This window comes from Polynucleobacter arcticus, from assembly GCF_013307205.1.
GTDB classification, from domain to species: domain Bacteria; phylum Pseudomonadota; class Gammaproteobacteria; order Burkholderiales; family Burkholderiaceae; genus Polynucleobacter; species Polynucleobacter arcticus.
Map to the genome: position 1 here is coordinate 409,458 of NZ_CP028940.1, position 57,671 is coordinate 467,128.

The 57,671-nt window shown below is 46.6% G+C and carries 54 protein-coding genes, 1 tRNA gene and 1 pseudogene (2 of these 56 cut by a window edge); 21 read left to right on the forward strand and 35 right to left on the reverse strand.

Annotation, left to right across the window (positions count from 1 at the left end):
• Positions 1–929: the 5' portion of an ATP-binding cassette domain-containing protein gene (locus tag DN92_RS02225; protein ID WP_173959717.1), read on the reverse strand. Its footprint begins 1,003 nt before the window's first position; only the first 929 of its 1,932 coding nucleotides appear in the window; the start codon lies at positions 927–929; its stop codon lies off the left edge, out of view.
• A 101-nt stretch (positions 930–1,030) separates the two neighbouring features.
• Here DN92_RS02225 and DN92_RS02230 point away from each other — a divergent pair, with 101 nt between their 5' ends.
• Positions 1,031–1,627, forward strand: a complete 597-nt coding sequence (locus tag DN92_RS02230; protein ID WP_173959718.1) for a P-loop nucleotide/nucleoside kinase family protein — start codon at positions 1,031–1,033, stop codon at positions 1,625–1,627.
• A gap of 34 nt (positions 1,628–1,661) precedes the next feature.
• Here DN92_RS02230 and DN92_RS02235 read toward each other — a convergent pair whose 3' ends face one another.
• Positions 1,662–3,272, reverse strand: a complete 1,611-nt coding sequence (locus DN92_RS02235) for an NAD(P)/FAD-dependent oxidoreductase (RefSeq protein ID WP_173959719.1) — start codon at positions 3,270–3,272, stop codon at positions 1,662–1,664.
• Positions 3,273–3,361: 89 nt separating this feature from the next.
• Here DN92_RS02235 and DN92_RS02240 point away from each other — a divergent pair, with 89 nt between their 5' ends.
• From DN92_RS02240 to DN92_RS02260, 5 genes are all read left to right on the forward strand, one after another.
• Positions 3,362–3,910, forward strand: a complete 549-nt coding sequence (locus DN92_RS02240) for a YaeQ family protein (protein WP_173959720.1) — start codon at positions 3,362–3,364, stop codon at positions 3,908–3,910.
• The gene (locus tag DN92_RS02245; protein WP_173959721.1) at positions 3,907–4,323 is read left to right on the forward strand and encodes a putative toxin-antitoxin system toxin component, PIN family; all 417 of its coding nucleotides are present in this window, start codon (positions 3,907–3,909) and stop codon (positions 4,321–4,323) included. Before DN92_RS02240 ends, DN92_RS02245 begins: the two co-directional genes overlap by 4 nt.
• A 157-nt stretch (positions 4,324–4,480) precedes the next feature.
• Positions 4,481–4,702 carry a hypothetical protein gene (locus tag DN92_RS02250; RefSeq protein ID WP_173959722.1) on the forward strand — a complete coding sequence of 74 codons (222 nt, stop codon included), beginning with the start codon at positions 4,481–4,483 and terminating at the stop codon, positions 4,700–4,702.
• A gap of 21 nt (positions 4,703–4,723) precedes the next feature.
• Positions 4,724–4,927, forward strand: a complete 204-nt coding sequence (locus tag DN92_RS02255; RefSeq protein WP_173959723.1) for a SlyX family protein — start codon at positions 4,724–4,726, stop codon at positions 4,925–4,927.
• A 54-nt stretch (positions 4,928–4,981) separates the two neighbouring features.
• Complete coding sequence (locus DN92_RS02260) at positions 4,982–5,332, forward strand: phage holin family protein (RefSeq protein ID WP_217426068.1); 351 nt, start codon at positions 4,982–4,984, stop codon at positions 5,330–5,332.
• Positions 5,333–5,335: 3 nt separating this feature from the next.
• Here the strand turns inward: DN92_RS02260 and DN92_RS02265 are convergent, their stop codons facing one another.
• Positions 5,336–7,153, reverse strand: a complete 1,818-nt coding sequence (locus tag DN92_RS02265) for an AsmA family protein (RefSeq protein WP_173959725.1) — start codon at positions 7,151–7,153, stop codon at positions 5,336–5,338.
• A 156-nt stretch (positions 7,154–7,309) separates the two neighbouring features.
• Positions 7,310–7,525, reverse strand: a pseudogene (locus tag DN92_RS02270) (HP1242/YdcH family protein).
• 231 nt (positions 7,526–7,756) lie between these two features.
• Here DN92_RS02270 and DN92_RS02275 point away from each other — a divergent pair.
• Positions 7,757–8,635 (forward strand): hypothetical protein, encoded by an 879-nt coding sequence (locus tag DN92_RS02275; RefSeq protein WP_173959726.1) that lies wholly within the window; start codon positions 7,757–7,759, stop codon positions 8,633–8,635.
• Positions 8,636–8,646: 11 nt separating this feature from the next.
• Here DN92_RS02275 and DN92_RS02280 read toward each other — a convergent pair whose 3' ends face one another.
• The 3 genes from DN92_RS02280 to DN92_RS02290 form a co-directional block, all read right to left on the reverse strand.
• Positions 8,647–8,916, reverse strand: a complete 270-nt coding sequence (locus DN92_RS02280) for a hypothetical protein (protein WP_173959727.1) — start codon at positions 8,914–8,916, stop codon at positions 8,647–8,649.
• 46 nt (positions 8,917–8,962) lie between these two features.
• Positions 8,963–9,958: an extracellular solute-binding protein gene (locus tag DN92_RS02285; RefSeq protein WP_173961231.1), complete on the reverse strand. Its 996-nt coding sequence runs from the start codon at positions 9,956–9,958 to the stop codon at positions 8,963–8,965.
• A gap of 121 nt (positions 9,959–10,079) precedes the next feature.
• On the reverse strand, positions 10,080–11,636 hold the full coding sequence (locus DN92_RS02290) for an ABC transporter permease (protein ID WP_173959728.1): 1,557 nt from the start codon (positions 11,634–11,636) through the stop codon (positions 10,080–10,082).
• A gap of 77 nt (positions 11,637–11,713) precedes the next feature.
• On the opposite strand from DN92_RS02290, the gene DN92_RS02295 reads away from it, so the two are divergent.
• A complete protein-coding gene (locus DN92_RS02295; protein ID WP_173959729.1) occupies positions 11,714–12,802 on the forward strand; it encodes an ABC transporter ATP-binding protein in 1,089 nt (362 codons plus the stop codon).
• Here DN92_RS02295 and DN92_RS02300 read toward each other — a convergent pair.
• Together DN92_RS02300 and DN92_RS02305 are read right to left on the reverse strand one after the other, a co-directional pair.
• On the reverse strand, positions 12,799–13,815 hold the full coding sequence (locus DN92_RS02300) for a cytochrome d ubiquinol oxidase subunit II (protein ID WP_173959730.1): 1,017 nt from the start codon (positions 13,813–13,815) through the stop codon (positions 12,799–12,801). The two genes, DN92_RS02295 and DN92_RS02300, sit on opposite strands and share 4 nt — an antisense overlap.
• A 3-nt stretch (positions 13,816–13,818) precedes the next feature.
• Positions 13,819–15,213: a cytochrome ubiquinol oxidase subunit I gene (locus DN92_RS02305; protein WP_173959731.1), complete on the reverse strand. Its 1,395-nt coding sequence runs from the start codon at positions 15,211–15,213 to the stop codon at positions 13,819–13,821.
• 273 nt (positions 15,214–15,486) lie between these two features.
• Between DN92_RS02305 and folE the strand changes: the two genes are divergently transcribed.
• Positions 15,487–16,170, forward strand: a complete 684-nt coding sequence (gene folE / locus DN92_RS02310; RefSeq protein WP_173959732.1) for a GTP cyclohydrolase I — start codon at positions 15,487–15,489, stop codon at positions 16,168–16,170.
• Between the two features lie 22 nt (positions 16,171–16,192).
• On the forward strand, positions 16,193–16,588 hold the full coding sequence (locus tag DN92_RS02315) for a dihydroneopterin aldolase (protein ID WP_173959733.1): 396 nt from the start codon (positions 16,193–16,195) through the stop codon (positions 16,586–16,588).
• Positions 16,589–16,593: 5 nt separating this feature from the next.
• Here DN92_RS02315 and DN92_RS02320 read toward each other — a convergent pair whose 3' ends face one another.
• A complete protein-coding gene (locus DN92_RS02320; RefSeq protein WP_173959734.1) occupies positions 16,594–17,241 on the reverse strand; it encodes a glycosyltransferase family 2 protein in 648 nt (215 codons plus the stop codon).
• Between the two features lie 72 nt (positions 17,242–17,313).
• On the opposite strand from DN92_RS02320, the gene DN92_RS02325 reads away from it, so the two are divergent.
• Positions 17,314–17,859, forward strand: a complete 546-nt coding sequence (locus DN92_RS02325; RefSeq protein ID WP_173959735.1) for a YggT family protein — start codon at positions 17,314–17,316, stop codon at positions 17,857–17,859.
• Positions 17,860–17,864: 5 nt separating this feature from the next.
• On the opposite strand, the gene recQ is transcribed toward DN92_RS02325, so the two are convergent.
• The 5 genes from recQ to DN92_RS02350 form a co-directional block, all read right to left on the reverse strand.
• Positions 17,865–19,703 carry a DNA helicase RecQ gene (recQ, locus tag DN92_RS02330; RefSeq protein ID WP_173959736.1) on the reverse strand — a complete coding sequence of 613 codons (1,839 nt, stop codon included), beginning with the start codon at positions 19,701–19,703 and terminating at the stop codon, positions 17,865–17,867.
• 86 nt (positions 19,704–19,789) lie between these two features.
• Positions 19,790–19,879 (reverse strand) — tRNA-Ser (locus tag DN92_RS02335).
• Positions 19,880–19,935: 56 nt separating this feature from the next.
• Complete coding sequence (gene serS / locus DN92_RS02340; protein ID WP_173959737.1) at positions 19,936–21,246, reverse strand: serine--tRNA ligase; 1,311 nt, start codon at positions 21,244–21,246, stop codon at positions 19,936–19,938.
• Between the two features lie 31 nt (positions 21,247–21,277).
• On the reverse strand, positions 21,278–21,958 hold the full coding sequence (gene lolA / locus DN92_RS02345; protein WP_173959738.1) for an outer membrane lipoprotein periplasmic chaperone LolA: 681 nt from the start codon (positions 21,956–21,958) through the stop codon (positions 21,278–21,280).
• Between the two features lie 10 nt (positions 21,959–21,968).
• Complete coding sequence (locus DN92_RS02350) at positions 21,969–24,281, reverse strand: DNA translocase FtsK (RefSeq protein WP_173959739.1); 2,313 nt, start codon at positions 24,279–24,281, stop codon at positions 21,969–21,971.
• Positions 24,282–24,320: 39 nt separating this feature from the next.
• Between DN92_RS02350 and trxB the strand changes: the two genes are divergently transcribed.
• Positions 24,321–25,277: a thioredoxin-disulfide reductase gene (gene trxB, locus DN92_RS02355; protein WP_173959740.1), complete on the forward strand. Its 957-nt coding sequence runs from the start codon at positions 24,321–24,323 to the stop codon at positions 25,275–25,277.
• 72 nt (positions 25,278–25,349) lie between these two features.
• Here the strand turns inward: trxB and DN92_RS02360 are convergent, their stop codons facing one another.
• Positions 25,350–25,691, reverse strand: coding sequence for a helix-turn-helix domain-containing protein (locus DN92_RS02360; RefSeq protein WP_173959741.1), 342 nt, complete (start codon positions 25,689–25,691; stop codon positions 25,350–25,352).
• The gene (locus DN92_RS02365) at positions 25,669–25,947 is read right to left on the reverse strand and encodes a BrnT family toxin (protein WP_173959742.1); all 279 of its coding nucleotides are present in this window, start codon (positions 25,945–25,947) and stop codon (positions 25,669–25,671) included. The genes DN92_RS02360 and DN92_RS02365 overlap by 23 nt, the downstream gene beginning before the upstream one ends.
• Before the next feature lie 200 nt (positions 25,948–26,147).
• Here DN92_RS02365 and ppa point away from each other — a divergent pair, with 200 nt between their 5' ends.
• The 3 genes from ppa (at position 26,148) to glnK (ending at position 28,730) form a co-directional block, all read left to right on the forward strand.
• The gene (gene ppa / locus DN92_RS02370) at positions 26,148–26,684 is read left to right on the forward strand and encodes an inorganic diphosphatase (protein WP_173959743.1); all 537 of its coding nucleotides are present in this window, start codon (positions 26,148–26,150) and stop codon (positions 26,682–26,684) included.
• A gap of 17 nt (positions 26,685–26,701) precedes the next feature.
• Positions 26,702–28,321 carry an NAD+ synthase gene (locus DN92_RS02375; protein WP_173959744.1) on the forward strand — a complete coding sequence of 540 codons (1,620 nt, stop codon included), beginning with the start codon at positions 26,702–26,704 and terminating at the stop codon, positions 28,319–28,321.
• A 70-nt stretch (positions 28,322–28,391) separates the two neighbouring features.
• On the forward strand, positions 28,392–28,730 hold the full coding sequence (gene glnK, locus DN92_RS02380; RefSeq protein WP_173959745.1) for a P-II family nitrogen regulator: 339 nt from the start codon (positions 28,392–28,394) through the stop codon (positions 28,728–28,730).
• Positions 28,731–28,763: 33 nt separating this feature from the next.
• On the opposite strand, the gene DN92_RS02385 is transcribed toward glnK, so the two are convergent.
• Positions 28,764–29,822 carry a helix-turn-helix domain-containing protein gene (locus DN92_RS02385; protein WP_173959746.1) on the reverse strand — a complete coding sequence of 353 codons (1,059 nt, stop codon included), beginning with the start codon at positions 29,820–29,822 and terminating at the stop codon, positions 28,764–28,766.
• 81 nt (positions 29,823–29,903) lie between these two features.
• Positions 29,904–30,530, reverse strand: a complete 627-nt coding sequence (locus DN92_RS02390; protein WP_173959747.1) for a response regulator transcription factor — start codon at positions 30,528–30,530, stop codon at positions 29,904–29,906.
• Positions 30,531–30,759: 229 nt separating this feature from the next.
• On the opposite strand from DN92_RS02390, the gene ilvD reads away from it, so the two are divergent.
• A complete protein-coding gene (gene ilvD / locus DN92_RS02395) occupies positions 30,760–32,448 on the forward strand; it encodes a dihydroxy-acid dehydratase (RefSeq protein ID WP_173959748.1) in 1,689 nt (562 codons plus the stop codon).
• A gap of 82 nt (positions 32,449–32,530) precedes the next feature.
• Here ilvD and DN92_RS02400 read toward each other — a convergent pair whose 3' ends face one another.
• The 8 genes from DN92_RS02400 to DN92_RS02435 form a co-directional block, all read right to left on the reverse strand.
• Positions 32,531–32,998, reverse strand: a complete 468-nt coding sequence (locus tag DN92_RS02400; protein WP_173959749.1) for a copper chaperone PCu(A)C — start codon at positions 32,996–32,998, stop codon at positions 32,531–32,533.
• Positions 32,999–33,093: 95 nt separating this feature from the next.
• A complete protein-coding gene (locus DN92_RS02405; protein WP_173959750.1) occupies positions 33,094–33,510 on the reverse strand; it encodes a DsrE family protein in 417 nt (138 codons plus the stop codon).
• 68 nt (positions 33,511–33,578) lie between these two features.
• On the reverse strand, positions 33,579–33,956 hold the full coding sequence (locus DN92_RS02410; protein ID WP_254598322.1) for a DUF2946 family protein: 378 nt from the start codon (positions 33,954–33,956) through the stop codon (positions 33,579–33,581).
• A gap of 87 nt (positions 33,957–34,043) precedes the next feature.
• Positions 34,044–35,543 carry a tripartite tricarboxylate transporter permease gene (locus DN92_RS02415; RefSeq protein ID WP_173959751.1) on the reverse strand — a complete coding sequence of 500 codons (1,500 nt, stop codon included), beginning with the start codon at positions 35,541–35,543 and terminating at the stop codon, positions 34,044–34,046.
• A 44-nt stretch (positions 35,544–35,587) separates the two neighbouring features.
• Complete coding sequence (locus tag DN92_RS02420; protein ID WP_173959752.1) at positions 35,588–36,115, reverse strand: tripartite tricarboxylate transporter TctB family protein; 528 nt, start codon at positions 36,113–36,115, stop codon at positions 35,588–35,590.
• A 121-nt stretch (positions 36,116–36,236) separates the two neighbouring features.
• Positions 36,237–37,241, reverse strand: coding sequence for a Bug family tripartite tricarboxylate transporter substrate binding protein (locus DN92_RS02425; RefSeq protein WP_173959753.1), 1,005 nt, complete (start codon positions 37,239–37,241; stop codon positions 36,237–36,239).
• A gap of 213 nt (positions 37,242–37,454) precedes the next feature.
• Positions 37,455–37,931, reverse strand: coding sequence for a cyanophycin metabolism-associated DUF1854 family protein (locus tag DN92_RS02430; RefSeq protein WP_173959754.1), 477 nt, complete (start codon positions 37,929–37,931; stop codon positions 37,455–37,457).
• Entirely contained in the window at positions 37,928–40,279 is a 2,352-nt protein-coding gene (locus tag DN92_RS02435) for a cyanophycin metabolism-associated ABC transporter (RefSeq protein WP_173959755.1), read from the reverse strand. The genes DN92_RS02430 and DN92_RS02435 overlap by 4 nt, the downstream gene beginning before the upstream one ends.
• Positions 40,280–40,496: 217 nt before the next feature.
• Between DN92_RS02435 and DN92_RS02440 the strand changes: the two genes are divergently transcribed.
• On the forward strand, positions 40,497–42,689 hold the full coding sequence (locus DN92_RS02440) for a cyanophycin synthetase (protein WP_173959756.1): 2,193 nt from the start codon (positions 40,497–40,499) through the stop codon (positions 42,687–42,689).
• On the forward strand, positions 42,690–45,260 hold the full coding sequence (gene cphA, locus DN92_RS02445) for a cyanophycin synthetase (RefSeq protein WP_173959757.1): 2,571 nt from the start codon (positions 42,690–42,692) through the stop codon (positions 45,258–45,260). It abuts the gene before it with no gap.
• A 58-nt stretch (positions 45,261–45,318) separates the two neighbouring features.
• Here cphA and DN92_RS02450 read toward each other — a convergent pair whose 3' ends face one another.
• From DN92_RS02450 to DN92_RS02475, 6 genes are all read right to left on the reverse strand, one after another.
• The gene (locus DN92_RS02450; RefSeq protein WP_173959758.1) at positions 45,319–46,341 is read right to left on the reverse strand and encodes a class 1 fructose-bisphosphatase; all 1,023 of its coding nucleotides are present in this window, start codon (positions 46,339–46,341) and stop codon (positions 45,319–45,321) included.
• A 63-nt stretch (positions 46,342–46,404) separates the two neighbouring features.
• Positions 46,405–49,014, reverse strand: coding sequence for an aminopeptidase N (pepN, locus tag DN92_RS02455; protein WP_173959759.1), 2,610 nt, complete (start codon positions 49,012–49,014; stop codon positions 46,405–46,407).
• A gap of 35 nt (positions 49,015–49,049) precedes the next feature.
• A complete protein-coding gene (locus DN92_RS02460) occupies positions 49,050–49,625 on the reverse strand; it encodes a TMEM165/GDT1 family protein (RefSeq protein WP_173959760.1) in 576 nt (191 codons plus the stop codon).
• 91 nt (positions 49,626–49,716) lie between these two features.
• A complete protein-coding gene (gene ald / locus DN92_RS02465; protein ID WP_173959761.1) occupies positions 49,717–50,835 on the reverse strand; it encodes an alanine dehydrogenase in 1,119 nt (372 codons plus the stop codon).
• Between the two features lie 10 nt (positions 50,836–50,845).
• On the reverse strand, positions 50,846–52,228 hold the full coding sequence (locus DN92_RS02470; RefSeq protein ID WP_173959762.1) for an amino acid permease: 1,383 nt from the start codon (positions 52,226–52,228) through the stop codon (positions 50,846–50,848).
• Positions 52,229–52,475: 247 nt separating this feature from the next.
• A complete protein-coding gene (locus tag DN92_RS02475; RefSeq protein ID WP_173959763.1) occupies positions 52,476–53,225 on the reverse strand; it encodes a tRNA threonylcarbamoyladenosine dehydratase in 750 nt (249 codons plus the stop codon).
• A 22-nt stretch (positions 53,226–53,247) separates the two neighbouring features.
• On the opposite strand from DN92_RS02475, the gene pdxH reads away from it, so the two are divergent.
• Positions 53,248–53,883, forward strand: coding sequence for a pyridoxamine 5'-phosphate oxidase (gene pdxH / locus DN92_RS02480; protein ID WP_173959764.1), 636 nt, complete (start codon positions 53,248–53,250; stop codon positions 53,881–53,883).
• Positions 53,884–53,912: 29 nt separating this feature from the next.
• Here pdxH and msrA read toward each other — a convergent pair whose 3' ends face one another.
• Positions 53,913–54,485, reverse strand: a complete 573-nt coding sequence (msrA, locus tag DN92_RS02485) for a peptide-methionine (S)-S-oxide reductase MsrA (RefSeq protein ID WP_173959765.1) — start codon at positions 54,483–54,485, stop codon at positions 53,913–53,915.
• Positions 54,486–54,536: 51 nt separating this feature from the next.
• On the opposite strand from msrA, the gene DN92_RS02490 reads away from it, so the two are divergent.
• The gene (locus DN92_RS02490; protein ID WP_173959766.1) at positions 54,537–55,940 is read left to right on the forward strand and encodes an aldehyde dehydrogenase family protein; all 1,404 of its coding nucleotides are present in this window, start codon (positions 54,537–54,539) and stop codon (positions 55,938–55,940) included.
• Between the two features lie 119 nt (positions 55,941–56,059).
• On the opposite strand, the gene DN92_RS10680 is transcribed toward DN92_RS02490, so the two are convergent.
• Positions 56,060–56,194, reverse strand: a complete 135-nt coding sequence (locus tag DN92_RS10680) for a hypothetical protein (protein ID WP_302479689.1) — start codon at positions 56,192–56,194, stop codon at positions 56,060–56,062.
• Here DN92_RS10680 and DN92_RS02495 point away from each other — a divergent pair.
• Positions 56,193–57,671, forward strand: partial view of a DEAD/DEAH box helicase gene (locus tag DN92_RS02495; RefSeq protein WP_173959767.1) — the 5' portion only. Its footprint extends 60 nt past the window's final position; only the first 1,479 of its 1,539 coding nucleotides appear in the window; it begins with the start codon at positions 56,193–56,195; its stop codon lies off the right edge, out of view. The genes DN92_RS10680 and DN92_RS02495 overlap by 2 nt on opposite strands.

Genomic DNA, 57,671 nt, shown 5'->3' on the forward strand with positions numbered 1-57,671 from the left:
TCGCCAGCCGATACTGCAAGCTTCACTTGCCCAACTGCATCACGTCTTTGTGAGCGGCTAGCGCGGAGATTTTCCAGACGGGCTATGCGCGCAACGCTTCGGGTACGTCTTGCCTCAACCCCCTTGCGAATCCAGACCTCTTCTTGGGCAAGCAATTTGTCTGCTCGCGCATTAGCCAAGGATTCAGAATTCATTTCCTGATCTTTCAATACTTCATAGGCCGAGAAATTACCTGGATACGTTCTTAAAATACCGCGATCTAACTCAACAATCTGTGTGCAAACGTTATCCAAGAAGGCGCGATCATGGGTAATCAAAATCACGGAACCCTTGTACTCTTTTAATAAATCTTCCAACCAAGAAATCGAATCCAAATCCAAATGGTTGGTAGGCTCATCAAGTAACAGTACATCTGGCATCTCCACCAGAGCGCGCGCCAGTGCAACGCGTTTCTTAGTTCCACCAGAGAGCGTGCTAATTTTAAGATCAGCTTCTAAATGCAGGCGATCTAGCGTTTCATGAACGCGTTGCTCCCAATTCCAGCCACTGAGAGCCTCTAATTGAGATTGCACTTCATCCAATCGGTTGTGAGAAGCATCATCCCACTCCCCTATGCTCAGAGCCTCATATTCTTCACGCAGGGCTTTAGCCTGAGCAACACCCTTGGATACCGCATCAAAGACCGTCTCCTCAGCATCGAAGATAGGCTCCTGGGGAACATAGGCAATACGAAGGCCTTGCTGATATTGCAGCAAACCATCATCCATTTTTTCTATGCCGGCCAAGATCTTCAATAAAGAAGACTTTCCAGTGCCATTACGGCCAATTAAACCAACCCGCTCCCCAGATTCCAGTGAGAAAGCGGTGTTTGCGAGGAGGTCAACGTGGCCAAAAGCCAGTTTTGCATCAGTGAGTACGATTAAGGCCATGGTGACATTATCGTCACTTCACTCAAAGTCGCGATATTTCTAATAAACATGGGATTGAGAAGTAGAATTTACTTCAGTAATTAGCCCAAATTGAGAGATAAATGACCTGCAAGCTCAGCCCTACAGCACCGCGACTTATTCTCTTTGCAGGTCATGCAGGGACAGGTAAAACCACCTTAGCCAAAAAAGCATTACCCCTCATTATTGAAAAGACAGGGGAAGACTTTTTCTTTTTAGACAAAGATACGGTTTATGGTGCCTATAGCGCCCATATCATGGAGCTCACCACCAACAATCCTAATGATCGCGACAGCCCTTTTTATTTGCAGAACCTCAGGGATTGGGAATATGCCGGACTTATCGCTATCGCTAAAGAAAACCTGCAGCTTGGAGTTAACGTCATCTTGGTGGGGCCATTTTCTAGTGAAATCCAAAGCGGTCGAATGTTTAACCCCGAAGAGCTGGGAGTGCCCAGTGTGTCGAGTATCCGAATCGCCTGGATTGATTTAGATGAGAGTGAAGCCAAAAGTCGTATGGAACAGCGCGCAGATCCGAGGGATGAGTACAAACTGCAGCACTGGGATGAATACGCTAAGCGAAGACAAGAGCCACCAAAGCATGCCGCGATACAGCGTTTTGATAATCGATATTTTGATGAGGCTCGATTTGAGAAATTAATCGACCATTTAATTAATTAAATGCCAATGGGGACTGGAGATTAGACTCGTGGAATTATTTAGAAAGATAATCGAGCGCGACTGCTTCGGCTACTTTAATTCCATCCACCCCAGCCGACAAGATACCCCCCGCATAACCAGCACCCTCGCCTGCAGGGTAAAGGCCTTTGATATTTAGACTCTGGAGATTTGCACCTCGCGTAATTCGCAAAGGTGATGATGTACGCGTCTCAATGCCAGTCAATACCGCATCCTTCATCGAAAAGCCTTTAATCTGCTTCTCAAAAGCGGGGATTGCTTCTCGAATCGCCTCAATTGCATAGGAGGGTAAGGCATCAGCAAGGTCTGTCAAATGAACGCCCGGTTTATAAGATGGGATTACAGAACCAAAATCCGTAGAAGCCTTGCCAGCGAGGAAGTCTCCTACCAATTGTCCGGGGGCTTCATAGGTAAACCCGCCTAGCTCGTATGCCTTGGACTCTAGAGCCCTTTGAAACTCAATGCCTGCTAAAGGGCCGCCAGGATAGTCTTCGGGAGTAATGCCAACCACGATACCCGCATTAGCATTGCGCTCGTTACGGGAGTACTGACTCATTCCGTTAGTCACAACACGATTTGGTTCGGAGGTTGCAGCAACTACAGTTCCACCTGGGCACATGCAAAAGCTATAGACCGCGCGGCCATTCTTAGCATGGTGAACCAATTTGTAATCAGCTGCACCGATGAGTTCATTGCCAGCGTGAGGCCCTAGACGAGCTTTATCAATCAAGGATTGGGGATGCTCAATGCGAAAGCCTACTGAAAAGGGTTTTGCTTCCATATAAACCCCTGCTGCATGCAAGACCTCAAAGGTATCACGAGCACTGTGCCCTAAAGCAAGCACCACATGATTGGCAGGCAAGTCTGGATGCCCCTCAATTTTGACTCCAGCAATTTGATCATTCTGAATATCAAAGCCAACCACCTTTTGTGAGAAACGTATCTCTCCACCAAGTTCAATAATTTCTTGGCGCATTCTTTCGACAACACCAACTAAGCGGAAGGTTCCAATATGCGGCTTAGCTACGTAACGAATTTCTTCTGGAGCACCCGCTTTAATAAATTCACCAATGACCTTACGTCCGTAAAACTTTGGATCTTTAATTTGACTCCAGAGCTTGCCATCAGAAAACGTCCCTGCTCCTCCCTCACCAAATTGCACATTAGATTCTGGATTGAGGACATTCTTGCGCCATAGACCCCAAGTGTCTTGTGTACGTTCGCGTACGGGTTTGCCACGCTCTAATACGATCGGCTTAAAACCCATCTGAGCTAATACCAAGGCAGCAAAAATTCCACAAGGGCCAAAACCAATAACAACGGGACGTACAAAACTAGTATCCTTGGCTTGTGAGGAGTTGGCTACAAAGTGATAACTCGTATCGGGAGATGGCCGAACATGCATATCATTCGAAAACTGCTTCAGTAGCTTTTCTTCATCTTTTACTGATAAATCAACTGTATAAATGAAGGCCAGCGCAACGTTCTTTCTGGCGTCATAACTCCGTTTAAATACTTCCGTCCGAATCAAGTCTTGAGCTTGGATATGCAAACGAGCTAGGATCGCCTCCTCCAATGCCTCGGGGGCATGGGTAATTGGCAGGCGAAGTTCGGTAATACGGATCATGGGACTCAACGATACACAGTAAATAGGGGCAATTTACGAAATAATACTGGCAGAGGCGGATGAGGCCACTTAAAAGGCGATAATGCGCCATGGCTCTACGCGCAACTATCCACAAAGCCGACCTCCACGTCGCAGATTCTGACCGTCACTATTACGGCAGTCACTCCCTCACTATAGCCAAGCATCCCTCGGAAACTGAAGAGCGAATGATGGTTCGGATTATTGCGTTTGCCCTGCAAGCCCAAGAAGATCTGGCATTCACTAAGGGCTTAAGCGACACGGATGAGCCAGATCTTTGGGTAAAAGACCTCACCGATGCCATTAAGCTCTGGATTGAAATTGGTCAGCCAGACGATCGACGTATCCTTAAGGCCTGCGGTCGGTCCGATCAAGTGATCGTCTATTGCTATGGCGGCCATACGAGCAAGATCTGGTGGGACGGCATCGCCAATAAGCTAACTCGTGCACGTAATCTCCAAGTAGTCTCTATTCCAGCAGAGCAGGCTAAAGAACTGAATACATTAGTGGAGCGCAGTATGGTGCTACATGTCAATATTCAAGATGGCGAAGCTTACGTATCTTCGGATATGGGACAAGTGACCATTACCCCTGAAATTTGGCGCAGCCAACAACCATGAACATCATTGTTTTAGACACGAATATCTTGTTAGATATTTTTGTCTTTAATGATGTCAGGTCGCTTGACTTAAAACAAGCCGTTCTGGAACGTAGTATTCAAGCTGTAGCCAGTCAGAAGACCCTAGAAGAATTCGCTGATGTAATCTCCCGCCCACTCTTTAAGCTGGATAGTCAAATGCAAGCGAATATTCTGGAGCAATGGCAATCGCTTGCAGCATTACAGAATGATGCTGAGTTACTCCCCGCGCCTTGGAAGTGCCAAGATGCAGATGATCAGATCTTCTTGGATCTGGTCCATCAGCTTAGACCAGCAATATTGATTAGCAAAGACAATGCGATTCTTCAGCTAGCCAGCCAAGCTGCTCTGGAAGATATTTTGATTACCAGCGATTACAACGCTTTCAAGCTTTAAAACTGGGGTGCAGTCCCTTGGCGTGCTGCGCAACATCTAAAGAGTTTCGTAGGGCATCCGCCGCAGTAAATCCCTGGGGGATTGGAGATATATCTAGAATGGAGTACGGGACAGAATTTGTCATTTATAGATCATACCGAGAAAGTGCTTTTTTGACATGAGTAAACCAAAAATGGCAGATGCCGATGACGGACTTTTTAAGCCAGGCAATAAGCTAAGACATATCAAGACTGGTGGATTTTACAAAGTAGTTTTACTTGCCAATGTTGAGGCTAACTTAGAGCCGGCCTACGTCTATGAATCTTTACAGTCACATGATTTTTGGATTCGACCTCAAGCAGAGATGGAAGATGGTCGATTTGAATTGGTCAATGCTTAAGACACTAATACAGGAATTGAAATGACTGAAGATCGCATCACCAACCTGGAGATTAAGCTGAGCTTTACCGAAGATCTGATTGATCAACTCAATCAAACTATCTATAAGCAACAACAGCAGATTGAATTTTTATATCGTGAGCTTAAATCCATTCGGGAGCAAGCCAGCAGTGCCGATGGCACAGCTAACAGCAGCCCAAAGGATGAAATTCCACCCCACTATTAAAGCCCTGATAATATTGGAAATAGATTAGAGCGCGATATTCAAAAAAGGATGTACATCATGAGCAACTTAGTTCCGTTTTTAGTCCAATGGGGCCTCACTTCACTATCCCTCTGGGTCGCCAGTTATCTTTTTAGCGGTCTGCGTTTTGCAGATGGTGGATCACTGCTGATAGCCGCCCTACTGCTTGGATTTGCGAATGCCGTAGTTAAGCCTTTATTAATTCTCCTCACCTTGCCACTAACTGTTCTCACCATGGGATTGTTTCTGTTGGTAGTGAATGCACTAGTGCTGATGTTGGTCTCTGCAGTGGTTAGTGGCTTTACGATCTCGAGCTTCTGGACAGCCTTTTTTGCCAGCATCTTTATTTCTTTATTCAGCCTGTTTATTAGCGGAATACTGTCTTAAGGCTTACTGTACCCCAGGGTAGATATCAGACCAGGAGTGAAGTGCATCTCGGCAGGGATGCGTTTTAGTGGTCATCGATCTAGCATTCTCGGCCAAAATTGATGCGCCACCCGTCAAAAATCCTAACCCAATGGAGACCGCACTATTCACCACACCAGTTTGATTAACGGCTGCTTTAGGGTTCATTAGTGTTCCACCCATTTTTACCAATCCAGCGAGATCAAGGCCGGTGGTAATGCCAGATTTCTCTTGAGGATTCACTGTAAGATTTACTGCTTCAGTCTTCAAATTAATTGAGCCAGCCAATACCGCATTTAGCCTATCGGTCTCGATACCCACAGTATTAGCAATATTAATCTGCCCCTGATTAATTGGTAGGTAGGCAACCGCACACTCCAAAATCGTTTCAGTAGACTTTTTACGCAAGGGGTTCATCGAGTTCAAAAGCGTGATGACGAAGTCACCAGCATCATTTAAGAAGTTGGAGCCCATCTTTGCTTGACTGACACTGATCTGGATTTTGCCACTAGAGTTTCCGGCAATCTGATGAAGACTACCTCCCGAAGAATTGAGGTTGAAAGCAAGCTTCATATCACCTCCACTCACCTTTGAGCTCGGATCAACTCGAGCCGATAGATTTTCGAGCGTGAAATCCTTGGTGACTCCTCTCACTGAAATTACAGGGCTTGGTGAATTGAGTTGTGACAGATGAATCTGGATATCAGCAGATCCCTTGCCCATCTGCAATGTCAACTGAGGGATATCAATCACATTCCCATCCAATTGCAAAGTAGCCTGCAAATTTTCTATGGGCTTACGGTTCGGCAAACCTAACTCAACAATATTGACCGTAATTTTTCCTTTGGCTTGAGGTAGAGCATTAAAACCAATCGCCTCACTACTAAATAGGTAAGTGGACTGCGGCTTGCTAACAGGATGCACCGTTGGAGATTCTGACTTAGCAGTGTTGATGCTTCGGGGGGCTGTAGTACTTTTACCCAAAGACGGCCAATCAAATGCTTTGGAAGTCAGTGCTAAATTAATGGTAGGTGATGCCTTGGGCTGCTTATCCAACTCACCCTTAATCAGCATTAGCTTGCCATTGAGGGTGAGGCTCAGGTCCAGGGGGAATTGGCTAGGAGAGACATCCCACTGCTGGAACAATCTGGAAAAAGAGCCTGTTTTTCCACTTAACTCTAAAACTTGACCTTGAGTTTTCATATCCAGAGAGATGGTGGTGTTACCACTACCCTCGCGCAATGCCAAGCGTTTGATTTCATAGCTTGAGATTGAACTGAAGGCATCTTGGTACTGAATCTGGGCATCAAGCACAGCGATATTCTCTATGGAGATAAGGCCATCAACTGAGGAGGATGTAGTTGCAGAATCATTACTAGTGGATCCTGCAGCAGTTGATGTAGCTGAACTCATATCCCAATTCACCTTGCTTGCTGTATTTTTTTGTAAGAATAATTCTAGGCCAGCAAGCTTCACGCTGGCGATTTCAACCTGCTTACTCAGTAGGGGAAGAAATTTAATATCCAGCTCAACACGCTTCAGGGTCAACATCTCGGGCGCATCTGCCCAAGACGCATTACTTAGACTTAAGCGCTCCGCAGAAACGGAAATCCTAGGGAAAAAGCTTAAATTGACTGGGCCGACAATCTTTAAGTCTCGGCCTGTAGCTACTTTCACCGAAGTAGCTAGCAATTTCGTCAACTTGACTGGATCAACAGCGGAGGCAGCATACCAAATGCCAACTCCACCCAAAAGGAGGAGGCTGCCTAGGGTGATTAAGATGATCTTTAGTCTTTTAGTCATTCACTTGAATTCTCACTTTATTACTAAGTACATAAATGCCATCCCAGCATTCGCGGGATCTGAGGCAGTCGTGCTGTATGCCTACTTTTAGGGGGCAACTTCGCCTCCGAAATAAAAATGTAAGACTCCAATATCGCATCTTGTGTTCATAGACGCTCAACTACTCGCCTTTTTTAACACGGCATAAATTTGATCCTTGAGCAGCAACTTCTCTTTTTTCAAGATTTCAATCCCTTCAGGGGTACTCGGCTCTCTGTAAGCCTCCATTCTTTGAATCAGCTAATCGAGATTGTTGTGCTTATCAAACAAATGCGAAAAGTGACGATCTGATGTTTTTAGCTTGCTGATTAACTCGCGGTATTCAGGGAACATGGGTTTTCCTTAAGTTGAGTCTATTCACAACGATACCAATTCAGTGTAGCAACTTGAGGCTGAAATTCAAGCACCTTACCCACCTTACGCAAACTTTAAAAACAAGGGAGCCCTCAACATGGATTTGGCAAAGCAAATTCTCATATAGGTATCAGCAAAAGTGAATAAAACTGAAGTAAGATTACTTAGTGCGCGAAGCACATTAACTACCAATAAGAAGGGTAATAGACCATGGCTACAAAGAAGTCTCCAGCGAAAAAGAAAGTAGCTACTAAGGTGGTAAAAAAAGCCCCCGCAAAGAAAGCAGTTAAGAAAGTTGCCGCAAAGAAAGTGCCAGCTAAAAAGGCGGTTAAAAAGGCAGTGAAAAAACCAGTTGCTAAGAAAGTAGTCGCCAAGAAAGCGATTGCTAAAAAACCGGTAGTAAAAAAAGTTGCGGCCAAGAAGCCTGTAGCGAAGAAACCAGCCGTCAAGAAAGCTGTCAAAAAATCTCCTAAGACTGCAGCCGTGAAACAACTGAAAGTCGATCAATATGGACTTGAGGAAGATGATGAGTTCTATGGTCTGTACTTTGCTAAATCCACTAAAAAGGGTTTAGTTGAAGTTAAGCCCTGCACCTTCTCATTGATGTACTGGTGGAAAGGCCTGCTTGGCTACCCTGACATGATCGAGATCTCCAAAGATAGCAATACAGCAATGCTGCAATTTGAATCTACTTTTGGTGGTGGAGATTCGGGTGAAACGGAATTGACCGAAAAAGATGTGTTTGATGTTGATCACATTATTGAGGTTGATGAGGAAGAGCAGCTGATTTCTCTTTATTCCTATGTACCCATTCCTGTCCCAGAAAAGCTCATTGGCGCATTAGGTCTCTCCATTCTGAATATCAACCCAGAAACCCGTTATGGCAACCTAGAAATTTGTTCCACTGACAATGAGGATGGCCAGAATGAGCATTTCCTCCGCTATCGCGCAGCTACCTATTTGCGTGGCGTTAAGTCTGGAAAAGTTGAGGCTATTGAAAGCATGATTACCAATGGCTCAGAGTTCTTTGGATTAGCCTTAGATGCAATGTGTGTCAATAAATCTATTAAGAAATGGTTACTTAGCTAAGTAATCGTGGATTAATAAATATTGCACACAAAAATGTAGGTCATAGGAAAGCGGTCGTTTACTGTTTTGCGAGTCTCAACAATAGTAGCGCCTCGCTTTCCTAGTTTTTTACACTCCCCTGCTGCGGCCGCCTGGACCTCTGTATCTTTTGCAGATTTGGGAGCATGTACCCCAACCGTGCCATCAGACTGTCGATAGACTCCAAACTCACTTGGTGGCGTCGCGCATACCAACAAAAAAATGCCTGCAGATAGCGCAACAATAGATTGGTAAATTTTCATTGGAAGGTCACAAAGTGGATCAAGTTGGAATCTATTCTAGCCAATTCTATTTGTAACCCACCCGATCTAATAGCCTTTGTGCAGCGATCTGATTCTTACCAATTGCAGCAACTGAGATATTTTCTGCTTTAAATGGTCCCAATATTTTGAGACCTTCATTTTCAATTTTCACTGACTTCACTACGGGCCATTCGTTATTGCCATTGGCAAAGTATTCTTGTGCCGAATCGCTAGCTAAGTAGTCTAGAAACTGCATAGCTGCCTGTGGATGTGGGGCATTTTTAGCTACGCCGCCGCCAGCAATATTAATGTGAGCGCCAGTGGTTTTTTGATTAGGCCAAATAAACCCAATCTTAGAAATGATTTCTTGGTCTTCTGGCTTAGTAGAGCGCAGTAACCTCACTAGGTAATACGAGTTAGCTAAGGCAACAGCACATTCACCTGAAGCAACTGCTTTAATCTGATCGGTATCACCCCCTCTTGGAGGGCGAGCCATATTTGCCACCATGCCCTTAGCCCATGCTTCAGTAGCAAGCTCACCGCGACGTTCAATCATGGCACCAATCAAGGACAGCATATAAGGATGGGCACCTGAGCGAGTGCAAATTTTGCCCTTGTTTATAGGGTCCGCTAATTTCTCATAGGTGTCTACATCTTGCGAGTTCACTTTTGACTTGTTGTAAACCACAAGACGCGCTCTAGTGGAAAAACCAAACCAAGTCGATCCTTCGGGATCTGGCTTTGAGCGCAGGTTAGCGGGAATACGACTCTCTAAATACTTAGATTGGATTGGCTTGAAGAAGCCGTCAATTTGTGCACGCCATAATCGTGCTGCATCTACCATCAAAATAACATCGGCTGGGCTATTAGCACCCTCGCTTTTTAATCTCTCAGCTAATGCATTGTCATCTGCCTCAATACGATTAATTTTGATACCTGTTTTTTTGGTGAAGTCACTGTATAGCGCTTCATCAGTCTGATAGTGACGAGCTGAATACAAATTAAGCTCTTTAGCCTCCTGCGCATACAAGGGCAAAACCATCAAGCTGCTTAGCACTAAGGCGCAAGAGCTTAAAAATTGTCGGATTGATTGATTTGCCATTGCCGTATTTGCGATCAGAATTAGAAAAATCTAATTTATCACAAATACGAATGATTATCAATTAAGATTTAGAGATGACCCGGGAAAGCAATATGACGGGGAAAAGTCCAACCAAAACAATGGTTAGGGAAGGCAAAGCTAATTCAGCTAAACGTTCATCAGCAGCCAATTGATAGGCCGCAACTGCCAAGGTGTCAAAGTTAAAGGGTCGCAATAAAAGCGTTGCAGGCAATTCTTTCATGACATCCACAAATACAAAAAGGCCGGCTGTAATTAGGCTGCGCTTTAATAAGGGCACGTGCACTCGACGCAAAATCTGCAATCTTGAGAGCCCAAGTAAAGCGGCTGAACCGTCCATGGATGGCGTGATGCGGGACAATCCTGCCTCTACGCTCTGAAGGCTGGAGGAAAGAAATCGAACTAAATAAGCGTAAACCAAGACCAGCATGCTGGCTGACATCCACCAAGCTAGCTGAAAGATTTCCAAAAAAGAAAGAATGCCAATAGCTAGTACAGCGCCTGGTAACGCATAACCAAATCCCAGCAATCGATTGACCCAACTTAAACGCGGATTCAGGCGCACTGAGTAGGCAAAAAATATGGCTAATACAACCGAGATTACGGCCGTCAGAATCGACACCGCTAAAGAGTTACTCAACCAATCCAAATACCGAATATCAATACTGAGGCCCTGTTTAAAGAGCAATTGTAAAAGTGCAAAAGCAGGTAATACAAAACCACAAAGTAGTGTGCCGCCGCAAAATAGGAATGCACCTAGGGCATCCCTGCCATGCAATACCTTCGCAAGTGGCCTACTCTGCGATGAAGATGCATAACGGAGCTTTGAACGACTGCCTTGTTCAATACAAAAGATAAGCAAAACAAAGCTTAAGAGGCCCAAGGCAAGTTGCACGGCCGCTACACGGTCACCAAAAGAGAGCCAAGCTTTAAAGATGCCGGTAGCAAAAGTCTGTACGCCAAAGTAGGATACCGCACCAAAATCTGCCAAGACTTCCATCAGTGCTAATGCCATACCAGCGAAGATGGCGGGTCTCGCCATGGGTAATACCAACTTCACAAATCCCTGCAGCGGACTGTATCCCAGTGTTTCTGAAACCTCAATCAAGCGGCCGCTGCGCTCTAAGAATGCAGTACGCGTAATGAGATAAACATATGGGTATAGACAGAATGAGAAAGACCAGATTGCGCCACTCATCGACCTAGGATCGGGAAAAAACCATAAAGATTCTATTCCGAGCAAATCACGCAACGTAGTCTGTATCGGACCTGAGAATTGCAAGAGATCGACAAATAGATAAGCCATCACATAGGTAGGGACGGCTAAGGGGAGAATTAAGGCCCACTCAAATAATTTCTTGCCGGGAAAATCGTAGCTAGCAACCAGCCAAGCGTTTCCTACCCCGAGAATAAATACCCCTACTCCAACCCCAAGAATAAGCACCGAGGTTGAGGCAATGTATCCGCCAAGTACAAAATTCCAGAGATGACTGAGCGTGCCACTAGCTAGCAGCTCATTTCCAGGCAGCAAGAATGGCGCTGCCAAGCCAAAGAGGGGCAAAAATAGCAACAGGGCAAGCAGTACGACAATACGATTCATTCAATCGGCAATCCGTTTAGACTCTAGCTATGCATTAAACCATTAGCGTCATGAGTATTAATGAGAAAATTATAGAGATGAACTCCGCTCGCACACTGCTTTCGATCCAAGGGCTGGAAATTGACTACCTTAGTCGTGACGGCAAAGGTCGTGTCACTGCCGTTAAAGACCTTAATCTGAATCTTGCCCATGGCGAGATCGGCTGCCTATTAGGCTCGTCTGGTTGCGGTAAATCGACTGTCCTAAGAGCCATTTGTGGGTTTGAGCCTGTTAAGGCAGGGGAAATCCTCTTGCGAGATCAGATCGTGAGCTCTGCCTCTGTTCACCTTTCGCCTAATCAAAGAAAAGTAGGAATGGTGTTTCAGGACTTTGCCCTTTTCCCCCATCTCAACGTTTTAGAAAACATTGCGTTCGGTCTGCAACATCTCCCAAATAATCAAAGATCCTTAGTAGCCATGAAATGGCTTGAGAGAGTATCTCTCTCAAATAAGGCGGATGCCTACCCCCACGAGTTAAGTGGCGGCCAACAGCAACGCGTAGCACTAGCAAGAGCGATGGCCCCAGAGCCTGATTTAATTTTGCTAGATGAGCCCTTCTCCAGCTTAGATATTGAGCTAAGAGAAAGGCTTGCAGGTGAGATGCGCGAAATTTTCAAAGCAAACAACATCACTGCCCTGCTGGTAACTCACGATCAATTTGAAGCCTTTGCTATTGCCGATAAGGTTGGTGTGATGGCGGATGGAAAAGTGCTTCAGTGGGATGCACCATACGAGCTTTATCACAAACCAGCCAATCGCTATATCGCTGATTTTATTGGGCGTGGCGTCTTTGTTAAAGGCATTGTCCTGGCTGGAAATAAAGTCAAGATTGAGCTGGGTGAACTTGATCTGGACGATGACCGCAGTCAGGAAGTGGGCAAAGAAATTGAAGTGTTGTTACGCGCTGACGATATTCAGCATGATGACCATAGCACCATGCAAGCCGAGGTTGTCCGCAAAACCTTCAGGGGCGCGGACTTTTTGTACACCCTCAAATTAGCCTCTGGTGTGGAGATCTTTGCTTTTGTGCCCAGTCACCATGACCATGCAATTGGCGAAAAGATTGGTATCCACCTGGTAGCCGATCACGTTGTCACCTTTACTGATGAAGCGATATCAGCTCACTAGTAATAAGTAAGCGCAGTCGCTTTGCCCTTGAAAATACGGTACGAAAACAAGGTATACCCAAGGATAGTGGGTAACACGACTATTGCACCCCAGAAAATAACCCAGAGCGACTCAGTAGCCGCCGCTGCTTGCCACAAAGTCACCTTACCAATAATGACGTAAGGAAAAATGCTGTAAGCAATTCCAAAAAAGGCCAGCCAAAAGATGGCAACTACGCACGCAAATGGCAACCACTCTTTCTGCGTAGATTTTTTTTCCAATGCATTGATAGATCGGAGGGTGAGTAAAAATAAAATACCGGTAGCGATTGGCACGGGGGAAAGCCAGATTATTTGCGGCCAGGAAAACCACTTATGCATAATTTCAGTACTGAAATACGGTGTTGCAAGAGAAACTAGTGCGATACCAAGTCCGGTTAACCAGAGACTATTCTTTGCCCATCTAAATGCTTTTTGCTGAAGAGTGCCCTCGGTTTTTAAGATCAACCAGGTAGCCCCTAGCAAGACATAGCCAGCAGGCAAGCATAAGCCTACCAATAAGGAGAAAAGCCATCCCAAAGCCCCCGAATCAAAGCCAACGATCAGCCGTCCAATCATGATGCCTTGAGATACGGAGGCAATCAAACTGCCAAGATAAAACAGTAAATTCCAAAGCGGTTTTTGTTCAATGTTCACCTTGACCCTAAAGTCAAAAGACACGCCTCTCAAAATTAGCCCCAGTAACATGGCAGCTACCGGCAAATAGAGCTCAGTCAGTATCTGCCCATGAGCTAAAGGAAAAGCAACTAACAGTAAGCCAACACCCAAGACAATCCATGTTTCATTCGCATCCCAGAAAGGACCAATGGATGCAATCATCATATCTTTATCTGCATCATTTCCGCGATTGAGAAGCATTCCAATGCCTAAGTCGTAGCCATCTAGAACGACGTAAGAAAGCATGGCAATACCCATAGCCACAAAGAAAAATAAGGGCAACCAAACCGAGGCTTGAGTAAAGTCCATTGAGCTCATTAATCAGACTCCAAAAGGACTAAACGAAGAATCCGTCTTCTTGGGAGCTGGATGACCCTGAGCATCTTTCGCATCGGCTTGGCGTGCTAGATAGAAGACTACCCAGATATAGGCAGCTAACAAACCAACATACAGGACTAAATAAGCAAACAAGGTTGAGAAGACCATGCCTGCTGGCAAGGTCGTCACTGCCTGCGCAGTTGTAAGGACTCCCGTTACCAAATAAGGCTGACGACCAATTTCAGTGACATACCAACCGGCTAAAACAGCAATCCAACCAGAGAAGGTCATGGCTACCAATACTCTCGCCATCCATTTGGGGAGTTGACGATTTTGTCGTAACTGCCAACGACCAATCCAAGAACATAACAACATCAACACGCCCATACCAACCATCACTCTGAACGCAAAGAACACGGGGGCTACAGGAGGAATCTTGTCTCCAAAATCATTTAATCCTTTTACTTCGCCATCCACACTATGGGTTAGATATAAAGAGGCTAACTTGGGAATGCTGATCTCATAGTCATTGCTACGTGTTTTTTGATTAGGCACCGCGAAGATGACAGCAGGAACTCCAGAGCCACCCTCCCAAATACCTTCCATCGCAGCCAGTTTGGCCGGCTGATGCTGAAGTGTATTAAGGCCATGCATATCTCCCAGCATGATCTGCAAGGGAATCAGAACCATCGCTACAGTGAGAGAAAGCTTCATCACCAGAAAGTTCGCTGGGGAGCGACTATTGCGCAAATAGCGGTAAGCAGAAATGCCGGCCAATAAAAAAGATACCGTGAGAAAAGACGCCAGCATCATATGCCAAAAACGATAAGGCATTGATGGATTGAAAACGATGGCTAACCAATCAACCGCATAGGCTTTTCCATCAACCATCTTGAATCCTTGCGGAGTTTGCATCCAAGAATTCAGCACAATAATCCAGAACGCTGAAAGACTGGTTCCAAAGGCAACTAAAAATGTGGCTACCGTATGAACTAATGGGGAAACTCTGTTAGCACCGAACAACATCACACCCAAGAAGGTGGCCTCTAGAAAGAAGGCTGTTAATACCTCGTACGCCAGTAAAGGGCCAGCGATATTGCCTACTGTCTCCATATACCCAGGCCAGTTAGTGCCGAACTGAAAACTCATCGTGATGCCGCTCACTACGCCTAACGCGAAGGTGAGGGCAAAAATTTTGACCCAAAAGCGATATGCCTCCTGCCAATAATCTTGACCAGTTCGAATATGCTGAATCTTGAAGAAGAATAGAAACCAGCCAAGCGCTATGGAAATCGTTGGAAACAGGATGTGAAATGAAATATTCGCACCAAACTGAATGCGGCTAAATAAAAGCGAATCAAGCACGGTAGCTCCCGGTAGGTAAGGGTTTACACTCATATTATGTCACCAATCTAGCGACTACGAAAGCCTAAAAAGCATTTTTATAACTCTGTCTAAGTTAGCTTAGACCTTCTATCTAACTATTTCAATTGATTGAGTCATTTTTATTTATTGCACTATTTCCCAAGTCACCCAAGAGAGGCATATCCCTGCTGGCCAAAACACCCTACTTTCTAGCTCGGCAGAGAATGGCAATTTCAGATAAATTCATTAGCTAATTTAATCTTCTTATCTTTAATCACCCCCTCAACTTACTACCAACATTTTTATATGAACGATGGCGCACCCCTCTCAGAAATAATCCGTAAGCGTATCAAAGCTAAAAAAGCGCGCTTTCACGCAAATGACAATATCTCCGCTTTTATTCAACCAGGAGAGTTAAATGCTTTGGTAGATGAAGTGTCCGAAAAAATGCAGGCTGTTCTGGAGAGCCTCGTCATTGACACAGAGAGTGATCACAACACCAAAAATACAAGCAGGCGAGTTGCCAAGATGTTTGTGAATGAGGTTTTTAATGGCCGTTATGTAGAGCAACCTTCACTGACAAAATTTCCTAATGTCAGCCGTCTTAATGAGCTCATGATTATTGGCCCCATTGCCGTCAGAAGCGCCTGCTCCCATCATTTATGTCCAATCATGGGAAGAGTTTGGATTGGGATATTGCCGGATAAGAACTCCGCCCTGATTGGCCTCTCGAAATACTCCCGCCTGACTGAGTGGGTAATGTGTCGCCCGCAAATTCAGGAAGAGGCGGTTGTAGAGCTGGCAGACATGATTGAGAAGAAGGTGAAGCCTACCGGTGTTGCCATCGTGATGGATGCAGATCATTTCTGCATGCAATGGCGAGGTGTTAAGGATCCAGACTCGAAGATGATCAATAGTGTGATGCGGGGATCTTTTTTGAAAGATCCTAATTTGCGTCGAGAATTTCTATCGCTCATTAAACATAATTGATGCAACCACTAGGGAGTATCGAATGACGTCCAGAGCCTGTATCGAATTAAAAGATCTTCGACTGATCACTCAAATTGGAACTTATGCTCCCGGTGCCACTATTCCCGATCAACATCTACTGGATCTGACTTTATGGATCAATCCTAGCCTCATTTTGATTTCAGAAGATCTCATGAGTCGGGTATTCGACTACGACCCCCTCGTCATTGAAATTGATCGCTTAGCTGCAGATGGACACTACGAGACCCAAGAAAGATTGGTCACCAGGATAGTTGAGGCATGTGCTCTCTATCCAGAAATTGAGTCCTTAGAAATAAGCCTCAGGAAAGCACCTGTTCGGGAGAGCTCAGGCGTCTTGGGGATTAAGCTATATGTTGATCAAGATAGCATCACCAGCATGAGAACAACACCAGCCTAGGGGGCTTAAGCCTCCTCCTCAAGAGCATCAACGAGATGGTCATACTTTAGAAAATTTTCGCGGTGTCTTCTGTAGAAGAGGAGACCCTCACTCAGGCTGGCTACCGTGGCACCCTGCTCGCGCATCTTGTCCCAGAGATTCCAATCTTCTTGTGGATGCACGCCATCTACATACCTTCTTTTGTAGCCGACTTGCTGACCTAAGGCTGTGCGGTACATCATCGAGCCATGATGCTTGCCATCTCTATCCCAATACAGATCTCCTTGATAGGGCTTGGTCTCCCCAGGAACACGATCATGAATCTCTTCCTTGAGTTCGCCAGTAACAACAATGTCATAGGTAACGATATCGGCACTCGCATTTGATAGCAGCTCAATTGCATCCGATCTGAGCCAATTATCGGCACCAATGAATAGAACATATTCCGTATCAACCCGCATCAAAATATCGTGGAAGTTATCTACAGTACCTAAATTCTGCGGCCTCAGAATATATTCAATATCGGGATATAGGGCGGGTAAATGGCTGCAATCATGTGCGCCATCATCAACAAACAGAATTCTGGCAGGGGCTGTTGTTTGAGACAACAAGGACTCAATGCAGTGCGCTGCAAGATGACCGTACTTATAGGAGGCGATAACGACTGTAATCATATTGCAGGGGATTAGAACACGAAAGTGTGGTGTTCGAATGAAGCCCCACTTTAAACCCCATACAATAGGCATATGTTGATACAAATCGCCAATCTCCTCCTCCAAGTCCTTGTGAGCGTTATTGCTGGAGCATGCCTTCTGAGATGCTACTTACAATGGCTTGCATTTAATCTCGGCATGGGTCAAAACAAGACCATCGGCTCCTATGTTCTGCCACTGAGCAATTGGATTGTCATTCCACTTCGCAGAGTCATTCCCAGTATTGGTCGTTTTGATGTGGCAAGTTTTATTGCCGCCTATCTACTCATTCTAGGAAAGGTAGCGCTCCTATTTTGGATCTCTGGTGCTATCTTGCCTGAGCTGTCATGGTTAGCGATTGCTTTTATCGATTTACTAGACCTCATCCTGTCGGGACTTGTCGGCCTGGTGTTTGCCAGCGTAATTCTCTCGTGGGTTAGCGCTGGATCTCAAATTCAATATCTAGTTTCACTTTTAGTAGATCCACTGCTAACGCCAATCAGAAAAGCATTGCCTAATTTTGGCGCATTGGATTTATCACCTCTGGCGCTACTCCTCATTCTGCAGGTGCTGCAGATTGTGGTGAGTAACCTGAGATAAAGAGTTTAGTTGGAGCTCTCGAGGCTTTCCTGAATGACTTGAATAAAGTGCTCGCCATAGCGCTCCAGCTTGGCTTGCCCGACCCCGCCAATACGACTGAATTGATCTAAGGTAGTAGGCGAAGATTTCACCATCTCCTGCAAAGTACTGTCATGAAAAATCACATAGGGTGGCACCCCTTGTTCGCGTGCCAGCTCAGTACGCTTAGCCTTGAGCAACTCCCATAAGTTTTCATCTGCAATATTGTTAAAGGGATGGGTAGAGCTCTTTTTTGATCCAGCTTTTGTAGCTTTACTCTTGGAGTAGCCCGTTTCTTTGCGCAGCCAAACCTCTTGCTCTCCGCGCAGGACAGGCAAGGCAATAGCATCCACTAGCTTTAAGCCGCCATGCAATGCAATATCAGCATCTAAATAACCACCCGCTACCAACTGACGGTAAATACTATTCCACTGGGCCTGATTAAGCTCTGAACCAATGCCAAATGTACTCACTTGCTCATGAAAAAATTGCTTCACTCTGGGAGTCACTTTGCCCAAGAGTACATCAATTAAGTGGGTCACACCGAAACGCTGACCAGTACGATACACACATGACAATGCTTTTTGCGCTTCATGTGTCGCATTCCAAGTCGCAACTGGCTCAAGACAGTTGTCGCAATTACCACAGCCACCAGCGTGCGTCTCTCCAAAGTAGCGCAAGATTGCTTGATGGCGGCATGTCGTAGACTCACAATAGCCTAGCAAAGCATTCAGTTTTTGGCGCTCTACCCGCTTACGGTCCTCGGAAGCTTCGCCAGAATCTACCATTTGTCGCAAGTTCACCACATCCCCGAATCCATAGGCCATCCAGGCATTTGCAGGCAAGCCATCACGCCCTGCGCGTCCGGTTTCTTGGTAGTACCCCTCCATACTCTTAGGCAGATCCAGATGGGCCACAAAGCGAACGTTGGGCTTATCAATGCCCATACCAAAGGCTACTGTTGCGACCATGATGACGCCTTCTTCTCGCAAAAAGCGTTTTTGATTAGCGCTACGCTTTTCGACACTTAAACCAGCGTGGTATGGCATTGCATCCCACCCACGATCTTTTAACCATTGCGCAGTTTCTTCTACGCTACGACGCGATAGGCAATAAATAATTCCTGAATCATCGGCATGCTCGGCATCTAAGAAGTGTTCTAACTGTTGTTTAGCGCTTTGTTTTTGTAGAACTCGATACTTAATATTGGGGCGATCAAAGCTAGAGACAAATTGCTCAGCAGATTCCAACGATAGACGCTCTACAATTTCTGCTCGGGTCGGTGCATCTGCCGTAGCCGTTAAGGCGATACGAGGTACATTCGGAAATCGCTCGTGCAGTACAGTCAACTGGCGATATTCTGGGCGAAAATCATGGCCCCATTGTGAAACACAGTGCGCCTCATCGATAGCGAAGAGTGCAATTCCAGGCCCCGCATTGAGCCTATCCAGTATCGATAGGAACCCAGGATTCATGAGACGTTCTGGAGCGACATAAATTAAATCAAGATCTCCAGCGAGCAGCTGACTGGTCACTTTTTGAGATGTAGCCGCATCCAAACTGGAGTTGAGAAAGGAAGCCTTAACACCCAACTGGGTTAACGCATCCACTTGATCTTGCATCAGTGCAATTAAAGGTGAAACTACTACCCCAACACCGCGGCGCACAAGCGAGGGGATTTGATAGCACAGCGACTTACCGGCACCAGTCGGCATGAGGACCAAAGCATCTCCGCCTGCTACTACATGCTTAACAATAGACTCTTGAGAGCCCCGAAATTGATCAAAGCCAAAAACGTCATGAAGTACTTGGTGGCTCGATTGCAACAGTAATACCCCTTTGAAATAAAAAGCCCCACGTCATGCGGGGCTCTTTCGATATCTTTTCTATAGCTAGCAATATAGAGTCTGGTTGGCGGAGAGGGTGGGATTCGAACCCACGGTAGGTTTGACCCTACGCCTGATTTCGAGTCAGGTACATTCGACCACTCTGCCACCTCTCCGAACCGAACCCTAATTATAGCTTTCAGGCAAGCTTTGGATTTTTCGGGGTGCTTTCTTAGAGGGGCTTTAATACTTCCAAGCCACCCAAGTAAGGTCGCAGCACTTTCGGGATCGCAATACTGCCATCGGCTAACTGGCAATTTTCTAGCAGCGCTACACCTGTTCTACCTACTGCGAGGCCGGAGCCATTCAAGGTATGCACCAATTCAGGCTTGCCTTGACCTGTCTTAAATCTAGCCTGCATTCGTCTTGCCTGGAAGTCTCCCATATTGGAACAAGAGCTAATTTCACGGTAAGCATTTTGTGAGGGGATCCACACTTCAAGGTCGTAAGTTTTAGCGCTACCAAAGCCCATATCACCTGTGCAAAGCAATACTTTTCTGTAAGGTAACTCGAGTAATTCCAATACTTTTTCAGCATGAGAAGTTAGCTCTTCAAGCAATTGCATTGACTCTTCCGGCTTTGAAATTTGTACGAGCTCTACTTTTTCAAACTGGTGTTGACGGATCATACCGCGCACATCACGGCCATAGCTACCAGCCTCGGATCTGAAGCATGGGGTATGCGCAACAAACTTGAGCGGTAAATCTTCAGCCACAGTAATCGTGTCGCGCACTAAATTGGTAACAGGTACTTCTGCAGTCGGAATCAAATAAAAGTTTTCAATGTTTGCTTCGCCAGCACCGTCTTCACCACCCATTTGACGAGGGACTTTGAATAAGTCCTCTTCGAACTTAGGCAACTGCCCGGTACCGCGCATCGATGCCGCATTCACCATCAAGGGAACATACAGCTCTTCGTAACCATGTTGAGTTGTGTGCAAGTCAATCATAAATTGCGCTAGCGCACGATGCAGTCTAGCAACTGGGCCTTTAAGCACTGCAAAGCGTGAACCACTAATCTTTGCGGCAGACTCAAAATCAAGACCCAGTGGTGCACCTAGATCCACATGGTCTTTAATGGGGAATGCAAACTCTGGAATCACACCCCAGCGCTTCACTTCTTGATTGTCGGCCTCATCTTTACCAACTGGAACAGCGTCATCTGGCAGATTCGGAATACCCATCAAGAAATCAGCAATCTCCACTTGCAGAATAGCTAGACGTGCTGCGCCAGATTCCATATCGACGTTAATCTGCGTTGCCTCTGCCATCTCCGCAGTAGCATCCTCGCCTTTGCCTTTTTTCATACCAATGGCTTTGGCCAACTGGTTACGCTTAGCTTGCAGCTCCTCAGTACGAGTTTGCAAGGATTTACGCTCGGACTCTAAGGTGTTGAACTTCTCAACATCGAGCTGAAATTTACGCGTAGCTAAACGAGCAGCAACAGCTGAAATATCTTTGCGGAGTAATTGCGGATCAATCATGTGATGCTCTATTGGTTAATGGGTCTTTTTGTTAGTTTAAGCGTAAGACTTCTGCGCCAGCAGGCGGCACAAAGGTAAAGCGATTCGCTGGGAGATTGATGTTGAGCTGGATCTTGTCCAAAGTGACCAAGACAACACTGCCCAAGCCATCAATTAATTCTAGTGCTTTAGGTAGACCGTTTGCCATTCCTACAGAGATCTTGGTATAGGGCAAGTCGCCCCCATTTTTAGCATTGGGGTTTTTTTTGGGCACAAGAGAAACCCATTTCATACCGAGGCGATCTTCACCTTCAACTAAATCAAAATGTTGATCCAGTGAAGTTTCACCAAACAGAATTGCGGCAGGAGTTGCAGCTAAGGCTTGGCCGGCGGGCCTGAAGGTAGCTTGATTCAAATCCTTATCCCACAATATTAATTGCTTACCATCCGCAATGAGTTTTTGCTCATACGGCTTTTGGGTATCCCAGATAAAGCGACCTGGACGCTGAAACACAAAACGACCCTGTGTTTGGCGGATGACTTTTAAGCCTTTATCTTGGGGCTCGCTTGCTTTAGGAGCACGCAACTGCTGCTGAACAAATTCCCCTTCAGCCGTTTTGGAGTTACGCACAAATTGACGCAACTGCTCTGCACCGCTTTCAGCTTGCGATAGTGCTGCTCCTGAAAACAAAATAGCTATTCCAAGGAATGCTGCAGAAAATAATCTATACAAAATGACTGCCTTACTCTGAAGCGCGATGCAAAATCTCGCGATTACCGCCGTTACCCATCTTCGACACCAGACCTGCTTTTTCCATATCCTCAAGTAGACGTGCCGCACGGTTATAACCAATGCGCAAATGGCGCTGCACTAAGGAAATGGATGGGCGCTTATTTTCTAGAACGATAGCCACTGCCTGGTCATACAAAGGATCAGCTTCACCACCACCTTCACCAGTCAATGCATCGATGGTAGATTCATCGGCACCCTCTAGAACGCCGTCGATGTAATTGGCTTCGCCCTTCTCTTTAAGCCACTCCACTACACGATGAACTTCGTCATCCGAAACAAAAGCACCGTGTACACGAACAGGCAATCCAGTACCTGGAGCCATGTAGAGCATGTCACCCATGCCGAGGAGTGCTTCAGCGCCCTGTTGGTCCAAAATGGTACGGCTATCGATCTTGCTACTCACCTGGAAAGAAATACGGGTTGGCACGTTGGCCTTGATCAGACCGGTAATCACGTCCACGCTAGGGCGCTGTGTTGCTAATACCAAATGAATACCAGCAGCACGGGCTTTTTGTGCAATACGCGCTATCAACTCTTCAATCTTCTTACCAGAGACCATCATTAAGTCTGCCAACTCATCGATCACGATCACGATTACTGGCGCTTTATAGATTGGCTCTGGATCATCCGGAGTCAGGCTAAATGGATTGGTGAGCTTCTCACCCTTTTCTTCAGCCTCTAATATCTTCTTATTAAATCCGGCAAGGTTACGCACGCCAAACTTACTCATGAGTTTGTAACGGCGCTCCATCTCATTGACGGCCCAATTGAGCGCGTTATAAGCTTGCTTCATATCAGTAACTACTGGGCACAAAAGATGGGGGATCTTGTCATACATCGCCATCTCTAGCATCTTCGGATCGATCATGATTAGTCGCACTTCATCTGGCTTAGCCTTGAAGAGGATAGACAGAATCATGGCGTTGATACCAACCGACTTACCAGCACCAGTAGTACCAGCAACCAAACAGTGCGGCATCTTCGCTAAGTCAGCTACAACTGGGCTACCAGAAATATCTTTACCCAAAGATAGAGTTAAGTTGGAGTGACTATCGTTATAAACCTGTGAACTCAAAATCTCAGAGAGATAGACGGATTGACGTGTTGGGTTTGGTAACTCCAAGGCCATACAGGTCTTACCTGGAATAGTTTCCACTACACGCATGCTCACTACGCCAAGGGACCGGGCTAGATCACGGGAGAGATTGACAATCTGACTACCCTTCACACCAACAGCAGGATCGATTTCATAACGAGTTACCACTGGGCCTGGATACGCTGCAATGACTTTGACTTCTACATTGAACTCAGCCAACTTGCGCTCAATTAAGCGAGAAGTAAATTCCAGCACATCTGCTGAAATGGTTTCCTTAGCTTCAGGTACTGGATCAAGCAAAGCTAAAGGTGGTAATTCTGAATCCGGAATATCTACAAACAATGGTTGTTGCTTCTCACGCTCAACTCGAGCACTTTTTGGAATTTCTGCTGGCGCACGAACAATTTGGACGGGCTTCGCAATTTCAACGCGCCCGCGAAACTCTTCAACAAACTCTTCACGCTCTTCCGCAGCAGCCTCGCCGAGCTTGCGATCCTCTTCGCTATCGCGACGCTCACGCAAACGGTTGAAAGCCAGCTCAAGAGATCGCCCTACTTTTTCAGCGACATCTAACCAAGAAAAATGGAGGAATAAGGAAAGACCGGCGCAAAAGGTGAAAAGTAAAAACAGTGTAGAACCAGTAAAACCGAGGGTCATTTGCAAGGGATCGCCGATCAGCTCACCCAAAATGCCTCCAGGAGGCCGTGGAAGCTCCCAGGCCAAGGAATGGAGGCGGATAGACTCCAGACCCATACTGCTCACTAAAGTCAGTCCAAAGCCCAGCCAGCGCATTAACAAGGAGTCTGGCTTGGCATCAGGGTCTGGTGGCAAAGGGATACTCCAAAGCTCACGCCAGCCACTAAGAACACGGCGGCCAAAAAGCACGACCCACCAAAATGCAGAAATACCGAAGATATACAGCAATAAATCCGCTAAATAGGCCCCAAAACGGCCTCCCAGGTTCTTTGGAACCTCAAAACTGGCATGTGACCAGGCGGGATCCGCCTTGGAATACGTCAATAAAATAGCCAATAAGCCCAGGCAAAGACCGCAAGAGATGAACCAGCGGGCCTCCATGAGAAGGCGGGGCATCCTACCCGACCCTTGATTCTGAGGGGGCTGGGGACTTAAGGGGGTTTTAGACTTCGGGTATGCAGATCTAGCCATGTTCTACCGATTGTAATCAAGCAATCCTATAATTTGGGTATGACTACAAATACCCCAACACACTCCAAAGTTCTTATCCTCGGTTCAGGCCCTGCCGGCTACTCAGCTGCAGTGTACGCAGCCCGTGCTAATTTGAGCCCAACACTGATCACTGGCATCGCTCAAGGTGGCCAGTTAATGACCACCACCGATGTAGAGAACTGGCCAGCAGACCCGGATGGGGTCCAGGGCCCGGAGCTCATGGATCGCTTTTTAAAGCATGCTGAGCGTTTTAACACCAACATCATCTTTGATCATATTCATACGGCAGCACTTTCTGAGAAGCCTATACGTTTAGTTGGCGACTCTGGCACTTACACTTGTGATGCCCTCATTATTTCTACCGGTGCCTCCGCTCAGTATCTCGGTCTTCCTAGTGAAGAGGCATTTATGGGTCGCGGCGTCTCTGGTTGCGCGACTTGTGATGGCTTCTTCTATCGCAATCAAGATGTCTGTGTTGTAGGTGGTGGTAATACTGCAGTTGAAGAGGCACTTTATCTCACCGGTATTGCTAAAAAGGTCACCGTGATTCACCGTCGCGATAAGTTCCGTGCAGAACCTATTCTGAATGACCGCCTCATGGCCAAAGTAGCTGAAGGCAAAGTCGAGCTCAAACTGAACTCCACATTGGATGAAGTCCTTGGTGATGAAAAAGGGGTTACTGGTGTACGTATTAAAAAAACAGACGGCAGCACAGAAGATATTGCAGTAACAGGTGCTTTTATTGCTATTGGTCACAAACCCAACACTGAGCTATTTATTGGTCAGCTTGATATGACTAATGGTTACCTGAAGACACACTCTGGTTTAGAGGGCAATGCAACAGCCACCAATATCCCCGGCGTATTTGCCGCAGGCGATGTGCAAGACCATATCTATCGTCAAGCCATCACCAGCGCAGGAACGGGATGTATGGCTGCATTAGATGCCCAGCGTTATTTGGAGACTTTGGATTAATTCAAGTTCAATTTAAGAATCAATGAAAAAAATGCCCAGCACTGCTGGGCATTTTTGTTACCGGGGCAGGCATCAAGCACTCAGAGCGAGTAATGCAATCTCCGGCGCTCTATCCAAAATTTTCAACAAAGCTTTTGCTGCGCCAGTGGGGCTGCGCTTTCCTTGCTCCCAGTTGCGAATAGTCTCCAAAGAAACCTCGATCCGCTTTGAGAACTCTTGCTGAGATAAGCCAATTCTCTCGCGCACCCCTTTTGCATATTGAGCAGCATCCATCATGGCATCTGCATCATCTTGCTGCTGGTGCAATTTAATCAGGCGCTCTGACGTCGCATCCAGTAATTTTTTATCTACAAAGCCCTTAGGAAAGCTGCTGGGATCATTCAGATCCACGCTAACTCGAGTGATTTTCTTCATAAAGCCTCACCTCCCTACGATTTGCCCGCCTGGCTGAAATAACCCTGATTGCTAGCGGCCTCTTTGTATAAATGACTACAAATACTTTTTGATCTATGACGCCTAGCGCCCGAAATCGCTCTTCCCCGTAGTCCCAACGTTGGTCTTTTTCTATCAACAAATTTGGATCTGCAAAAATTGATATTACATATGTGAAATCAAAATTTCGAGAGATCTGGCATAAGTTACTTTTAGCCATATCCCATTCAAAATCCATTGGTTATATTGTAGGCCATTGGCCTACAATTAGTCAAGAAGCCTTGAGCTCGCATCTATAGGCCTCACTACAGAAAGCCTTAAAATGAAAGACATAAAGCATTCATGGCTTTAATAGCAGAGAATAGATTCAATCTTCAGCAGCATGGCTTTGCCTCTTTGCTAAGATCAAACGCACATTAATCACTAACCGGAGTATTTATGAGTTACGACAAGGTCAGCCCAGGTAAGAAAATCCCAGAAACATTCAACGTCATTATTGAGATCCCAATGAATGCGGATCCAGTGAAGTATGAAGTGGATAAAGAAACTGGTTGCCTATTCGTAGATCGCTTCATGGGAACAGCAATGCACTACCCATGCAATTATGGTTACATCCCAAAAACAGTTGCTGGTGATGGCGATCCTGTAGACGTACTCGTCATTACCCCGTTTGCATTGGTGCCAGGCTCAGTCATTAGTTGCCGCGCTATCGGCATGTTAGAGATGGAAGATGAAGGCGGGCAAGATGCAAAGTTGTTAGCCGTTCCAGAAGACAAGATTTTGCCAATTTATAAAAATTTGCAGAAACCAGAAGATGTCAATGAATTGCTCCTCGCCCAAATTCAACACTTCTTCGAGCACTACAAAGATCTCGAAAAAGGTAAGTGGGTGAAAGTAAAAGGTTGGACTGGTGTTGCAGGTGCCCATAAAGAAATTTTGGACGGCATCGAAGGCTACGCTAAGTCACAGCAGTAATTGCATCGTCATTGGGAGTGAACTCACAAAAGATCGCCCTAGCGCAAATCAACCCACATTTGGGTGATTTGCCTGGCAATGCGCAGCTGATCTCTCAAGCTGCCGCTAGTGCATATGCGCAAGGTGCGAATCTTGTTCTCACGCCAGAGCTCTCCCTTACCGGCTACCCCCCAGAAGATTTACTCTTGCGCCCTGCTTTTATTGAGGCCGCAGATCGCGAGCTCAACCGCCTCATACTTGAACTCCAACAATTTCCGGGGCTCACTGTCATTATTGGCCATCCCAAAAAGACCGCTGCAGGATTGCAAAACTATGCCTCCGTCATTCTCGATGGCAAGGTGATTGCTGGCTATGCCAAGCAAGAGCTACCTAATCATGAAGTATTTGATGAAGTGCGTTATTTCAGGCCGGGCAATGAGGCCTGCGTCTTTGAGCATGCGGGCATTCGATATGGCGTGATTCTTTGTGAAGATGCTTGGCATGCGGGTCCCGCTAAACAAGCTCATGAAGCTGGCGCCCAAGTTTTACTGGTTCTCAACGCCTCACCTTATCACCTCCAAAAAGAGGCTTTACGTATTGAAGTGCTGCGCAAACAGATTGCCGTAAGCAAAATGCCTTTGGTCTATGTTAACGCTGTGGGAGGACAAGATGAATTGGTTTTTGATGGTGGTTCATTTGCTTTAAATAGCGCAGGCGAAGTTGTGATGGCTATGCCGCAGTTTGAGACTGCTCTTGGCTATGTAGATGTCAATGCATCTGCTGATTTAGAGCCAGGAACAATGGTTATTCCTTCTAACGTGGAAGCTCAAGCTTACCAAGCGCTTGTTTTAGGTGTGCGCGACTATGTTCAGAAGAATCGTTTTCCAGGAGTCATTATTGGCCTCTCCGGAGGTGTTGACTCCGCATTAGTGCTGGCAATTGCAGTAGATGCTTTAGGTGCAGATAAAGTGCGTACCGTCATGATGGCCTCACGCTATACCGCCGACATCTCCTGGATCGATGCTAGAGAAATGGCCCAAAATCTGGACGTTCAATACGATGAGATTCCGATTAGCGCACCGGTTGATGCTCTAGAGCATGCCTTGGCTGAGCAGTTCAAAGGCCTCAAGCTGGATGCCACTGAAGAGAATATTCAGGCGCGAGTGCGCGGTACTCTACTAATGGCCCTCTCCAATAAAACTGGCCGCCTCGTTCTCACTACTGGCAATAAGAGTGAGATGGCAGTGGGCTACTGCACTTTATATGGCGATATGGCTGGCGGCTTCGCCGTTATTAAGGATATCGCCAAGACCTTGGTATATCGATTGTGTGCCTACCGCAACAGTATTAGCCCAATTATTCCAGAACGCATTCTGACGCGCGCTCCCTCCGCAGAATTACGTCCCGATCAGACCGATCAAGATAGCCTACCGTCGTATGAAGTATTGGATGGGATCGTAGAGCGTTATATGGAACAAAATCAATCCATTGACCAAATTATTGATGCTGGGTTTGATCCCGAGAGTGTTGAAAAAGTGACCCACCTAATAAAGCTCAACGAGTACAAGCGTCGCCAAGCGCCTCCTGGTGTACGGGTAACCACAAGGGCTTTTGGGCGTGACTGGCGTTATCCTATTACCTCTCAATTTAGAGCCTAAGCAGGATGGCGAGGCCTTTTAAGGCATTTCATTGCAGTTCTAGGTATGATTACCGTATTAAGGGGAATATATGAAGCTAATCACATCCATTATTAAGCCGTTCAAACTTGACGAAGTTCGTGAAGCCTTAGCTGAAGTAGGCGTCACTGGACTCACTGTTACCGAGGTCAAAGGATTTGGCCGCCAAAAAGGGCACACTGAGCTCTATCGTGGCGCCGAGTATGTAGTCGACTTTTTACCTAAAGTTAAAGTGGAAGTCGTGGTTGCTGATGACCGCGTTGAAGGGGCAATCGAGGCAATTACTAAAGCCGCACGCACAGGAAAAATTGGGGATGGCAAGATTTTTGTTAGCCCAATTGAGCAAGCGATTCGTATTCGCACTGGCGAAACGAACGACTCAGCAGTTTAAACACCTGCATTCAATACGCTAACTCCCTCGGGGTTAGCGTAACTGAGAATCCGTCCGATCCGAAGACGGAACCATTACTTCAGAAGCTTCCAAAATCAGTGTTTTGACATTCGGATTTGAAAGACGCACCTTCGCGCCCTGAAAAAATACTTCTGCCTGAGCAAGACTATTAGTGAGCACTTTAAATGGTGGCCTACCATTAAAAGATGCACCCACTCCTGGCTCTATCATCCTGTTTTGGACCTTTCCGGAAGCATCGCTCACACAAACTACTTGCTTTGCTTTCACTTGAATGTAAACCACGTCAGCTGCTTTGCGAGGCGCATCTGGCTTATAGCTAATGATGCCCTCCTCAGGAGGACAAGCGGTTGAAATCTCAGCACCGGTGGAGGCAACCGCAGCTACCGTCGCTACTGAAGCAACTGGTACCGGCTCCGCTGGAGTTGCTACAGAAACTGGCTCAACAATCTCTTCCTTAACAAGGATGATTTCTGCTGGCTTGTCTGCGAAAAATAATGGTCGTAAGTTGATTACCGAAAATACGATAGCGGCAAATACACTCAGACTAAGTAAAAGCTTTTTTTGTGAAGTCGATTTTGTCTTACCTGCTGATCTGGTAAATGACACTTCTTTAGCTTGCACTTTTGTGGCGGACTCTTTTATTTCTTCTTCAATTCCTGTTTCGGGTAACTGAGCCTCCTTCACCTGCTTTTTTGCTTCGACAGTATCTTGTTTTTGATCTACCTTATTGGTGGAAACTTTTTTAGCCGCATCCACCTTTAGATTCTTGACTGCCTTCACCTCCGCTATCGGCAGCTCCACTATTGCGTCATGCTTTTTCTCTAAAGTTTGCACGCCATAGTCAAACGCATCTTGATCATTTAACTGGAGGAGTCCGGCTACTTTCTTGGCAGCGGTGACTTTAATTTGAGCACCGTAAAAAGAACTTATCTCACCATTTTCGATTTGCTCAATTTGGCGGGTGGAAAGGCAAGCCATACCACCCAAATCCTTGGTGCTTAAGCCGAGCTTCTCTCGAGCCTTTGTAAAGGCCTCCTTGCGAATCTCGGGGAGCTTTGGATTAGTAGTCACAAATTACTTTAAGCGATTTATGTGTCAAAAATGTTGCCACATCATAGTGCCTATACTTGGCGAGGGAAATTAGCCTAACAGCTAGGTATTCTGAGTGTTTTCAAGATCAGATTCAAGGTATTTTGCGACCAATGTTTGCACAGATTCCACATTCATCTTATCCATCACTCTAGCCTTATGCACCTTAATGGTTGCGTCCGTTGTTCCTAGTTTGACGGCAATATCCTTGTTAAGCAATCCCTTCACTAGCCAAAAGCATACTTCTTTCTCTCTAGGGGTTAAAGTGGCGAAGTCTTTTTTCGTCTCTACCTCCTTGGAAATACGCTTGAGCTGGCGTCTATCAAACTCCAAGGCATCGGCAACAGCCTTCAGCAAATCATCCAAGTTGAAGGGCTTGAAGAGAAAATCGACAGCCCCCTGTTTAAGACTTTTCACAATCTGATGAGGATGGCTCTGCCCGCTTACAAAGACAATCGGGGTTTTTCGGCCTATTTTTAGTAGTTTTTCCTGCAAATCAAGCCCTGTCACATCTGGCATTTGCATATCCAACAGAATGACTGCTGGAGCTACCGGTAGCGAATGCTCTAAAAATGTCACTGCCGAGGAAAAGTCCTCCACTACATAACCCACATCTTTGAGCATCCTAGACAAGGAGGTTCGCATGGACTCGTCGTCGTCAATTAGGTAGATATGGCCAGCTTTAGTCATTGAATTTAAAAGAAAAAGTAATAGATAAAGCAATGTACTGGAGCTTTTTTGCAAAGGATATTAGCTCTCAAGCTAATGATAGGATTCAATCTGCAAATACAATAGAAAAATCAGCTTGTTGCAGTGCGTCAAGAAATCAGGGAAAGCTCACATAAAACCCCTGCATTCCCAGTTGTCTCACGGCACAATAGAGCTTTTCGACAAATTCTTTTCTGGAGTCCATATCAGCATGAAACGCCTCAACGAACGCTCGCGCAATGTTACTGAAGGGGTTGCTCGTGCGCCCAATCGCTCTATGTATTACGCGATGGGCTATGAAGAACAGGATTTTGTAAAACCTATGGTCGGCGTGGCCAATGGTCATGCAACCATTACCCCTTGCAATAGCGGATTACAAAAATTAGCAGATGCTGCAGTCCTCGCCTTGGAAGAGGCTGGTGCTAAATCGCAAATGTTTGGCGTGCCAACAGTCTCCGATGGCATCGGCATGGGTACCGAGGGCATGAAATATTCCCTCGTATCCCGCGAAGTGATTGCTGACAGTATTGAAACTTGCGTCAATGGTTTGTGGCAAGACGGTGTTGTCGTTATCGGTGGCTGCGACAAAAACATGCCAGGCGGCATGATGGCGATGGCGCGCACCAATGTACCTAGTATTTATGTTTATGGTGGCACCATCAAGCCAGGTCACTACAAAGGCAAAGAGCTCAACATTGTTTCCGCGTTTGAAGCGGTTGGTGAATTTACCTCTGGCCGTTTAAACGAGGAAGATCTGAAGGGCGTTGAGCAGAATGCTTGTCCAGGTAGCGGCTCTTGCGGCGGTATGTATACAGCCAATACGATGAGCTCCTCGTTTGAAGCCCTTGGCATGAGTCTGCCCTACTCTTCTACTATGTCGAACGTAGATGCGGAGAAAGTCGCCAGTGCACATGAATCAGCGATTGTTTTAGTAGAGGCGATCAAGAAGAATTTACGTCCGCGTGACATCATTACCAAAAAATCAATTGAGAATGCAGTGAGCGTCATCATGGCAGTGGGCGGCTCTACAAATGCCGTACTCCATTACCTAGCCATCACCAGCGCCGCTGAAATCGATTGGACGATTGATGACTTTGAGCGTATTCGTAAACGTGTTCCCGTGATTGCGGATATGAAACCTTCAGGTCAATATTTAGCAACCGATCTTCACCAAGCTGGCGGTATTCCGCAAGTAATGAAGATCTTGCTAGATGGTGGACTTTTGCATGGCGATTGCATGACGATCACTGGTAAAACGATTGCGGAAACATTAAAAGATGTTCCATCCGTACCGCGCGCAGACCAAAAAGTCATTCGCACTTTAGACAACCCTTTGTATAAGCAAGGTCACTTGGCTATTCTGAAGGGCAATATCTCTCCCGAGGGTTGTGTTGCCAAGATTACTGGCCTGAAGAACCCATCGATTACTGGCCCTGCCCGTGTATTTGATTCGGAGGACGATGCCATGGCTGCCATCATGGCGCAGAAGATTAAAGATGGTGATGTCATGGTCATTCGCTACGAGGGCCCTAAAGGCGGTCCCGGCATGCGCGAGATGCTGGCCCCGACCTCTGCCCTGGTTGGTCAAGGCTTAGGCGAGACAGTAGGCCTAATCACTGATGGACGCTTCTCTGGCGGCACTTGGGGCATGGTGGTAGGTCACGTTGCTCCTGAGGCATTTGTAGGCGGCACTATTGCTCTCATCGAAGAAGGTGACTCAGTCACGATCGATGCTCATAAGCTACTCATTCAACTCAATGTGAGTGATGAAGAGATTGCGAAACGTCGCGCTGCTTGGGTACAGCCTAAACCACGCTATACCCGTGGCCTATTAGCGAAATATGCCCGCTTGGCTAGTTCAGCTAGTAAAGGTGCAGTAACGGATCTGAATTTAGATTAAAGCAATAAGCAATCAAAGCAAAAGCCCCTAGATAAAACTAGGGGCTTTTTTATATCGAGAAAGCTTCAGTCTAGGACAGCACTTAGTGCTTCATTGCGCCACCAATTGCATTCACTGGCATCTTCACCTCTACTTCGCCTGCCCTAGCAAACTTGAGTTTTACAGGAACAGTTTCTCCAGCAGCTAAAGGCGCCTTAATGTTCATAAACATTAAATGTAGGCCACCTGGTTTGAGTTCAACAGAACCGCCGGCAGGTACCGCCACTTCTTTTAATTGACGCATTCTCATGACATTACCATCCATCGCCATTTCATGTAACTGAACTTCGCCAGCAACCGGTGAGCTTGCAGAAATCAGTTGATCGGCAGCCCCTTTATTTTCAATCTTCATAAAGCCACCGGCGACTTGCTGACCTGGAACAGTGGCACGCGTGTAGGCATTCTCAATTTGTACATTTCCCACTATTGCGTTTTGTGCTTGTGCCGTAATTGCTAAGCCAAAACCGGCTGCGGTAACGAGCACTACGTTTAATAAAAAGTTGCGATTCATTTATATATTCTCCTAATTCTTGTTTAATTCCGAAGTATTTTTCGGGTTCATTTCTCAAAGTATGCCTACTTATTAGCGCAATCAAAATTGCATCACTACCAGCTCATCGTCTTGGTGCCGTCCTTAAAAAGTGCATCACCGGTCACCTTGGGGCCACCTAGCTTTACTCCAGCCACAAGATCAGGTTCGGAATAACCCGCTTGCTTTAAGCATGGTGGACACATGATGACTAAGGCTCCAGTATTGATGACTTCGGATAAAGCTTGTTGCTGCTCAGCATGCTTACTAGATCCCGCCTTTACACCCAATATCACCGCCTTGTCGTTTAAAAAAATGGTTAGCGGATGACCAGTGGAAGAATGGTGCTTACCAAAGTTGATCGCCATTAAAGAACGATTCGCTTCATCAGTAGATAGATTGATAAATAGCGGATCATTTGCTGCAGATAGCACTAATGGGGACACTACAAATACTGATGCCAAAACCAATATTTTGAATAATTTTTTCAACATGACAACTCCTCTTCAATTTCAGCAAGTTACTTGCTCAATGTACGGCTTAAAACCGTGACCTAAAAAAATCAGGCTATAGAAGGAGGTGCTGCAGAAGGAGGGGTTAACCAAACAGCGAGTGGTTTGGGCGATTGATAGAAAAGCTGTGGCAACAAAGCCAGATTTTGCGGTGCTTGGAATGTGAGGCTGGTATTGAATGCTGGAGTAATCGTATTCTGGGCCAGGCAATATGGGCATGGCTGGGCTGAGTCAGCCAACTCTATCTGACCTTCAGCTTGAACATGAATCTGCATCTTCATACCCTCTGCAGAACAGATTTCCATCGCAAAACCTTGGCCATGGTTCGCAAGCGATACCGCCTGAGAAACTGCAGGCGCAAGCGCACTCATGGCGATTGCTAAAGCAGCAATCCAATGGATGAGGCGGTTTTTGTGGAAACTCATCATTTCGAAGATTTTATCGGATTTTTGCAGAAATAGAAAAAGGGGGCTTATGCCCCCTTCTCTTTTGCTGCATCTTCGTTTTTGACTAGATTAGGCTGTAGCTGCCTTCTTCTTGCCGATAAACTTGCCAATCAATGGCCAGAATAGCAATACCAAGGCCAGAGTTGAAATACCAGCTACTAAGTAGTTTGAGAAGAATATATCTACACTACCCTGAGACATCAACATGGACTGACGGAATGAATCTTCCGCACGGTCGCCCAATACCAAGGCCAAGACCATTGGCGCCATTGGGTAGTCGAGTTTCTTAAAGATATAGCCTAGTACACCAAAGCCCATCATCAACCAAACGTCAAAGGTGGCGTTATGAACGGTATAGGCACCAACCGCACAAATCACAATAATGACCGGAGCAATGATTGAGAATGGAATTCTCAAGATCGAGGCGAACAATGGAACGCAAGTTAATACAACGAACAAGCCTGCCAAGTTACCCAAGTACATACTAGCAATTAAGCCCCAAACAAAGTCTGGCTTCTCTACGAAGAGCAATGGTCCTGGTTGTAAGCCCCAGATCAATAAGCCACCGAGCAATACCGCCGCTGTTGGTGAACCTGGGATACCCAATGAGAGCATTGGTAGCAAGGCAGCAGTACCAGCAGCATGAGCCGCTGTTTCTGGAGCAACAATACCTTCCATCTCGCCCTTACCAAAGTTTTCACCCTTCTTGGATACGCGCTTAGCAACACCGTAGGCCATGAAAGAAGCTGGAGTTGCACCACCTGGGGTAATACCCATCCAGCAACCGATCAAACAGCTACGCAATGTAGTAGCCCAATACTTTGGCAACTTCGCCCAAGTCTCGAGAACCACTTGACGACGAATCTTCGCAGCAGCACCCTTAAATTCAAGGCCTTCTTCCATCGATAACAGAATCTCGCCGATACCGAATAGACCAATAACAGCGATCAAGAAGTCAAAACCACGCATCAACTCGTGACTTCCGAATGTCAAACGTAATTGACCTGTCACTGTATCCATACCTACTGAAGCTAGAGCAAAACCTAACATCATGGCAGAGATTGTCTTAAATGGAGATCCCTTGTTCATGCCCACGAAGCTACAGAAGGTAAGCAAGTACACCGAGAAGAATTCCGGCGGTCCAAATTGGAGGGCAAACTTAGCGACCAACGGCGCTAAGAAAGTAATCATCACAATTGCAAAGAAAGCGCCCACAAATGAAGATGTGAACGCTGCAGTCAGTGCCTCGCCAGCTTTACCTTCACGTGCCATTGGATAACCATCAAAGGTAGTCGCAACAGACCAAGGCTCACCAGGAATGTTAAACAGAATAGAAGTAATCGCACCGCCAAATAACGCGCCCCAGTAAATACAGGAGAGCATGATGATTGCCGAAGTTGGCGGCATTGTGAAGGTCAATGGCAACAGAATCGCAATTCCGTTAGCGCCACCTAAACCTGGCAATACGCCAATGATCACACCGAGAGTCACACCTACGATCATTAACAACAAGTTAAAGGGTGTCATTGCAATGGCAAAGCCATTGAATAGAGCGTTAATTTCTTCCAACTTGAACTCCTTCTTTTCTAATCTTTTTTAATAATTATTCTTTTTTACTGTACACCAATGAACTCAAGTGGATTGATCCAGGAGCCATGTGGTAGTGGAACTTGGAACCAGTATTCGAACATGAGGTAGAGGGCTATGCTCACACCTACAGAAACTGCAGCCGCTTTCCACAGTGGGTACTTACCAAGCCAGACCATGAAGACTGCGATGTAGATTACAGAGGAAACATAAATACCGATCAATTGGACGCCAAGTACAAAAATAATAGCTGGTACCAACACAGCCATCACCTGCTTGAAGGATTCTTTATCAACAAATGTTTCTGTTTCTTTTTTCTTATCAATCACCACTGATTGATAGAGGGTCACAGAACTGGAGAGCAGAATGATTAAGCTGATGTAAAAAGGGAAATAGCCGGCCTCAGGACCATCGCTACCCCAACTGGCGCCTAGCTTAATGCTTCCGATCATGACCACTAGACCCACGGCAATAAACAAAAGTGAGGTGATGATGTCCATCATCCTGACGCTGATCACGGATTCTTGATTTGAGTTATTTGTATGTTCAGACATGTGCTTCATTCACTAATAAATGGTTAATTAATACTGCTTTGTGTTTAATGCGCACTACTACTGCGTTTTGCATTCAAAAAAATAGGGCCTCCTCGCAGAGGCCCTATCTCATATCCAGCAATTACTTAGCTAAGAAACCTGCTTCAGTCATTAACTGCTTATGGAGCACCTCATTCAATGTCAACCAGTTAGTAAATTCTTTACCAGTCATGAATGTTTGGTTAAATGCGCCGTCAGCCATGAACTTCTTCCACTCTGGTGTCTGAAGTACTTTTTTGAACACACCGATGTAGTAGTCAACCTGCTCTTGAGTAACGCCTGGAGCCATGAAAATACCGCGCAACATTACGTAGTCAGTTGAAACTCCAGCCTCTTTACAGGTTGGAACGTCATACCAAGACTGAGTAGCGGTGATCTTCTCTTTGTAAGGCATACGTGTGTCATCAAATACGCACAAGGCACGTAATTTGTTAGCACGCCATTGAGCAACAGCTTCAATTGGGTTGTTTACAGAAGAATCAATGTGATTACCTACGAGCTGCACAGCAACGTCGCCGCCCCCTTTGAATGGGATGTAAGTGAACTTGGCACCAGTCGCTTTTTCAAGGGCAACGGTAATGATTTGGTCTTCTTGCTTAGAGCCAGTACCACCCATTTTGAATTTACCTGGGCCAGCTGCTTTAGCGGCATCGATATATTCTTTAGCTGTCTTGTATGGCTTATCTGCGTTATCCCACAATACAAACTGGTCTAAGGCCAACATCGCTACTGGAGTGATGTCTTTCCAGTTAAATGGAACACCAGTTGCCAAAGGAGTTGTGAACAGGTTGGAGAGAGTAATGACGATCTTATTAGGATCGCCTTTAGCTTCTTTCATCGCCAAGAAACCTTCAGCGCCGGCACCAGCAGACTTATTGACTGGAATCACGGCTTGCTTCATCAAGTTATTTTTTGTGATGATGCCTTGGATCATACGGGCCATTTGGTCAGCACCACCGCCAGGACCGGCAGGGATAATGAACTCAACAGGCTTCGTTGGCTCCCAAGCAGCAAAAGCGGGTGAAACACCAGCAACACCGAGGGCTAATGCGGTGGAAATCAATGCCCCTTTTAACTTCATCTTCATGAACGCTCCTCCAAAAAATTGGTATGCCAATATTACTTTGGCTTCTGTTTGTTATGTAAGGATTTTTATCTAAATTGGGGCATCAATACTTGATTGACATCAATAATTACCAAATGGGTACTTAGGGGTAACACTAGCTAATCAGTACTAACCCTAGTAGAGATTAAGAGACATGCTATCGAAACAAAACCTGTCACCTTTTGAGGCCCATTACTAACGAAATCGATCCAACAATTTCTTACTGACTTTGTCTAGCTGGGTAGCATCTTTGATCAAAAATTGCAATCCATTTGAGTCAGCAATCAGGAGTATATTGCCTGCAATTCGACGAATATCTTCCTCAGCTTTAAGGCGAATTCGCGTGGGGCCGCGGTCGGTTTCAATATCCCAAATACTGGGGGTAGCAAACGTGGAAACCTGAGTAATTCTCTCGATCACCGGCATGAATTCACGGGCAGCCATTTCTTCCTCGATAAGACCTAACTCAGCCTCTGGAACTGCGCTCACACTATCAAACCAACATAGCTCTTTACCAGACAGATCCATGATGGAGATACCGGAACCTGGTGCAGTAATCGGAAAGGCTCTGACAGGATAGACCCCAATGTGGCGAGTCCCGCTAGCATCAATCAAGATCAAGCGTCCAAGCGAATCACGCTCTAGTACGTGCGTCTTTTGAACCAGACTCATACTCCGCCCCCGTTTTCCTTGGCAATCACCTCTAAACGCTCTTCTTTAACTTCCGTCTCATGCTCTGCAATACTTTCACCAATAGCGCCACCTTCAACTAGCTCTGCAGCATGGCGGAGTTGCGCTTGGTACAAAGCGTAATACGCGCCCTGCGCATCCATCAATGCATCATGCGAACCAATCTCGACAATCTCACCTTTGTCGAGCACTACCAAGCGATCTGCTTTTCTGAGAGTGGAGAGACGATGGGCAATTGCAATAGTGGTTCGGCCTTTAACTAAGTTATCCAAGGCACGCTGAATTTCTTTTTCAGTTGTAGTGTCAACCGAAGAAGTGGCTTCATCCAAAATCAAAATACTTGGATTAATCAATAGTGCACGCGCAATAGAAATACGTTGACGCTCACCACCTGAAAGGGATTGGCCACGCTCACCAACTAATGAGTCATAACCTAACGGGAGACGGAGAATAAATTCATGGGCATGAGCAGCGCGTGCTGCCTCAATAATTTCTTCACGCGTGGCATCCGGTTTGCCGTAAGCAATATTTTCTGCAATCGTTCCAAAGAACAAAAATGGTTCTTGTAAAACCAAGCCAATGCATTTGCGATAGTCAGCAATTTTGATACTGCGAATATCGCGCCCGTCCAGAGTAATTGCACCGGCACTCACATCATAGAAGCGGCAAATCAAGTTAACCAAAGTACTCTTACCAGAGCCGCTATGACCCACTAAGCCAATCATCTCTCCAGGGGCGATATCCAAATCAATCCCCTTAGATACTGCACGGTTACCATAACGGAAACCCACGCCCCGCAAGGAGATGCGGCCATTTACTTCACCTAAAGACGCTGGATTGATTGGTTCAGGAACACTGGAGACATGATCCAAAATATCAAAAATACGCTTAGCCCCAGCCGCTGCTTTTTGCGTATGCGAAACGATTCGGCTCATTGAATCGAGTCGAATGTAGAAGCGTCCAATGTAAGCAAGAAATGCAATCAACACACCAACAGTGACTTTTTGATGGGCAACCTGCCAAATACCAAAACCCCACACTACCAAAAGACCAGTTTCCGTTAGTAGCGTTACGGTTGGGGAAAATAATCCCCACACGCGATTGACACGATCATTGATTTGCAAATTGTGTTTATTGGAATCAACAAAACGTTTGAGCTCACGATCTTCTTGAGCAAAGGCTTTAACAACACGAATCCCTGGAATCGTATCAGCCAAGATATTGGTGACTTCAGACCAAACGCGATCAATCTTTTCAAAACCAAATCGCAACTTATCGCGCACCACATGAATCATCCACACGATAAATGGCAATGGCGCCAAAGTAACCAATGCCAGCAAAGGATCAATGGATACCAAAATTGCCGCCGTCATCGTAATCATGATGACGTCGGTTGCAAAATCCAAGGCATATAAAGATAAGAATACGCAAATACGATCCGTCTCAGCGCCGATACGCGCAATCAAGTCACCGGTTCTTTTGCCACCAAAATACTCCAAAGACAGTTTGAGCAAATGTTCAAAAGTCGTATTACGCAGATCTGCACCGATGCGCTCACTCACCAATGCAAGGAGGTAGGTTTTCCACCAACCTAAGCCCCAAGCTACGATTGCTGCCGCAAATAAGGCAATCAGATACTTGCTAGCCAAATCAAAGTCAATCGGATTGCCTTTTTCATAAGGAATCAACACATGGTCCATCAAAGGCATCGTCAAGTACGGCGGAATGAGGGTGGCACCAGTCGAGAGTAGGGTCAATACGAAACCCAGTAACAATTCTTTTTTATAGGGGCGGGCAAAACGCCACAACTTCAATAAAGTCCAGGTCGATGGGGGAGCATCATCCTCAGGATCACAGGTCGGACAAGTATCGGAGTTAGCAGGCTTGGGGCTCAAGCAAACAGGGCATACCTGCTGGTCATACTCAGACACCTCATGACTTGACTGCCCTACCTCATCACCAAGAACCAACTGCTTGTAACTACTTTGCAGACGCAGGACTTGAGGATTCACGGCCAGGGTAAAGTACCAAAGCCTCAGCAAAGTGGTCTCAGACTCGAGCTTCAGATGACCCACTCCCCCATGATCACCGTGCAAAAGATGTATCCCAGCACTCACTGGCCAGAATTCTGAGCGATGACCATCAACCCAAATCAGTCCGGATGGGATCAAGCACAACAGGCTTTTTTCAAAGCGCATGTCTCCATCAAGATCTAGCTCAACCCAGGCCAGCACGGAGTTCAGGTCTTGTATGGGGTGTTGAGATTCCGTTAAAACCCCAGTCCAGTGATTTGGCGGCGGTGATACGGATAGAGAAATTTCTGGCTTCATTAGTACTAAAAGTATAGTGGAGCCAGATTTTTTAGATTTAGTGGCTCTGTCAACTTTAAGCGATGGAAAGCCGTTAAATTAGCTATTAGGGCTTTTTTATGTATTTTTGCCAATTTTGTGGATTTTAAATAATTACTAGAACCAGAGAGACTGTCTGAGACATCCCCGCCCACACCTGTTGATGCGGCGCTGAGATTCCCCATTCCCCATTCCACATATGCCCCAATTACTAGATAAAACCATTGAAATCTTGAGCCACAGACATCTTCGTGGCCCCAATATGTGGAGCTACAACCCGGCGCTTGAGGTTTTGATTGATATTGGTGACCTAGAGGATTACCCATCTGACTTAATCCCTGGTTTCTATGATCGCATTAGCAAGTGCCTTCCTAGTCTGCATGAGCATCGTTGCAGCTACGGAGAGCCAGGCGGATTTTTAAAGCGTGTCGAAGAAGGTACCTGGCCCGGACATATTCTTGAACACCTCACCATTGAACTGCAAAACTTGGCTGGCATTGCAGGTGGCTTTGGTCGGGCGCGCGACGGTGGTCGTCGAGGCGTGTACAAGGTCATTGTGAGTGCCACCGAAGAGGCTGTTACATTGCAGGCCTTTAAGTTTGCGCGCGATCTTCTCCTCACCTTAATTAAAGATAATGGCGATGCTATTGCGCAAAGAGAACAGATTATTGAAGACCTTCGCGATTTAAGCGATGATCTCTGCCTTGGCCCTAGTACCGCATGCATCGTCAACGCTGCAAGCGCACGAGAAATTCCTTACATCAGGTTATCTAGTGGCAATTTAGTACAACTTGGTTACGGCTCTAAACAAAGACGTATTTGGACCGCAGAAACTGATCAAACCAGCGCCATTGCAGAAACTATCTCACGCGATAAAGACCTTACGAAGAGTTTGCTTGCCAGTGCTGGTGTGCCCACTCCAGAGGGTAGAACTGTTACCAGTCCGGATGACGCCTGGGAAGCTGCACAGGATATTGGCTTGCCAGTAGTTGTGAAGCCGATTGATGGTAACCATGGTCGTGGTGTATTTATTAATCTTTACACCCAACAAGAAATAGAAGCGGCATACGCAGTTGCCATTAACGAAGGTAGCGAAGTTTTAGTCGAGCGTCACATCATCGGAGACGAACATCGCTTATTGGTAGTTGGTAACAAAGTAGTAGCAGCTGCCAAAGGTGAAACTGTTTGGATTACGGGTGATGGCAAACATACCGTTCTTGAACTCATTCAGATTCAAATTAATTCCGACCCACGTCGGGGTACAACCGAAGAGTGCCCTCTCAATCCAGTCCGTATCGACTCTGCAGTTGAGTTAGAGCTTGCACGCCAGAAGCTTACTGGCTCGAGCATTCCAAGTATTGATCAAAAGGTACTCATTCAAAGTAATGGGAACGTAGCATTTGATGTAACCGATTTAGTTCACCCTGAAGTAGCACACCAGGTTGCTTTGGCTGCACGTGTAGTTGGGCTAGAAATTGCTGGTGTTGACCTTGTCGCTCAAGATATCAGCAAACCACTAGAGTCACAGAACGCTGCCATCGTTGAGGTGAACGCAGGTCCTGGCTTATTGATGCATCTCAAACCCGCCAGCGGCAAACCCCAGCCTGTGGGTGAAGAAATTGCAAATCATTTATTTCCTCCAGGCTACGATTTCAGGATTCCGATTGTTGGTATCAGCGGCAATTCCGGAAGAACCATCGTCGCTGAAATGGTTGCCCATTTTATTAGACTGACAAATGCGCATGTTGGACTCTCCACCAATGCCGGCCTTTACTTCGGTAGCCGTACCATTAAGCAAACCTCCTCTTCTCATTGGGATAATGCGCGACGCACGCTGCAAAATAGAGCCATCGAAGTTGCAGTCATTGAAAATGACAATGCCTCCCTCTTGCTAGAGGGTCTCGCATACGACCAATGTCAAGTTGGCATCGTTCTCAACGTTGATCCGCTGAAGCTTTTCCCAGAACACAACATCAGCGATGAAGATCAGTTATTTAACGTGGTTCGAACTCAGGTTGATGTCGTATTGCCTACAGGTACTAGCGTGTTAAATGCAGACGACTCCATGATTGTAAAAATGGCTGAACTCAGCAAGGGTGAAGTGATGTATTTCTCTCAAGACCCAGCTTCCCCTGTAATAGCTGCTCACCAAGAAAAAGATGGTCGCTCAATCATTGTGGGTCTTTCTGTCATTACCCTGAAGCAGGGTAAATTAGACAAATTGATTATCCCTATTCCCCCAACTGTGAGAGATTCATCTCTTGATTGGGCTCCAAACTTAAGTCTTGCAGCATCCATCGGAGCTGCTTGGGCTCTAGATATTCCGTTCAACGTTATCGAAGCTGGTGTTGAAACATTTGTTTCCAACTCCAATATTCCAGCAGGGGCTTAATTGGAAATCACCCGTATTCGCATGTTGCGCGGCCCGAATTTATGGAGCCGCCATACCGCCTTAGAGGCCATTGTTTCCTGTGATGAATCTGAGCGCTCAATCGATTCGATTCCTCAATTTGAAAACAAAATTCGTGAACGCTTTCCGCAACTCGGGAGCATGCGTCGCAGTGGCCATAATGAAATGTTGTCTTTAGCGCATGCGTTAGAGTATGCTGCGCTGGGCCTTCAATCCCAAGCAGGCTGTCCAGTGACCTTTAGTCGCACAGTGCAAACCATTGAAGTGGGCGTCTATCAAGTAGTGGTGGAATACACCGAAGAAGTTGTAGGACGAATGGCCTTTGATTTTGCATTTGCACTGATTCAAGCGACCCTGAGTGATGTGCCATTTGATCTCGCCGCTGCCCTCTCAGAACTAGAAGCGTTGTATGAAGATGTTCGTTTAGGCCCAAGTACTGGTTCAATTGTGGATGCCGCTGTTCAAAGAAATATTCCCTATCGCCGCATGACTGAAGGCAGCATGGTGCAGTTTGGTTGGGGTAGCAAACAAAAGCGTATTCAAGCAGCTGAAACCAGTGACACTAGCGCTATTGCAGAGGCCATTGCCCAAGACAAAGAACTCACCAAGAATTTATTAACTGCAGCAGGCGTATCCGTTCCCATAGGTGACGTAGTGACCACTGCGGATGATGCCTGGCGCGCAGCTCAAAAAATTGGTGGGCCGATCGTTCTCAAACCCAAAGATGGCAACCAAGGCAAGGGTGTTGTTGCCAACATTCAGACTGAAGCCGAAGTACGCGCTGGATTTATCGTTACCCAAGCCTTTGGTCGTGAAACTATTGTTGAACGCTACCTGCCTGGGGCCGACTATCGCCTGCTAGTTGTGGGTAATCGCCTTTCAGCTGCCGCACGACGCGAGCCCGCCCAAGTAGTTGGTGATGGCAAGCTCAGTATCGCCGAGCTCGTTGAACTAGAAAATAAAAATCCATTGCGTGGTGATGGCCATGCAACCGCCTTAACCAAGATTCGTTTTGATGATATTGCGCTTGCGCATTTAGCTAGTAGCGGCTTGAATCCGCAATATATTCCTAAAACGGGTGAGCGCATTCTCTTACGCAACAACGCAAACCTCAGTACTGGTGGTACAGCCACTGATGTTACAGATGATGTGCATCCTGATGTTGCTGCCAGTGCTATCGCTGCAGCACAAATGATTGGATTGGACATTGCTGGTGTTGATATCTTATGTGAGGCGATCTATCAACCCTTAGAGACTCAGGGCGGTGGCATCGTTGAGGTGAACGCAGCACCTGGCTTACGCATGCATCTCAAGCCCTCTTATGGCAAGAGTCGACCCGTTGGCGAAGATATCGTCAACATGATGTACCCCCTTGGCGAGGATGGCCGTATTCCAGTGGTAGCAGTGACGGGCACCAATGGCAAAACCACTACCGTTCGACTGATCTCCCACTTACTCAATGAGACTGGCCTACGTGTTGGTATGACCACTACGGATGGGGTCTACATCAATCACCGTCTCATCGACTCTGGCGACTGTAGCGGCCCTAAGAGCGCTCGCAATGTGCTGATGCACCCCGATGTCGATGCGGCTGTTTTAGAGACCGCTCGTGGCGGCATGCTGCGCGAAGGTCTGGGCTTTGACCGCTGTGAAGTGGCTGTCGTTACCAATATTGGCGAAGGTGATCACTTAGGCCTGAACTACATTGCCAGCGTTGAAGACTTAGCGATTCTGAAAAGGGTTGTGGTTCAAAATGTGGCGCCAACTGGTGCTGCAGTACTCAATGCCGCCGATCCAATTGTTGTCAAGATGGGCGATGTCTGTACTGGCAGAGTGATTTTCTTTGCACAAAATCAACATCACCCCGTAGTTGCAGCGCATCGCGCCAAGAATAAAAAGGTCATTTACTTTGACGGCACCTATATTGTCTGCTCCAAAGGATCACGCGTACTTTTCCGCTTTCCAGTTAGCGAGATTCCATTCACCCAAAATGGTGTTTTAGGTTTCCAAGTCGAAAATGCGATGGCTTCTATTGGCGCAGCCTGGGCTTTGGGCTTGGATGTAGACAAGATTGCACGTGGTCTTCACTCATTTGAGAGCTCCGCCAATGCTGTACCTGGACGGTTTAATCAATTCCAGCATAAAGGCGCCACTGTGATTGCGGACTATGGCCATAATCCAGATGCTATGCGCGCTTTAGCCAGCGCAATTGAAGCTATGAAGCCCAAAAAGACTCACGTAGTCATTAGTGGCGCTGGTGATCGTCGCGATGAAGACATTCGCGACCTCACACGCATCTTAGGCAATAGCTTTGATAACGTAATCCTGTATCAGGATCAATGTCAGCGTGGTCGTGAGGATGGCGAAGTCTTAAAGCTGCTGCAAGAAGGTTTAGTAGGTACAAGCAAAGCCAAGCAAGTAAAAGAAATTACTGGCGAATTCCTGGCTATTGATACTGCCCTCAATGACTTAGCTGCTGGTGATATCTGCCTTATTCTGATTGACCAAGTAGAAGAATCTTTGGTCTACCTTAAAGAGAAGGTTCAGCCTTAAGAAATACTTTAGTTAATCCCTATAAGCAAAAAGCCCAATGACTGATTGGGCTTTTTGCTTATGCTGAAGATGAATCTTGAGAATGATAATGTTGCAAACGCTCAATTTCTTCTTTAGATCCCAGCATGACCGAAACGCGCTCATGGAGTTCAGTGGGAATCAAATCCATAATTAGTTGATCACCGTTAGTCGAGGCACCACCAGCCTGCTCTACCAAGAAGCTCATGGGGTTTGCCTCATACATCAGGCGTAGCTTGCCCGGCTTGTGGGGCTCACGCTGATCCCATGGATACATAAAGATACCGCCGCGCGATAAGACGCGATGAACATCAGCAACCATCGATGCAATCCAGCGCATATTGAAATCTTTATCACGCTCGCCACTCACACCAGCTAAGCACTCATCTACATAGCGACGGACAGGTTCAGCCCAGTGACGCATATTAGACATGTTGATCGAAAACTCTTTGGTTGAGTGCGCAATCTCGACCGCATGCTTGATCAGGACGAACTCACCGCTCACTTTATTTAAGGTAAACATCACAACACCATCGCCCAGCGTTAAGGCCATAGTCGTTTGCGGACCGTACACCACATAACCTGCAGCCGCTTGATGACGCCCTGATAGTAAGAAATCAGTAGTTTGTAATGGCGCCGCAGGATCTTGTTTGTGAAGCACAGAAAAAATTGTGCCGATGGATACGTTCACATCGATATTAGATGAGCCATCGAGCGGATCAAATAGCAATAGATAGTCACCAGTGCCCTGAACGGGGAGCGGCAATTCCATTTCTTCGGAGGCCAGGCCGGCTAGAGATTGGCAACCCTGTACACCTTCAATTAAGAGATCGTTGGCGATGACATCCAGCTTTTGCTGAACTTCACCCTGTACATTACCGGTGCCCGCAGAACCTAATAAGCCAATCAAGGCGCCCTGCGCCACTTCATGACTCAAAGTTGAGCATGTATCAGCAACCGCCAATAAAAGCTCTTGTAGGCCAGCAGGAATAGTCTCACCCTTGATCTGGGTGGTTTCTAGATATTGCTTAAAATTCGTATTAAAAGTACTTGAAGCGGTCAAAAGGAGGATCTCCGTAATGGGTTTATTTCTGCATGGGGTCTATTTTGCCCTGATCTGAACCGATTAATTCCCTAAAGCCTTAGAAACCACCTCTTTGACATCAGCAGAGAGGGTTTCGCAATTATTTACCTGCTTTAGGGCTGACAGCATCTGATCTTGATAGGGCTTGGCAAACTGACGCCAACGATCTAGACCTCTAGCCAAACGAGCGGCAACTTGGGGATTGATCGGATCTAAAGCAAGGACTGATTCAGCCCAAAATGCATAGCCACTTCCATCTACTTGATGAAAGCTCGCAGGGTTATTCATGCAAAACGCATGAATCACGCTGCGTACACGGTTGGGATTATTCATCTTAAAGGCTTCGTGCTCGCGCAAACGCTTTACATCACTCAAGCTAGATTCGGCATTGGCAACTGGGGGACGACTTGATTGCAAGGCGAACCACTTATCGATTACCAAGGCATCATCGGCAAACCGGGTGTAGAAGTCCTCTAGGCAAGCAGCGGCTGATTTGGATCCATGAATAACTAAGGCGGCTAATGCAGCATATCGGTCAGTCATATTGTCGGCCTTCTGATATTGATTCACTGCCATCGGAGTCCAGATGATGGGGTCAGCATCGAGCAACATACTCAGGGCCAAGTTCTTCAAAGCACGCTTACCAGCACTTGCTGCATCAGGGTTAAATGGTCCCGGTGTTTGCATCTGCTGATATAAAGCAGCCCATTCGATGCGCAATTCAGTTGCAATGGCGTGACGGAAAGCTCGGCGAGCAGCGTAAATTTGCTGTGGATCAACGCTAGCGCACTGCTCATACAAATAAGTCTCTGCCGGCAAAGTCAGCGCCAAGTCCTTAAACGCAGGATCTAGATCAGGATCAGTCAAGAGATTGCGGTAGGCAGTAATTAATGCCGGATCAGGCAAGCGATTACCTAAGATCATTTGCATTGCCAGCTTCTGACCAGCCTCCCAACGATTAAAGGCATCGTCATCGCTAGAGAACATCACTAGTAAGTCGGCTTCACTTTGATTAAAGTCTAAATGAATCGGGGCTGAAAAATTTCGATTGATGGATAACACGGGGCGGCTTGCTAGCTCATCAAAGGTCCAAGTTTGTTGCTGCTGGGTTAACTCCAACAAGGTCTCAACCTGATCATCTGCGTCTGTTAACAGACGCATCTTCAATGGAATATGAAAGGTCTGACTATCTTTGCTCTCAGTATTGACTGAAAGGCTTTGGCTTAAGGTAATTTGATATTGTTTTTTACCTGCGTCATATGACTCTTCCACCTTGACATGAGGAGTGCCAGCTTGGCTATACCAATGCTTAAATTGAGAGAAATCACGGCTATTGGCGTCGGCCATAGCAGCTAAGAAATCATCACAAGTCACTGCTTGACCATCATGGCGCAGGAAATAGAGATCCATCCCTTTACGGAAGCCCTCTACGCCCAATAAAGTTTGATACATGCGCACAACTTCAGCGCCTTTTTCATACACGGTCACGGTATAGAAATTATTAATCTCTTGATACTCGTCCGGACGAATTGGATGAGCCATCGGACCTGCATCTTCAGGAAACTGGAGTTGACGCAAGAGTCGTACATCTTCAATGCGCTTGACTGCCCTACCAGACTCACTACCCATTTGATCGGCAGAGAATTCTTGATCACGAAATACGGTTAAACCTTCCTTGAGCGAGAGCTGAAACCAATCTCGACAAGTTACTCGATTACCTGTCCAATTATGGAAGTACTCATGGGCGACCACACTTTCAATATTAGCGAAGTCGGCATCAGTAGCCGTTTCAGGCTGAGCGAGAACATACTTCGTGTTGAAAACATTCAGCCCTTTGTTTTCCATGGCACCCATATTGAAATCACCTACCGCCACAATCATGAAGCGCTCGAGATCCAACTCAAGGCCATAACGCTTCTCATCCCAATGAATTGATGCAATCAACGAATCCATCGCATGACGCGTCTTCTTTAAATCATGCGGCTCAACCCAAATCTGCAACAACTTCTGAGCGCCACTGCTGGTAGTAATCGTTTCTTCGATACATTCCAGCTTGCCAGCAACCAAAGCAAATAAGTAAGATGGTTTTGGAAACGGATCCTCCCAAACAGCGCTATGCCAGCCATTTGATAACTTCTCATTACTAATGAGGTTACCGTTCGATAACAAAACCGGGTATTCACTCTCCCGAGCGCGCAACGTGACGCGGTAACGCGCCATGACATCGGGCCGATCAAGGAAGTAGGTAATCTTTCTAAAGCCTTCAGCTTCACACTGGGTAAAAAAGTTACCATTCGAGACGTACAAACCCATGAGTGACGTATTTTTCTCGGGCACACAGACGCAGATAATTTCAACGATAAAAGCCTGCTTACCCTCATTGGGTAATGCATGAATTGTGAGCGTTTCAGGAGTAAGCTCAAACTGACGATGGGCCTCACCATTGATACGCAGACTCACAAACTCGAGTTCATATCCTTGCAATACCAGTGGCGCACCTGACTCATGGCCAGAGCCAGGCAGAACCTCTAACCGACTCTTCACAATCGTTCTGGCAGGATCTAAGGCAATATCCAGTTCCACCTGCGTAAAGGTGTAGTTAGGAGGGCGGTATTCGAGCCTACGAAAGCTCTGTGGAAGATCAGTTTTCATAGGGACAATTTTAAGCCCCACAAGCAACTTTTACCTTAACCCCAAATGAGAGTGGCAATACCGATGGCGATGAAGGTGACGGCAGCGACAGCATGCACCCACTTAATAGGCATCCGTTGGGTAAATTTTTGCCCAATCCAAACCGCTGGAGCATTGGCTAGCATCATCCCTAAGGTAGTGCCAATAGTGACTGAAAGGACATCAGAATACTTCGCACCAAGGGCGATCGTAGCAATCTGGGTCTTATCCCCCATCTCCGCTAAGAAAAAGAGTCCAACCGTCAATAGAAATACCTGAAGGGCACGATCAGCCACTTTAGACTCTGCAGCATCATCAATGTGATCCGGAACCAAAAGCCAGAGCCCAATACCTAAAAAGCTCAATCCCAAAATCCACTTTAATAGATCTGGGCTCATAAAAGAAGTTAGCCAGTGACCCAAAAATGCAGCACAGGCATGATTTGCAATGGTGGCGATAAAAATACCGCCAATAATGGCCAAGGCTTGCTTGGGGTAGCGCGCAGCCAGCATGAGGGAAAGTAGTTGGGTTTTATCGCCCATCTCAGCTAAAGCGACTATGCCAGTAGAAAGTGCCAACGCAGATACATCCATTCCTCAAATGATAGAGGAAGATCTAGGAATCACATACTGAATGCATCAATTTAAATGGATGCATTCAGTATTGACAACTGAGATCACATGACTAAACAGCCAATAACTCTTCGGCAGACACAAAATCCACTTTCTGGGCCTTCGCCACAGGCTCAGATGTGAGATTGCCTTGATGCACACTCAAGCCATTTCGTAGATGATGGTCATGGGAGAGCGCCTTCACCATGCCTCGGTTTGCTAATGCCTCAATGAATGGATAGGTCGCATTCGTCAAAGCAAAAGTGGACGTCCGAGCAACAGCACCAGGCATATTCGCAACGCAGTAGTGCAGCACTCCGTCCACGATAAAGGTAGGATCTGCATGTGTAGTAGGTTTGGAGGTTTCAAAACAACCACCTTGATCAATTGCGACGTCCACTACTACTGCGCCCACCTTCATCTTGCGTACCATCTCTTTGGTAACGAGTTTTGGGGCTGCGGCTCCAGGCAATAGCACTGCTCCAATGACCACATCTGCTTCGCATACCTCTAGTTCAACTAAAAGTGGATCCGCATAGAAAGTTCTCACGCGATTGCCATACAACAGATCAATTTGCCTCAAGCAATCAATATTGCGATCAAAGATACAGACATCTGCACCCATACCAACCGCCATTTGCAAAGCATTTCGACCGACAACACCAGCGCCTAATATCACTACCTTTGCTGGCGCTACCCCAGGCACCCCTGCCATCAAGATACCCAATCCTCCATGCGTCTTCTCAAGATGCGAAGCGGCTGCTTGAATCGACATCCTGCCAGCGACCTCGCTCATTGGAGCTAAGAGAGGTAGAGCACCATTCACTGAGGTCACCGTCTCGTAAGCAATGCAGCTTGCACCTGAGGCTAGTAAAGCTTTAGTTTGCTGCGGATCTGGCGCTAGATGCAAGTACGTAAAGAGAATTTGATCCTCACGCAACATAGCGCATTCCTGTGCCTGCGGCTCCTTTACTTTCACTATCATCTCAGCCTTGGCAAAGACTTCAGCAGCGCTATTAATTAGAGTAGCGCCAGCCAAGCGATAGGACTCATCAGTCAAGCCGATCTGCTCCCCAGCCCCACGTTGCAGTAAAACGGAGTGACCTTGCTTGCACAAGCCCCTCACATTACCTGGGGTTAAGCCCACACGAAATTCATTATTTTTTACTTCCTGAGGTACGCCAATAATCATGTATGTCTCCTTATTTGAATTCACGACTCTGTTTTGTTTTGCGATGCAAGCCAACGATGTAGAACATGGCGAGATACACAGCTAATAAACACGGACCTAAGACCAAGGCAATCCGCGCATCCTCATGAAAGCCCATCAACACCACTACCAAGGCAATAAATGCCAATGCGAACCACGAGGAATAGGGCCACCAGGGTGTACGGTATGCCAACTCGGCAGCCTGCACTTTAGTAAGAGAGCGACGAAATTGAATTTGCGTTATTAAGATGGCAATCCACACCATCAATCCAACAAAAGTCACTGCGGCCATGATGTATTGAAATGCCTTATCTGGAACGAAGTAGTTGAGCACTACTCCAGTCATACAAACAGCTACAGTTGCCATCACTGCGCGATGTGGAACGCCATACTTTGATAGCTTGGCAAATGGAGATGGAGCATAGCCATTGACTGAGAGTGCGTACAACAGTCGCCCACCACTAAAGATGCCAGCGTTACATGACGACAGGGCCGCAGTAATCACCACAAAATTGATAATCCCAGCAGCTTCACGTAAACCGATACGTTCAAACATCACTACAAATGGACTGCCTTGTTGACCCACTTCATTCCAAGGGAAGATCGCTAGGATGACAAAAATAGCCCCCATGTAAAAAATCAAGATGCGCCATGCCAATGAATCAATTGCCATCGGAATGGTTTTGCGTGGATTCTCTGCCTCACCAGCAGATAAACCAATCATCTCAATGCCAACATAGGCAAATAAGACCATCTGCAAAGAAAGTAACATTCCACTAATGCCATTAGGGAAGAAGCCACCGTGCTGCCATAAGTTACCGAGTCCAATTGGATTCCAGTCATTGGTAAAGCCAAAGAAAATGACTGAGCCACCCAATGCGATCATGGCAACAATAGCGACTACCTTGATTAAGGAAAACCAAAACTCAAACTCACCAAATACTTTGACCGCAATGAGATTGATCAAACCCATCATCACGATAGAAGATAAGGCCCAAATCCACTGAGGCGTCTCAGGAAACCAAATGCCCATATAAATACCGACTGCAGTCACTTCGGCTATGCCGACAACGATCCAGTAGGTCCAATAACCCCAACCCACCATGTATCCCGCAAGCGGACCAACATAGGTATTGGCATAAGCTGCAAATGAGCCAGCAACCGGTTCGTGTACAGCCATCTCTCCCAAAGTACGCAGCACAATAAAGGCAACGATTCCGGCAAGCAGGTATCCCAGCAATATTGAAGGTCCTGCGATTTGGATCGCGCTTGCCGAGCCCAGAAATAATCCAACGCCGATAGTAGATCCCAAAGCCATGAGGCGAATATGCCGAACTTTGAGATGGCGCTGTAAACCTGTTTGTTCAGTCTGCAAAAGAGACCTCCTTTCGATTTGTCGTTGGCAACTCACCAACGAGGCAAAGTCTAGGGAGGACTGCGTTTCAAGACTAGGGGCTAAAAATACCCAAAGTAATTAAACAAATAAATATGACGCGTGCAAAAAGGGTTTGGCTTGATTGCTGCAAGCCTCATGAGAAATGACTAAATTTGGGATGACAACAAAATCCGTAATTTCCTACAGGGATTCCCCTGAGAAATTAATTGATTAATCTATAACTTAACTACTGCGCAGCGATCAGATTTAAAACTTCTGCAGCCGCAGCCAGACCGCAGGCTGCGGTTACCATCACAGTGGATCCGTAGCCAGAACATGCGAGACCCCCACTTGCAGCACCGGCGCGAGGTTCGTGTGAATAAATAGCGCGTATACCTATTTTTCTCTTGAGATTTCTAGAAAAACCATGGTCTTGTCTAAGTCCTTGACGAACCTTTGCCAACAAAGCATCTTGCTCGGTACGAGAGAGGTCATCGCAACGTACAGAGGTGGGGTCTGATTTTCCGCCTGCTGCACCGCACATCACCAATGCGCGCCCATTGTTTGCTGCCCACACTGCTAAAGCAATTTTGGTTTGAACTGAATCTGTTGCATCTAAAACAATCGCATTTTCCGGAATCAAGGTGTCTAAATTTTGCGGCTCCAAAAATGCGTCGCAAGTAGTTAAGGTAATTTCAGGATTAATTTGTCGAATGCGCTCAGTCATCGCTTGCACTTTTGCTTTGCCATACTCGCCTTCAAGAGCATGAAGCTGACGATTGGTATTACTTTCAGAAATATGATCAAAATCGATGAGGACGAGATGTCCAATGGCTGTTCGCGCTAGGGCCTCAGCAGCCCATGAGCCTACTCCACCCAATCCAGCCACCACGACAGTGGCATGACGAAAGCGTTCACGCAACTCTGGGCCGTACAGACGTGCAACGCCCCCAAAACGACGATCATCCAAACTGCCTTCTATCTTGTCTTCTGCCATAGCTTCTCTTTATACTGAATAAATGGACCCTATCGCCCAACTCCGCAAAAACTATACCTTCGGCCAGCTTTCAGAGACTGAGGTTTCACCCAATCCATTGAACTTATTTCAGGTTTGGTTTGATCAGGCAGTCAAAGCGGAATGCCCAGAACCCAATTCCATGACTTTAGCCACGGCCGACAAAGCTGGAAATCCATCAGCTCGTATTGTCTTACTAAAAGGCGCTGATGAAGCTGGCTTTACCTTTTTTACGAATTACGAAAGTCAAAAAGGTAAAGAATTAGCTATTCGCCCGCAAGCTGCCTTGCTATTTCATTGGCATGAACTGGAACGACAGATCCGCATCAAGGGGATGGTTGAACGAGTGAGCGCAGCTGAGAGTGATCAATACTTTCACTCGCGCCCAGCCGCCTCCAGAATTGGAGCCTGGGCCTCACCACAAAGCGCTGAGATCCCAAATCGAGAGTTTCTTGAGGAGGCCGAGAAGGCCTTCGCATCTGACTTTGGTGATCAACCCCCAAGACCAGAGCACTGGGGTGGATACCGCCTCCGTCCTACCGAGATTGAATTTTGGCAAGGTAGGCCATCACGCCTGCATGATCGTATTCACTATCAACTCGAAGGCAATCATTGGCGCATTGCCCGCCTAGCCCCATAAAAACCCAAGGCACATTGAGTGGTATTGCTCTAGCGAAACTCTGGAGCAATCAAAGATTGAAACTTTGCCCTGAATTTCGCCAATTTTGGAGCAACGACCGCCATACAGTAGCCCTGCCCTGGATGCTGACGAAAGTAATCTTGGTGGTAGTCCTCAGCTGGATAAATGACAGGCGCTGAATCAATTTGCGTTACAACAGGCTTGGAATAAATCTTTGCCTCTTCTAGCTCTTTTACTACCGCATGCGCTATTGCACTCTGACTCTCGCTATGGGTAAAGATCACTGAGCGATATTGCGTGCCGTGATCGTGACCCTGGTAGTTCAAGGTTGTCGGATCATGAATCACGAAAAAGATTTCCAATAAATCCCGAAAAGACACAACCTGGGGATCAAAATAGACATCTACAATTTCCGCATGGCCTGTAGCGCCCGAGCAAATCGACTCATAGTCCGGATTGAGTGTTGCTCCTCCCGCATAGCCGGATACTACTGCACTTACCCCGGTAATTTGCTGATAAACAGCCTCTAGGCACCAGAAACAGCCTCCACCCAAAGTGGCGCGCTCTAGGGATGGGTGGTTTTTTTGAATAGTTTCGATCATGGCTTTATCCTAATGCCTTATTCAATCGTTTGCTTGCCCCATATAAACCCCATGTCTATAAATCGCTTTACGCTCCAATTAGAAGAAATCAAAGCCGCATACGCTGCAGAACCCAACCCTAGCTTAGAGGTTCGCCTAGAACGAATCGGACGTATCGAGCACATGATTGCTGCTAATGAAGACAAAATCTGCAAAGTCTTAGCTGCGGACTTTGGCACCCGCCACTCGATGGAAAGCCGGCTATTAGAGTTTCAGATGATTTATCAGGCCTGCAAACATATTCGCAAGAACCTCAAAGAATGGATGAAGCCCCAGCTAGTCCCGACTCCAGGATTTCTAGGTTCTTCTCATGCTTGGACTGAGATGCAATCTAAGGGTGTTGTGGGCATCATGAGCCCCTGGAACTACCCAGTTCAGCTAGCGCTCGTACCAGCCATTACAGCCCTTGCTGCAGGCAATCGCGTCTGGCTAAAACCTTCCGAAAGAAGCTCCCGCACTTCTGGATTTTTGGCAACATTGATCCAGGAGTATTTTCACCCTAGTGAATTTTGCGTCAGTATTGGTGGTGCAGAGCTTGCAGAATCTTTTGCGGCACTGCCTTTTGATCATCTATTTTTTACAGGCTCAGTAGATATTGGGAAAAAGATCATGCGTGCGGCTGCAGATCACCTTACTCCGATAACCTTAGAGTTAGGTGGTAAGTCCCCAGCAATTATCGACCCCTCAGCCAAAATGAAAGATGCTGCGGCCAGCATTATTTACGGCAAGCTTGTGAATGGTGGCCAAACCTGCATTGCTCCCGACTATGCAGTAATCCACGCAAGCGATTGCGATGAGTTTGTGCAAGCCCTACAAAGTGCAGCCCAACAACAATTTGCCAATCCCGAAGAATTGACTGGTGCAATTGATGAACATCAACTGATGCGTTGGCATCAACTAGTTCACGACGCAGTCAATCGTGGAGCGCAAGCGGTTCCCCTGATTGCTGCGAGCGCCAATACACCACTCCCCTTCACTCCCGTTGCACTCCTCAATGTTTCTGAGGATGCACTCATCATGCAAGAAGAGGTCTTCGGCCCTATTCTTCCGATCGTCGCAATCAATGATGTTTCCTCGATCATCCGCTATATCAATGATCGTCCAGTGCCACTGGCGCTGTATTGGTTTGGCAAGAACAAAGAAGTGATGAAGCGTATTCTGAATGAAACACGTTCCGGTGGTGTGACAGTGAATGACACATTGCTACATGCTGGAATCGAAGATTTACCGTTTGGTGGTGCTGGAGCTAGCGGAATGGGTGCCTACCACGGCAAAGCAGGCTTTGAAACATTTAGTCATCGCAAATCCATCCTAGAAGTGCGAGGATTCTTTGGGCTCAACCTATTACGCGGCACCAAGTTAGCAAGACCGCCTTATGGCAAAGGTGTTGAACGCTTATTGCGTTGGCTACGCTAATCGCATTAGTTACAATTAATTCGGGAAAACCCTTGTAATCCTGATATTAAAATGCCATAATAAGAAGCTTTTTTAAGCAATTTGATTCATCGCCCCCCAGCTATATTTCAGCGTATCGTTTAGAAGTCATAAACACCGAAGTTACAAAACGCGCTGCCGCCTGTCTGATGGTCGATGCCTTTGACCATCACACTCAATAAAAAACAGAGAGTGTATACACGGAGCCATCCCTTCAAGGGGATGTGTAATAGCATGACTTTTTCTAAAGAAACTAATCACGAGTCCACAGACTCAAAACCGACTGGAACTGAGTTTCAGTCTTTCGCCCTCGCGGCCTCACTCCTTAAAAACGTTGCTGAACTGGGTTATACCCAAGCTACTGAAGTGCAAGCTCAGGTTATTCCTGCAGCTCTCGCTGGTGGTGACTTATTGGTCAGCAGCCAAACTGGTAGCGGTAAAACCGCAGCCTTTTTATTACCTTTAATTAATCAACTGATTGAAGACAACCCAAACAGCTCACCTGTACCTGGTCGCGCACAACCTAAAGTGTTAGTGCTCTGCCCAACTCGTGAATTAGCTCAGCAGGTTGCCGCAGATGCAGTGAACTTAGTTCGCGGCATGAAAGGTATCCGAATTGCAACCGTCATGGGTGGCATGCCTTACGGCAAGCAAATTCAAGCATTGAAAGGTGCATTGTTAGTTGTTGCAACTCCTGGCCGTTTACTCGACTTAACCGACAGCAAAGCAATTCGCTTAGATGACGTAAAGCAACTCGTGATCGATGAAGCTGATCGCATGCTGGACATGGGATTTGCGGATGATCTCGAGGCGATCGATAAGCGTTGTGCTGCTCGTACTCAAACCTTGATGTTCTCAGCCACGTTTGCACCAAAGATTATGTCTCTGGCCAACGAATTAACTACTAACGCTAAGCGTATTGAGCTAGCTCATGCCGGTGAAAAGCACGCAAACATCGAACAGAAGTTGCATTGGGCTGACAGCATGTCACACAAGCATAAATTGCTCGAGCACATTTTGGCTGATGCCTCTTTGGATCAAGCAGTGGTATTTGCTAGCACTCAAATTGAAAGCGAAAAAATTGCTGACACATTGCGTGCCAATGGTTACGAAGCTAGCGCCCTACACGGTGCAATGCCTCAGGCTGTGCGTATGCGTCGTCTCGAGTCTCTACGCAAAGGTCATACCAAGATTTTGGTAGCGACTGATGTGGCCGCTCGCGGTATCGATGTACCCCGTATCAGCCACGTGATTAACTTTGGCTTACCAATGAAGCCAGAAGACTATACGCACCGTATCGGTCGTACTGGTCGCGCGGGTCGCAATGGTGTTGCTATCACTTTGGTTGAACATCGTGATCGCGCCAAGATTCGCAATATCGAACGCTTCACACAGCAAGATATCGTTGCCTCAGTCATTGCAGGTCTTGAGCCACAAGCCAAGCCTAGCTTTGGTGGTGGTGGCGGTGGTGGCAATCGCTCAGGCGGTGGTCGTTCTGGCGGTGGTTTCGGTGGTGGCGGTCGTTCTGGCGGTGGCGGCAGCGGTGGCAATCGCTCAGGCAATCATTTCGAATCCCGCTCTAGCGATTCACGCCCATCCGGTGATTCACGTCCTGCTGCTGGCGCCAATCGTTTTGCTGATTCACGCCCTGCACGCTCTGCAGACTCGCGCCCAACTGGTGGTAGTCGCTCTGGTGACTCACGTCCATCCGCT

Coding starts and splice junctions, on each gene's coding strand:
- DN92_RS02325 (WP_173959735.1), top strand. CDS start 17,314: ATGTTGATACAAATCGCCAATCTCCTCCTCCAAGTCCTTGTGAGCGTT.
- ppa (WP_173959743.1), top strand. CDS start 26,148: ATGAGTTACGACAAGGTCAGCCCAGGTAAGAAAATCCCAGAAACATTC.
- ilvD (WP_173959748.1), top strand. CDS start 30,760: ATGAAACGCCTCAACGAACGCTCGCGCAATGTTACTGAAGGGGTTGCT.
- pdxH (WP_173959764.1), top strand. CDS start 53,248: ATGGACCCTATCGCCCAACTCCGCAAAAACTATACCTTCGGCCAGCTT.
- msrA (WP_173959765.1), bottom strand. CDS start 54,485: ATGATCGAAACTATTCAAAAAAACCACCCATCCCTAGAGCGCGCCACT.
- DN92_RS02275 (WP_173959726.1), top strand. CDS start 7,757: ATGGCTACAAAGAAGTCTCCAGCGAAAAAGAAAGTAGCTACTAAGGTG.
- pepN (WP_173959759.1), bottom strand. CDS start 49,014: ATGAAAACTGATCTTCCACAGAGCTTTCGTAGGCTCGAATACCGCCCT.
- serS (WP_173959737.1), bottom strand. CDS start 21,246: ATGATTGATCCGCAATTACTCCGCAAAGATATTTCAGCTGTTGCTGCT.
- DN92_RS02235 (WP_173959719.1), bottom strand. CDS start 3,272: ATGATCCGTATTACCGAACTTCGCCTGCCAATTACCCATGCCCCCGAG.
- DN92_RS02365 (WP_173959742.1), bottom strand. CDS start 25,947: ATGGATTTTGAATGGGATATGGCTAAAAGTAACTTATGCCAGATCTCT.
- DN92_RS02285 (WP_173961231.1), bottom strand. CDS start 9,958: ATGGTTTTGCCCTTGTATGCGCAGGAGGCTAAAGAGCTTAATTTGTAT.
- DN92_RS02320 (WP_173959734.1), bottom strand. CDS start 17,241: ATGATTACAGTCGTTATCGCCTCCTATAAGTACGGTCATCTTGCAGCG.
- DN92_RS02400 (WP_173959749.1), bottom strand. CDS start 32,998: ATGAATCGCAACTTTTTATTAAACGTAGTGCTCGTTACCGCAGCCGGT.
- glnK (WP_173959745.1), top strand. CDS start 28,392: ATGAAGCTAATCACATCCATTATTAAGCCGTTCAAACTTGACGAAGTT.
- DN92_RS02460 (WP_173959760.1), bottom strand. CDS start 49,625: ATGGATGTATCTGCGTTGGCACTTTCTACTGGCATAGTCGCTTTAGCT.
- DN92_RS02475 (WP_173959763.1), bottom strand. CDS start 53,225: ATGGCAGAAGACAAGATAGAAGGCAGTTTGGATGATCGTCGTTTTGGG.
- DN92_RS02305 (WP_173959731.1), bottom strand. CDS start 15,213: ATGAGTGTAAACCCTTACCTACCGGGAGCTACCGTGCTTGATTCGCTT.
- DN92_RS02420 (WP_173959752.1), bottom strand. CDS start 36,115: ATGTCTGAACATACAAATAACTCAAATCAAGAATCCGTGATCAGCGTC.
- DN92_RS02490 (WP_173959766.1), top strand. CDS start 54,537: ATGTCTATAAATCGCTTTACGCTCCAATTAGAAGAAATCAAAGCCGCA.
- DN92_RS02240 (WP_173959720.1), top strand. CDS start 3,362: ATGGCTCTACGCGCAACTATCCACAAAGCCGACCTCCACGTCGCAGAT.
- folE (WP_173959732.1), top strand. CDS start 15,487: ATGAACGATGGCGCACCCCTCTCAGAAATAATCCGTAAGCGTATCAAA.
- DN92_RS02410 (WP_254598322.1), bottom strand. CDS start 33,956: ATGATGAGTTTCCACAAAAACCGCCTCATCCATTGGATTGCTGCTTTA.
- DN92_RS02265 (WP_173959725.1), bottom strand. CDS start 7,153: ATGACTAAAAGACTAAAGATCATCTTAATCACCCTAGGCAGCCTCCTC.
- DN92_RS02280 (WP_173959727.1), bottom strand. CDS start 8,916: ATGAAAATTTACCAATCTATTGTTGCGCTATCTGCAGGCATTTTTTTG.
- DN92_RS02350 (WP_173959739.1), bottom strand. CDS start 24,281: ATGGCTAGATCTGCATACCCGAAGTCTAAAACCCCCTTAAGTCCCCAG.
- DN92_RS02405 (WP_173959750.1), bottom strand. CDS start 33,510: ATGTTGAAAAAATTATTCAAAATATTGGTTTTGGCATCAGTATTTGTA.
- DN92_RS02390 (WP_173959747.1), bottom strand. CDS start 30,530: ATGACTAAAGCTGGCCATATCTACCTAATTGACGACGACGAGTCCATG.
- DN92_RS02360 (WP_173959741.1), bottom strand. CDS start 25,691: ATGAAGAAAATCACTCGAGTTAGCGTGGATCTGAATGATCCCAGCAGC.
- DN92_RS10680 (WP_302479689.1), bottom strand. CDS start 56,194: ATGCTATTACACATCCCCTTGAAGGGATGGCTCCGTGTATACACTCTC.
- DN92_RS02430 (WP_173959754.1), bottom strand. CDS start 37,931: ATGAGTCTGGTTCAAAAGACGCACGTACTAGAGCGTGATTCGCTTGGA.
- DN92_RS02290 (WP_173959728.1), bottom strand. CDS start 11,636: ATGAATCGTATTGTCGTACTGCTTGCCCTGTTGCTATTTTTGCCCCTC.
- DN92_RS02425 (WP_173959753.1), bottom strand. CDS start 37,241: ATGAAGATGAAGTTAAAAGGGGCATTGATTTCCACCGCATTAGCCCTC.
- DN92_RS02295 (WP_173959729.1), top strand. CDS start 11,714: ATGAACTCCGCTCGCACACTGCTTTCGATCCAAGGGCTGGAAATTGAC.
- DN92_RS02435 (WP_173959755.1), bottom strand. CDS start 40,279: ATGAAGCCAGAAATTTCTCTATCCGTATCACCGCCGCCAAATCACTGG.
- trxB (WP_173959740.1), top strand. CDS start 24,321: ATGACTACAAATACCCCAACACACTCCAAAGTTCTTATCCTCGGTTCA.
- DN92_RS02245 (WP_173959721.1), top strand. CDS start 3,907: ATGAACATCATTGTTTTAGACACGAATATCTTGTTAGATATTTTTGTC.
- DN92_RS02250 (WP_173959722.1), top strand. CDS start 4,481: ATGAGTAAACCAAAAATGGCAGATGCCGATGACGGACTTTTTAAGCCA.
- DN92_RS02315 (WP_173959733.1), top strand. CDS start 16,193: ATGACGTCCAGAGCCTGTATCGAATTAAAAGATCTTCGACTGATCACT.
- ald (WP_173959761.1), bottom strand. CDS start 50,835: ATGATTATTGGCGTACCTCAGGAAGTAAAAAATAATGAATTTCGTGTG.
- DN92_RS02300 (WP_173959730.1), bottom strand. CDS start 13,815: ATGAGCTCAATGGACTTTACTCAAGCCTCGGTTTGGTTGCCCTTATTT.
- DN92_RS02255 (WP_173959723.1), top strand. CDS start 4,724: ATGACTGAAGATCGCATCACCAACCTGGAGATTAAGCTGAGCTTTACC.
- DN92_RS02230 (WP_173959718.1), top strand. CDS start 1,031: ATGACCTGCAAGCTCAGCCCTACAGCACCGCGACTTATTCTCTTTGCA.
- DN92_RS02440 (WP_173959756.1), top strand. CDS start 40,497: ATGCCCCAATTACTAGATAAAACCATTGAAATCTTGAGCCACAGACAT.